Here is a 57,671-nt window from a genome sequence, read left to right on the forward strand (position 1 = left end):
ATGCCTGGGGTGTAGAGTATGAATAGTTGTAGGGCGAAGGAGGAGAGTATTGCGTACCAGAGGTATTTGTTTTTGAATATGCCGACTTTGAAGACGGGGTATTTGTAGGAACGTGAGGAGAGTGCGATGGCGAGTTCGATTAGGATCATGGCGGTTAGGAGTTGGGTGCGGGCTTCTAGGAGGTTGTATTCGCTGACCCAGGGTTGATGCATAAAGTACGCTAAGAGGAGTAGTGTTGAGGTGAGTGCTGGGGATGCGACTAGGAAGGTTTTGATGTCGCGTGTGAATATGCTTTCTTTGGGTTTGCGGGGTTTGCGTTCCATGAGGTCGGGGTCGCCGGGGTCTACGCCTAATGCGATGGCGGGTAAGCCGTCGGTGACTAGGTTCATCCAAAGCAGCTGCACTGCAGTTAACGCTATAGCGGCACTGCTGACTGTGGCAGGGTCAGAGCCTGGAGTAAACGTTGCGGCCAGGGTTGGAACCAGGACGACGGCGATGAACATGACTAGGATTTCCATGATGTTGCACTGCAGCAAGTAAGTGAGGTATTTTTTGATGTTATCATAAATTTCCCTACCCTCCTTGACTGCTTTGACGATGCTAGCAAAATTATCATCCGCCAAAACCATAGAAGCAGCCTCCTTGCTAACTTCCGTACCAGTGATACCCATAGCAATGCCAATGTCTGCTTTCTTAAGCGCCGGAGCATCATTAACGCCATCACCAGTCATAGCCACAACTTGGTCCCGTTGCTTCCATGCTTGGACGATGCGCATTTTATGTTCAGGCGCAACCCGAGCATAGATAACCACGTTTTCGACTACGTCGAAGAGTTGTTGGTCGCTCATTTTTTCAAGTTCGGTGCCGGTGAGGACTTTGCCTTCAGTGCTGCCTTCACCCAGTAGGTTGAGTTCTTTGGCGACTGCTGTGGCGGTTAGTTTATGGTCGCCTGTTATCATGACTACTCGGATGCCTGCTTTTCTGCAGATGGCGATGGCGTCTTTGACTTCGTTGCGGGGCGGGTCAATCATACCCATAATCCCCACAAAGATGAAGCCTTGCTCGATGGATTCATCAAATTCAGCCGCGCCTTTTGGCAGCTCTTTGTAGGCAAAACCCAAGTTTCGCAATGCCTGAAGCGCCATAGCTTCAGTGACTTTTCGCAGGTCGGCACGTTGCTCTTCGGTTAGTTTGACGACTTTACCATCTAGCAGAATCTGGGTGCATTTATCCAGCACAATTTCAGGTGCGCCCTTCATGTAGGCGAATTTTTGGTTTCCTGCCGTGTGGATGGTGGTCATGCGTTTGCGTTCGCTGCTGAAGGGAACTTCTGCGATGCGGGGTTCTTGCTGGTCAAGTTCCTGCTTAGATAAACCAGCTTTTGCAGCGGTAACGATGAGGGCACCTTCAGTGGGATCGCCTTTCACGGTCCATTTCGGGGTTTGCTCATCTTTTTCAAGGGCAGAGTCGTTGCAGAGGGTGGCGATTTTTAGGAGTTTTTTGAGTTGTACGTCGGGGGTTACTTGTTTGTTTTCGATTTCAAAAGTGCCTTCCGGTGCATACCCGATGCCAGTGACTTTGACGGCGGTGTTGTTAGTGTAAATGCGTTGGACGGTCATTTCGCCTTTAGTCATGGTACCAGTTTTGTCGCTGCAGATGACGCTGGTACAGCCTAAGGTTTCTACAGCGGGCAACCGCTTTACGACGGTGTTGACTTTCGCCATGCGGTACATGCCAATGGCTAAGGCTCCCGTCACGATGGCGGGCAGCGCTTCGGGCACTGCGGCTACGGCGAGGCTGACCGCCCACAAAACCATGTCCAACACAGGGCGTTGCTCAACCACAATGCCAACTGTAGCAACACCTACACAGACGGTGATGGCAAGGATGCCGATCCATTTACCCACTGAAGCCAAGCGACGCTCCAGCGGTGTCTGCTCGGTTGTGGTTGTTTGAACCATCTGGGCGATTTTGCCAAATTCAGTATCCATGCCTGTCGAGGTGACGACGGCTTTGGCTCTGCCAAAAGCGACGATGGTTCCAGTGTAGACCATGTTGCGGCGGTCGTTGAGTTGTGCGTTTTCGGGAAGAGGCGCCACCGATTTATCGACTGCGGCAGATTCGCCGGTTAATGCTGCTTCTTCCACCTTGAGGTTATGTGCTTCGATTAATCGTGAATCCGCAGGGATTTTGTCTCCCGTATAGAGCAGCAAAATGTCGCCGGGGACAAGCTGGTTGGCGGGAATTTTGACTTCTTTGCCTCCTCTTATGACAAGAGCCGTTGGGGCAGTCATTTTCTTTAGGGCTTCCACGGCTTTTTCGCTGCGGTATTCTTGTGTGAAGCCCAGAGTTGCGCTGGCTATGACTATGATTAAGATGATGATTGCGTCGACGGTTTCGCCGATGACTATTGAGAGCCCGGTGGCGACAAGCAGAATTATCATCAGCACATCGGTGAATTGGCCTAAGAACAGTTTGATTGGGGATTTGCCTTTTGCTTTTTTTAACTCGTTAAGGCCGTATGTGGATAGGCGGGTTTGGGCTTCGGTTGAATCTAAACCGTTTTCGCCGGTTTTGAGTTCTTCCATCGCTTCTTCAGGCTTTAATGAGTGCCAAAGCTTCACTAGTTACAACCCCAGTTTCAGCTAAACGTTCACCTCAGCCCCTATAGCTTTTTCTGAAAAAACCGTCCTGATTTAATTTTGAGTTTGCCGTTTGTGTTTAAAAAATCCCCTGAGGAGAAGTGTTTGGATGAAGGATAAGCTACTTTATTTCAGGGAGTGTAAGATTGCTGCTTAAGTCTTATATGTGAAAATGATAAAACTATCAGTACAATCAGAAGGCGAAAACATGACCAAAAACATACAAGCCTTAGCGCTTGTAGGAGTATGTGCCGTTTTGGTGATAGCCAACGTAGCAAGCATCGCATACTATAACCCACTGGTTGCAGACAAAGAGTCTCAAATTTCCTCCTTGAACATGCAAGCAATCTCGACACAGTCCCAGATTTCGGACCTTCAAAACCAAAAGGAAACCTTGCAAAACGAGGTCTCTGCACTAAACAGCGAAATCGTGCGTCTTAACGGAGTGATTGAAGATCTGAAAAACCAAGCAGCCCAAAGAGACTCAGAGATGGCAAACAAAGACAGATATATTGACGGCTTAAACAGTCAAATTCGAAGTTTGGCTGATGAAGTGAACAACTTGAATAGCCAAGTTTCAAATCTGGGCGGTCAAATTACCCGGTTAAGGTCGGCAAATATAGTTACGGCTTTGGGGGCTAATGAGATTTTGAATTCAACACCGCATCACCTCTACATATCTGGTTCGGTCATAAACACGGGTGGCGGAATGGCGTACGATGCAGGTTTGCAGTGGTTGCATATACCGTGGCGGGGGAGTTAGCGATTAACATGACCGTTCCGTTCTCGGGCACGTTTGGCAGTGGTCCAGGCGAGAGCAGCTCAGTGCAGCTTTCAATGGTGGGTACTGCAGAGGAAGTTAATGTGAGGGTCAACATATTCCACGAAGGCGTTTTGGGGTCTTGGGAAATCACGCCTGTTTGGAAAAACCCTCCATAACCCACTTTTATTTGGAAACCTTGCGCATTTTTTCAGTTGGGTCGAAAGGTTCTTAAGTGAATAGGTCTTTCTCCTAACGGCAACAGCATCCAATTCACAGTTAAGCATAAGACATGCCTTATTCTGGAAATAGGCGGTTTGTGCGAACTGAAAAGGTTAAAATACTCGAATAGAGAGGTGAAAAGATATGGAAAACATATACGCAGCAATGCTCCTTCATAAGGCAGGTAAAGAAATAAACGAAGAAACCGTTACTGCAGTTCTAAACGCCGCAGGCGTCACCATTGACGCAGTCCAAGTTAAAGCCCTTGTTGCTTCACTCTCTGAGGTTAACATTGACGAGGCAATCAAAGCAGCACCAACCATGATGGCCGCGGCTCCAGTTGCAGCAGCACCAGCAGCAGAATCAAAACCAGCCGCTCCAAAGGAAGAGAAGAAGAAAGCTGAAGACGAGAAAGCCAAAGAAGAAGCAGCACTTGAAGGATTAGGCGCTCTATTCGGTTAAACGCCAACCTTTCCATTTTTAAATTTCTTTTTCACACCCAAGAAAATTAGTTATTTTCGTTAATCAAAAAAGGTTCTTGAAGTGGTCAGCAGTAGGCTTAATTTTTCAGTAACAGCCACATTTTTCAATGTACACAGGTGAAAAGCAGACAAACAGCAAAACCTGAACTCAGTTACAAACTGGCAACTAAAAAGGGGAAGTGGCGTAAAAAAGGAAATTTAGGCAGTTGGTGGGATAGAGGAGTTTTCTGGTTGTGCTGGTTGAGGCTCGGGCACAGGCGCAGCGGGTTCGATTTTTGGAGTTTTGCCTCGCTCAAGAGCCATCTTTACTAAAACTACGGGCAACCAGCCCAGCAGAATAGGCAACGTCGCGGGTAACGCGGGAACAGGAAGAGCAGCAGTTAACTCTGGATTGAGCAGTATAAGCTCAAACAAGCCAAAAGAAAACGCCATTAGTAACAGCGAAATGACTGCGGTTTTTCTGTTGTACTTCTTCATCGTCTGACTAGCCAGTACCCCCGCGAAAAAGAAGTCGCCTAAACCTAACTGGGTAATTCGGATGCCTCCCTCTAAGAATACAAGGGGAATTGTGGGAAACGCCACCAAAACGGGGAGACCAAGCCCTGAGATGTGCTGGGCTGCAACCACCATGGTTTGGGTGACCCAGACTAGAATGATATCCATGCCTGTGAGAAGACCTGCAAAAATGAAGGTGGTTTTCCAGTTGAACAGGCTGCTTAGGTAAATCACGATGAGTATAGCGAAGGTTATGCCGTAAACATCCAGCAAGTAAGGGAACCACAAACTAGTGGAGCTGAAGAAGGCAAAAAGCATCAGAAACAGCACCGGCGGCAGTGCAGCCAGATACCAACGTTGACCTTTACTGGGGGAAATTCGGGAGTATATTAAAGCAAAAAGTGCAGTTGCAGCCAAACAGGTGAACGCGAGGATGCCAAAGAATTTCAGGTCTGCAGGCATCACGCCCAGAAAAGCTGCGACGATTGCTAAAACGCTGGCGACGACAAAGCCTAAACAGTAAAGCGCCGTAAAATGCGGTCTTAAGTCGGAGAAGGCGTAGGTGACCATGAACAAGAGTGAACTGTAGCTGAACAGGAAAAGCGCTAAAATAGCCATGCTAGGTATAAACACCATGATAGAGACGGCAACACCAATCATTATGACAAGCAAAGCAGAGTCACTGTTTTTAAATTCGCGTTCTTCAACGGTGGCTTTCAGCTTCTTTTCTGCTTTGCTTCCAAGGGTCATGGCTACAAATGTTACTATGAACAGTATTGTGGGCATTAAGATATCAAAGTTCATAGAAGTCAAACTCGCCAACAGACATTTAATCCTTACTCAAATCAAAAACACATTGACATGTCAACACGATGCAGAAATGTAAAAAATAAAGACGAAATAGAGGATTAACGAAGTAAGATGTTAGCTAATTAGCTTAATATCTCCGTGGTGGTCTTCGTTTAGCGTAGCACTCACGACAGTAAACTGGCCTACTACCATCAGGCTTAAAAGGAACCTCACATTCCTTCCCACAGTCAGAACAAGTCGCCTTGTGCATCTCTCTTGGATATGACATTACTTTTTCACTTCCTGTTACGTTTGGTGCAAACTTATTTTTTTGCACAACCCAATACGTGCAAGCTCAGGTTTAAACTTATCCATACAGCTGAACAGATGTTCTATAGAATTTGAGCCGTTCCAAGCAAAGATAAAGCAAGAGTAAACCTAAAACCGCTTCAGAATTATTTTTGAGAAAATATCAGCCAAAAAACCTTCGCACATTCAGGCAATCAGCGAAAAAGGGAATTACCGCTGATGGCATCACAAACACAAAACCCCTCTCTGAGACCGATAGACCCCACCTGGGACATGATGCATCAGCGAAGAAACACCCTTTTTTATGGTGCTGGAGTAAACTTGTGGAAAGCCCCAGCGGACTCAGCCTCTTTACGTGCAAACCCGGTATCCCGTCGCCTTGCCCAACCTTCTTTGCCGATGACAATTGGAGTTGGAGCGGGAGCTGAATCGTTCTTGCGTGGCGGACGGTTCGTGTTTGCGGGTTTCTTGCTGTGCTTAGAGAAACATTCCTTACAGTAAACAGGCTTGCCTTCAGTCGGCTTGAATGGAACCAACGCAATTTTTCCACAGTCAGTGCATTTTGCTTCAAACATTGTTTTCTGCGACATCTTTTCACCTCGATTAAATTGACAGGTAATTGAAAAGCAATTATTTCAATTATCATCCCAGCAGAGAAGACGCGGCAAACTTAAAGGTTATCATCCTGTTCAACAAAAAACCTCATGCATTGAACAAAAGCACAATCAAACTAGCTCTCCAAAACAGCCAAAATCATGCAGATTCTACAAACTGCACATTCAGCACAGCCAACGTCGCCAAAAATGCTTCTTCAGTCCGCACCGTTTCGGTTCCCTGCCCAGGCACCGTGTTTAAAACATAATTCACCAAGTCATTCAAGTTTACGCCTTCATCACGCGCAATTTCATGCAGCCCCTTTGAGGGGGCTCCGAACAGAACAAGGATGCTTTGGGCTTTTTTCCAACTCACATGAAGCCGCGCGGCGGCGTCTTGAAGCCGAGTTGCAAACTTGGAGGTGCCCAGAGTTAGGTCGAATTTTCTTCGTTTAAGTAACTCAACAAGACCACCCTTCACCACTGAAACTGTGTAACCCCAGTAGTCAGGCGCTGCTTCACGGTCAGCAACTTGAACCTCCACGGGAGCAACCGTTTTGATGACCTGCACAGTTAAACGTTTGTCAAGGGCAGCCTGCACGTTTGGAAGCAAAACCAGTTTTTCCACGCCGATGTCCACCAAGGTGCCCGCTTTTGATTTGGAAACAGCCACGCCTTCACGAAACTCACCCATCCGCAAATCACGAAGCTTACTTTGTAGCGGATGATGCGGCGTACGTAAAGGCGGCAAAATCCCCGCGTACTGCAATTCAGGTTGCAACCCAAAAAGGCGCTTGCGCAGATACTGGGGCGTCTCCATGTAACGCAGCAAAAGCGCAATCAGGTCCAAGTCACGGCTCTGATTGGCTTTGAGGTCGTCAACGTAAACGATGATTTCGTCCACGCGGAATATCGCGGCGGCGCGTCCGATGAAGCCGATTTTGGAGGTTTTTTCGCGCAGGTGCGGTGTGTCGGCTATAAATGAGGCGGGAATTGCTACAGCCAACCGATGCTTTGCCATGTTTATCACGTACATCTGAGCGAAGCAGACGTCCAGATTATAGATTCAAAAACCAAATATAAATCTACAGAGATTGTGTTCGTGGAGATACCGTTGACAAGTTCGATTCTTGACGATTTGGCAGGTATGCAGAAGATCGACAAACAAAACGCGGTCGACTTCTACGTTAAAGCCGCCAGCCACTACAGGGAATCAGCCGCGAACGCAGCAAAAATAAAACCGGATTATCCAACGCCTGAAAACGTGATTTTGGCGGGTATGGGCGGCTCCGCAATAGGCGGCGAACTGCTCAAAGATTACACGCGCGCCACCATCAAGGTGCCTATAGAAATCAGCCGTGAATATCACCTGCCCGCGTATGCAGACGAGAAAAGCCTCGTGGTTTTGGCGAGTTACTCGGGCGACACCGAGGAAACGCTCAGCAGCTTTGTGGATGCCCTCCGCCGGGGATGCATGGTTTTCTGTGTGAGTTCAGGCGGCAAACTCATCAAATACGCCCAGAAACTTAACGTGCCCCATCTGCAGGTGCGTGCAGATATGCCGCCGCGTTCCGCTATGCCTCACATGTTCATGCCTCTGCTGTCATGCATGGAAAAGCTGGGTATGATACCCGATTTTTCTGCAGAGTTCACAGAGACCGTATCGCTTTTGGAAAAAATAAGTGCCGAGAATGAACCAAGCAAACCCGCCAGCAACAACTTTGCCAAGACATTGGCATTGAACCTGAATGGCGTCACCCCAGTGGTTTATGGGTTTGGCATCTATCGTGGCGCATCGTTACGCTACAAACAGCAAATTAACGAAAATGCTAAGATGCCCGCCAAATGTGAAAGCTTTAGCGAACTAAATCACAACGAGACTATGGGTTGGGAAGGCGCCAAAGAACTCGCCAAAAACTTTGGGGTGGTTTTTCTGCGTGACAAAGCCGAGCCAGTTGAGATTACTAGCCGCATCGAAACCACCAAAGCTTTGATGCAGCCTTCGATGCAGAAGATGTTTGAGGTTTGGGCGCAGGGAGAAAGCTGCCTTGCCAAGATGCTCAGCACCATTCTGGTGGGTGACTTCACCAGCATCTACCTTGCTATGCTTCGCAACGTGGATCCCACTCCAGTGGACACGGTTACGGTGATGAAGGAAAAAATCGAGCAAAACGGCGTAAAACAAAAAATCCTTCAGGAACTGGAAAAGTTCGCAAAATAGTCGCCGCAGCCGCAGGTTTAGGCTTTGGAAAAGCTTAACCGCTGAAGCGTGAATAGAAATGTGAGTTGGATGGAAACCATGCGTGGGAGTCACATTTCGAGTTCCCGCTTGTTTCTGTATTTAGGAATTGCACTTGTCGCAATAGCGGTTGTTTTGTTTCCAACGCGGATTCCCCTTCAGGCTCAACCCAGAGATGTAGACTACTTCGGGGTGGGGTGGCTTTTTGCACCCATAGTCGGCGTCTGGGGATTAGCAAGCGTTGTTCTGGGGCTGGTGCAGTCTTCGGCGCCTAAAAGAAAAATCGAAAGTTACCTTTTGCCTCTTTTGGCATTTGTCAGCGTCAGCTTGGCATACGCCGCTTATTTGGCGGTGTTTTTTGGTTCAGGCATAGGGTTAAGCGTTGGAAGAGGCGAACCGTTTTTCTGGCTATACTTCGGCTTGATTCTTGCCCCCAGCCTACTAATGTATGCTTCCGCGGGGAAGTATCTGCGGACAAAAACAGAAACAGGTGTTATTTTCGGAAACAAAAAATTGAGGACAGCCGCGTTTGTGTTGCTGGCTGCGGTGCCCTTGTCTTACACGGGCGGGTTCTTTCTTTTGATGCTGCTGCTTTAGCAGTTAAGCGTTTTGAGCGATGAATTGCTGGAAGACTTCTTCAGCAGCTTCCAACGCCAAAAGCTTGGGCGGATGCTTAAACCCATAAGCGCAGACCGCTTCCACAGGGCCTTTCTGTTTCTTGTTCAACGCCAGCTTGACTGCTCGGACAACATCCAAGAGGACGCTGCCAGCGTTGGGGGCGTCAACGGTGCTGAATTTGAGGTCTATGCGCATGGGGGCACCGCAGAAGTATGACCCGCTTATCCAGAAGTAACTGTCCCGTTTGTTCTGCAAGAAATCCACGTAGTCCGTGCTGCCAGCCACAACCTCAGTCTTGTAGGGCAACGAAGAAGCAACGGCTTCAGTTTTGATGTTGCGTTTCACGTCGCGTGTGCGTTCCATGGTGTCAAGGGATTCGGTTCCGCCGCCCACATCTAACTGGTAGGTTTCGTCGATTTTTACGCCGTTTTTGCTCAGCAACTGCAGCAGGGTCTTGTGCAAGGCGGTGGAGCCCACTTGGTCCACAAGGTCGTCGCCCACAAGGGGCAAACCCGCCTCCTCAAACCGGTTAGCCCACGAGGAGTTGCTGGCGATGAAGTTGGGGGTGACGTTTATGAAGCCGCATCCTGCCGCGATAGCTTGCTCAGCGTAGAATTCGGAGGCTTTGGCTGCGCCGCTGGGCAGCAGGTTAACCGCGATTTCTGCGCCTGCTTGCTTCAAAACGGAGGCAACATCGCAGTCGGGGGCGCTGCTTAATTCGACGACTGTTTTGGCTGAGTCGCCCACGCCGTCCAACAGGGGACCTTTCTGCACGGTTACGCCCGTGGAGGGGACTTCGGCTGCTTTGGGGGTGTTGTTTGGTGGGGCAAACAGGGCTTGGGCGAGGTCTTTGCCGACTTTGCGTTCGTCTACGTCAAATGCCGCGACGACTTCTATGTCGGTTGGTGTTAAGCCGCCTAAGCTGGGGTTTCGCAGCCCATTCATGCCTGTTTTGCTGTAATATTGGAGTCCTTGGATTAAGGCTGAAGCGCAGTTTCCTACGCCGATTAATGCAACTTTAGTTTTGGGCATTCTTCGCCACCTTCGGGGTTTTCTTATTCACGTTTGCCTATAAAAGGCTACGCTGCAAAACTCCGAGCAAAAGAACGGGCAGACGCGCAGTTCACAGGGAAGGTTAGGGTTAAATCTGAACAAGTTTGGTTGAAACTATTTATAACAGGCTAAAACCTTCTTAAGGAAAGACGTTAAGGCGAAAAAAGATGAAGCAGAAAACCGCAATAATAGTCACATGCCTGCTGTGCCTCTCAACGCTTTTTGTGGCTGCTTTAACGGTGAACGCAGCAATTCCCACAGAAGTAGATGGACAAATAACAGATTCAACCACGCCAACCCCCACAGCTACACCCCAACCGTCAGAATCAGATGCCCCAGACCCAATCTACTACGTAATCGCCGCCATATTCACCGCCATCGTGCTGGCTGCAGTAATCTCAGCGTTGCGACGCAAAAACCAAAATTAATCAGGGTTCAAGAGTTTACTGCTAACAAAGTTTGTTATATACTTGCACACGCATACTTTCTCAAGGTGGGGAAACTGAAATGAAGGTTTTCAAAAAACCTGGACCAGTCAACACCGATGCGGTTGCAGAAATCGCGGCAGCCGCTGCGGGGAGGGTTGACTGCATCGTGGTGGCGTCCATCACAGGAAGCAGCGTCCTAAAAGTTGCCCAGAAAATTAAGGGCAAAGAAGTAGTCTGCGTCACTTGCCCGCAAGGCATGTACTGGCAAGTCAAAGAAATGAGAGAGGATTTGTTTGCGGAAATTCCCGAGCTAAAAGACCAACGGGACGAATGGATAAGGAAAGGGTTGGAAAAGGTCCCCATGTACTTGACGCCCGAGAACAAAATTAAACTGCAGCAACTTGGCGTGCAGATTGTCCAAGGAACCATCCCGCTTTTTGGCCCCAGCTTCTCCATGAGAATGCACCTGCAAAAGACAACGGCATTGGATGTGATGGCAAAGACGCTGGAGCTGATTTCCACGGGAACGCTTGTTTGTTTGGAAACGGTGCTGATGGCAACTGACGCAGGGATAATACCGGAGCAAAAGAGGGTTTTGGCGTGCGCAGGCACAGAAATAGGTTTGGACACCGCGTGGATAACAAGAAACTGCCCTTCAGCCCAACTCTTCCACCCCACCGAAGGCTTCCGATTTCTAGAATGCTTAGCTAAACCCGAGCTTGCACAAATTCCACGCATCAACACAAAATACCTAAGCTAAAACGAACCACCCAAAAAACACGTAGACAGGGGTTTGGGAGAAAGGTAGGCTACCCCCATGGTTAAGTCTTAAAACTAGGTCTTTTCAGTTTTGATGCTGGAACCTCTGCTTTCTCGTGAAAGTATAGCGCCAAGCAAGATGGGTATGGCAAGGAATACTGCTGTGAGGGCCGTTTGAGGGAATTCTGGAATCGTAGGTGAAGAGTTAGGTTCTATTGCTGATTGTTGGGTTGGGGTGGTGGTTGATTCTTCAACTATGAAGGTGTAGGGAGATGTTGTTATGTTGAAGAACAGGTGGTCGGGAGGATACACAGTTGAATGGTATAAGCTTGCGTTTATTGTGATTTCGTGATAACCCTTCTCCAAGTGGGAAATGTTCACTGAATATGAAAAGGATGGATTAATGGTAAAATTGTTTTCGGGTCTTTGATAAAAGACGTCAGTAGCCGATTGATTGGGCGTAACTTCTACGAATGGTCCATCGTCTATGCTGTAAGCGTAGTATCCATTCAATGCTCGAGGGATATCGAAGAAGGGGAATCTTGGATACTCTGTCCAGGTTATGTTGAAGTTTAGAGGCAGTGTATCAATGTAACCTGTTTTGTCATTGGGACTGTTCATTGTTATGTAGAAGGAGCAGTAGTTCAGACTAGAATTCGTTCCATAGTATCCTCTTCCGTAGAAATGGGTTACTTGGGCATTAGCCACGGATGAATAAAGTCCCATGACAAAGATTGTTACAAGCACTGATGCGATTATTCTTACCCAAGTGCTCATGCTTTCTATAAAGTTAGGATTAACCTAAAAGCCTGTTTGTAAAAGTTTCTTGTGTCAAAAACCTGCACACCCAAACGTTCTGTCTGCAACAAAAACATGAACCTATTTGCCGCCTATTAGCATCCAAATAACAATTCATTGCAGAACCTATAGAGGGGTAGGTCGAGGCGGAGGCTTCGGCAGGAAAAACGGGAGGGGAAGGGGTCTACCAGAAACGTAGCTGACCTACCTCAACAACCGACCAATCAGGACAAAATCAACGACAAAAGCACTAGTAAACTTTAATTTCCGACTCGCGGTTAAGCAATGAAAAGGTTGGCTGAAATTGAGCGACAACGTCAAATGCGACAAAACAGTCTGTGACAAGTTCACAGCCATCAACGAGTTAGCCCGCAGACGCGGCTTTTACTGGAACAGTTACGAGATTTACGGCGGAGCAGGCGGATTCGTCACCTACGGCCCATTGGGCACCCGCCTTAAGCAAAACATCGAAAACAAACTCCGCGAACTCTTCGTCAAACAAACAGGCATCCTAGAAATGGAGTCCAGCGTAATCACCCCCGGCAAAGTGTTCGAAGCCTCAGGACACGTAGACCACTTCAAAGAACCCATGGTGGAATGCCTCAAATGCAACAAACGCTTCCGCGCCGACCACCTACTAGAGGAAAACACCCAAATCACTTCGGTGCAAGCCGAAAAAATGACGCTGGACGAAGTGCAAGCGGCGCTGGAGCAAAACGGCATAACCTGCCCCGACTGCGGCGGAAGCTTTGGACCACCCAAACAGTTCCTCACAATGTTCGAAACCACCATCGGCCCCTACTCAGGCGCCACCGGGTACGGCAGACCCGAAGCCGCACAAGGCATATTTGTAGAGTTTAACCGCCTCTACTCCGCGGCACGCGAAAAACTCCCCTTCGGCGTCATCCAAATCGGCCATGCACTACGCAACGAAATATCCCCAAGACAAGGCCTGCTTAGGCTGCGGGAATTCACCATCTGCGACTTGGAGTTCTTCTTTGACCCTGAAGAACCCTGCTGCCGCCCGCTAAAGGATGTGGAAAAAGAGGTTTTGCCCATTCTGGTTTGTGATAAACGAGAAAAAAACTGCGAAGACGTAACCAACTTCACCGTCAGAGAAGCCCTTGACAAAGGCATCATCCGTAGCGAATGGCAAGCCTTCTTCATGGCGTTGGCAAAGCGTTTGCTTACGGAAATTGGGGTTCCCGCCGAGCGGCAAAGGTTCATTGAGAAACTGCCCTGGGAAAAAGCCCACTACAGCAGCCAAAGCTTTGACCAAGAAGTGCTTTTAGACCGCTACGGCTGGACAGAAGTTTCAGGGCACGCTTACCGCACGGACTTTGACTTAGGCTGCCACATGAAAGCCAGCGGCGTAGACCTGCAGGTCTTCAAAGAATATCCCACCCCCATGGAAACCGAAAAGTGCGTGGTTAAACCGGTAATGGCGAAGATGGGTCCTGCATTCAAGAAAGACGCCGCCAAAGTCTGCGAGCTCCTCTCCAAAGCCGACCCCGAAGCAGTTTCCGCGGCGCTGGAAAAAGACGGCTTCTTCATCACTGACGGCTTTAAGGTGCTTCCAGAACATGTGCAAATAGCCAAGCAGAAAGAGGTTGTGCGCGGCAAACGGTTCATTCCGCATGTGGTGGAACCGAGTTTCGGCTCCGACCGCCTCTTCTACGTTGCATTAGAATACGCCTATGGACTAAAAGAGGACCGCGTAGTCATGGGTTTCCCCAAAAGCATAGCACCTTTGCAAATCGGAGTTTATCCTTTGATGAGCAAAGACGGCTTAGCGGAAAAAGCTCAAGAAATCCAAAAGCAACTGGTGCAAGCAGGTTTCATGGTGGAGTTTGACGAAGCAGGCTCCATCGGTCGACGTTACGCACGCGCCGACGAAGCTGGCATCCAGTTAGGCATAACCATAGACTACGAAACGCTCAGTGAAGGCACAGTGACGATACGTGACCGCGACTCGTGGCAACAAGTCCGCAGCGAAATCAAAAATTTACCCCAGCTACTTCAACACTATTTCCAGGGAAAAACAAAATTTGAAGAATTAGGCGTTTTACTGGAATGCTGAGAGCTATCTTTTTTAATGTACCCACGCACTATGGTTTAGAAAAATCAGTGTTGAATATGGACGGGAAATGAAAGTGGTACTTCCAGCTGAAACAGAAGAGCGTGTGAAACGTCGAGCCTTAACAGCCTGCCAAGACAACTTACGCAAGGTGCTGGAGGTAACTCGAAAAATCCCCCAAATGGCAGAACACTTCGCCAGCGGCGACAAAGCAAGCGCAAACCAGCTTTTTAGCCAAATCAAACAAGGCGAAGAAGAAGTCATCAAAGCCAGGCAACTGGTCAGCCAAGAACTTGCCGAAATAGGCGCCATCCTTTTAGCCAGAGAAGACTTCTTGCGGTTCACCAATTTAACCAGCGAAATCGCCGACTTCTCCGAAGGCATCGCCTTTTACCTTGTTCAACTCATGGAGCACAACTGGAATGTTCCCGCTGACGTCCGCCAAGACCTGCAAAAGCTTTCTGACGCCGTTTTGGAAACGGTGCTTAAACTACGGGAAACCATGATGGTTCTCAGCTACGGCTCAACCAAAACGCTGGAGAAAGCCAAAGACGTGGAAATCGCAGAACGCATCGTAGATGAATACTACCGCACATTATCCATTAAAGTTTTAAGCAGCAACCTAGATTTGCCCGCGTTGTTCATACTGCGGGATGTCTTGCAGCTTTTGGAGAATTCAGCAGACAAAGCTGAGGATGCTGCGGACGCAGTCAGACTGTTATCCTTCATAATGTGACCTGAAGGCGGTTAGCATGCTAAAGAAGTCTGAGCCTGAGAAAATCAAAGTTGAATTGCTAGAAAACTTTTTGGTCGTTTGGAACCCCGAGGAAGGCTCACAACTCTACAAAAACGGCTACTACGGCAAACCGTTAGGCATTGCAAAACCCAAAATCCCCGAATTCAACGTGCCCCTCATTTTGGATTTAATGGAAGGCATGTACTTAGCCGACAAAGGCACAGTTACAATTTTTGAGGGACCCACCAAACGCAAGGTTGGGTTAACAAAGCTCAAGCAGAAGGCAAAGCAGCTTTACGAGGAATTTGACGAAAAATACACCGTTTACCGCAACCTCAGGGAAAGCGGGTTAATTGTCACGCCAGGCATAAAGTTCGGCTGCGACTTCGCCGTCTACAAGTACGGTCCAGGCGTTGAACACGCCCCGTACATGGTGTCAGTGAAAACGGCAAACGCAGACATATCCGCCACCGAAATCGTCAAAGCAGGACGCTTAGCGACAACGGTACGCAAACGCTTCATCATCGCCGTCCCTGAAGCCGACACCAAAGAAGTAAAGTACCTGATTTTCAAGTGGTTCAAAGCATAAAATAAATACAGACGGCTAATTTGCCGTCAAAGTTTGGTTATTGAAGTCGCCGCGGGCGTGTTGATGGGGGTAGATTTTTGACTTGGTCACACTGCTACCTTCCTCAATGACAACATCGTCGGCAATTACGGCGATATCCGAAATCTTGGTCGGATGATGCGAACTTGAGGACACTGTGGTGTGTCTACCGATTATGCTGTCACGAATTTCCACATGGTCACCAATTGTGGCGCGGTCCATTATTGCAGAATTCTCCACCACAACCCCTTTTCCAATGCGAGTAAAGTTGTCGATACAAGAGTTCACGATTCGCACGCCATCCTCAATCTGGCAGTGCCGACCGATAAGAACGGCGCCTTCGATTTCGATTTTTCCCTGCTTAATTTTACGCACAATTTCCTGTCTGCGTATTGCGGCATCGTTGCTTTCGCCTTGTACCCAAATCTGTTTGTCGGGGCTTATCCTCCCGCCAAAGTCTGTAAGCATCTTAAAGCCGCCGTGCAACAGGTTTTTCATGGCGTCCAAATAGTTTTTTGGGGTACCCACGTCAAACCAGCTGCCTTTTAGCGTGTAGCCGTAAACGGGGCGTTCTGTCTGAGTGAGGTAAGGGATGAAGTCGTAGCCAAAATCTAGGCGGTTTTTGGTGCGTGTTACATCTTTTAGGGCTTTTTCCTTGAAAACCTTCTTGATTTCAGGCGAAACCACATACAAACCAGTGTTAGCAAGGTTGCTTGGGGCATCTTTGGGCAAGGGTTTCTCAACAAAACGGCGTATGCGGCTGTTCTTATCGATGTCTGCAATACCTAAACCTTCAACATTGTCAACTTCCCGAAGAACAATGGTCATGATGGCGCCTTTGTCACGGTGAAACTGCATGATGTCTTTGACGTTTATGTCAAATATGTTGTCGCCTTGCACGGCAAACACGGGGGTGTTAACGTCGTAGTAGTCCATGTTTATTCGGGCTGAGTCGGCGCTTCCGATGTCGTCAACGTTGGGTTGATATTTTATGTGAATGCGGGGTTTGATGTTGTATCGGACCGAGAAACCATACCCTGACTCAAAGTAATCGTATAGGTCGCGGTAGTTAGTGTATCCTTTTACGCCGAATATGAAGTGTCGTATACCCTGATTAGCAAGGGACAGCAAAGAAAACTCTACCAGTGGTCTGTTCAATAGGCGTATGCAGGCTTTGCTGGTCTCTGACGTAAGAGGAAGCAAACGGGTAGCTTTTCCGCCCACTGGAATGATGACACGAACTCTTTCTGGGTCGTAGCTGTCTCCTAAGAGAGGGGCATAGTTATCCGACAAAATAGTTCACCCTATATATTGGTAGTAATCTGATTTTGAATGTAATAACCTTTTTGAACATCAAAACAACACAAAACTACATTCAAACATACTACGCGAGCCTAAGTTTATCCAAAACCGCTTTCAGAACCACCGCGTTATTATGCTTAAGGTCTCGGGAGGAATAAACTAAGGTCACAATTCCTTTTTCCGCCTCAAGCTGCTTAATTTGGATAAGCAAAGCCCGTTTTGAAGCAAGCTCCTCTTGGTATTTCTTTTTAAATTCCGCCCACCGGTGGGGTTCCTGACTGAACCACCGCCGCAACTCTTCGCTGGGTGCAACCTCTTTCAGCCACAGGTCAAGTTTGGCTCGCTCTTTAGACATGCCGCGTGGCCACAAACGGTCAACAAGAAGACGAAAACCGTCTTCACGGGTAGGCGGGTCATACACCCGCTTTAGCTTGAGCAAAAACAGCACCATGCATAGTCTTTCTGTGAGTTCTTATAAGGTTTTGGTTGACCCTTCAGAAGGGTTCTTATGGTGAATTTTATAACCATGCTGTTAAACCTTAAAGGGTACAGCAGAAGGTTAGAGAGGTTAGAGAGGACATGAACAAACTCAGTGGTTTTGTTCGGCTAATGCGGCCAGTCAACTGCTTAATGATGGGATTTGCCGTGCTGGTCGGCGCGGTTTTAGCTAACTCTAACTTTTCGACGTTGAATTGGTTTCACGTCTTATTTGGCTTTTTGACGGGATTCACGTTTTGCGCTGCTGCAATGGTCATCAACGACTACTACGACCGCAAAATAGACGCCATCAATGAACCCCAGCGACCCATCCCAAGCGGCTTGATCAAACCCAAAGAAGCATTAGCCTTCATGGCGATGCTGGTAGCGGTGGGTTTTGTTTTTGCGCTTTTAGTTAGCCCACTTTGTTTTCTGGTTGCAGCCGCCTCTTTAGCTTTAACGGCTACCTACCTTACTGTAGGCAAACGCAGCGGATTGCCCGGAAACTTTTTGGTTAGCGCCTGTGTTGCCATCCCCTTCATCTACGGCAGCATCACCGTAATCGGAACCATCAGCCTAAACGTGGTTCTGTTTGCGTCGATGGCATTTCTTTCCAACACAGGCAGGGAAATCACCAAAGGTATTGTGGACGTGAAGGGTGACAGTGCCGAAGGCGTGAAAACCTTGGCAGTGCGGTTTGGCGAGAAGAGCGCAGCCGTAACTGCCGTGCTGTTTTTCATCTCAGCAGTTGCGTTGACGCCAGTCACGTGGTTTCTGGGTTTGGTCGGCGTCTGGTTTATCCCCTTCGTTTTGGTGACGGACATTGGGCTGGGAGTCTGCTCAACGATTCTGCTTTTGGACCATTCACGGGAAAAAGCAAAAAAAATCAAAAACGTAGTTCTGCTGCTGTTCATGTTTGGGCTGCTTGCGTACCTTTTTGGCGTTATAAAATAGCCCCCGGTTTAGCTTCTCACCTTTCAGTTTGCCCTGTGGGCGAACTCTTAAAAGCCTCTTTCTGCATAGTCACAGATGGACACCATGCGCAAACCGCTATTATGCCTCTTAATTATTTTCAGCCTCACGACAATATGCGTGACACTTGTTCAGCCAATCAAAGCTGCCTCTAAAACCATCACGGTGCCAGACGACTACGCCACAATTCGGACGGCAATAGGAAACGCCTCTGCGGGAGACACCATCTTTGTAAAAAAAGGCATTTACAACCAAACGGTAATCGTAGACAAACCGCTTTCGTTGATAGGCGAAGATAACCAGCAAACAGTTATAATTGGACCATACTTTGGAGGCACCAACACGCCACCTGCTGTTTCTGTACAGGCAAACAATGTAATCGTGTCAGGATTTAACATAACTCAAAGTTGGAACGGAATAACTATAGCCGAGAACTGCACAGGCTGCAAGATAACGGGCAATAACATCGAACATAACTTTGACAGCGGAATCTTAAGCCGCGGGCAAGCTGAAATAGTGGGCAACAACATAACCGAAAACCAAAACTGGGGAGTACAAGCGTGGTCAAACAACATCATAAAAGACAACAATATAACGGGCACTGGATACCCTACCTATTCCAGCTACTTCGGAGACGGCGTCTGGGTTCTCAAAGGAAACACAACTGTTCAAAACAACTTTATTTCAGACAACATAGCGGGGATAATTCTAGGCGATGGTGACTCATTTAACATCGTTGGCAACAACATAACAGACAACCTGGAGTTCGGTATAAAATTCACGTATAGCACAAACAACGTAACAGTTCATCATAACAACATCGAACTCAACAAAGTCGGCGTTATCTTGGATTATTCATCCTACACAGAGACCGCCACTTTGGGGTCGGGTAACGTGGTTTACAACAACAACTTTTACAACTGGCAAAACGTTGTGGTTCAACATGATTTTCCGGTTCATGTAGATTTTAGCGGTGTTGTGTGGGATAACGGTGAAGAAGGCAACCATTGGGCGACTTACTTTCCCAACTCCACGCAGCCAAATACTCAGGCAATAACGGGACCGTACATAATTGACGAAGCAAATGTGGACAATCATCCGCTTCCAAACGCTGTGGTAGTCCCGGAGATGCCTATGTGGGCAATAGCGGGGGCAGCCGTCGGTGTAACCGTGTTAACGGTTTTTGTTGCTAAAAAGCAGCAACGGACGAGTTAATAAACTCGGATAGGAGAACGGCAGAAGAAACACGAAAAGTTGCACTGTAGATACAAACAGATTCGCGGCAAACCCAGAAGCATTTTTAAGCGAATTAAGTTAAAACGTGCACAATCATCCAACTCAACACCCCGTACATATATACCTCCATGATTGATGGATGTTAACAATGCATAAGTACATGAAAGTGGTGAATCATTTAATTTGAGGAGATTAACATGTCTGAACGATTTGCCAAAAAATGGGAAAACAAAAAAGATGAAGGAAGAACTTACGGTGATGCGCTGCGGGATGCACAGCCACTTAAGCCTCGTTTAGACGCCGCCGTAAAAAAACTGGACATGCAAATAAGCCGGTTAGATTTAGCCAACGATAAATTCAGCCAAAAAGACAAAGCTCTCTTTGCCAAGCTGGTTGATGCATACACAAAACATGACCAAGCACGCGCCAACATATACGCCAACGAACTTGCAGAAGTCCGCAAAATGGCAAAACTAACCATGAATGCACGTTTAGCTTTAGACCAAGTTTCCCTCAGAATCAAGACAGTAAGAGAATTTGGAGACATAATAACCACCCTAGGCCCAGCCATCGGCGTTCTACGAAGCGTCAACGTCGGCATAGGCAGCGTACTACCCGAAGCAGAAAACGAGCTCGGCAACATAGGCGACATGCTCAGCGGCTTAATGGTGGAAGCAGGGTCAGGCTACGGAACAACCCTTAATTTCAACAGTGTCAACGATGACGCAGCCAAAATCCTCGCTGAAGCAGCCACCGTCGCAGAGCAGAGAGTCAACGCGAACTTCCCCGACTTGCCCGCAGGCATGCCAACTGGCTCTACAGAAGGAAAAACCAGAACCTAAACAGTTCTACCCTTTCTTTTTTGTCCTCCTACCTTCTTTTTGCCCCGTTTAATCATTTAAGATAGGCTACATTTGGACGTAAGAGCTGATTTTCTTCTAAAAACCACTATGCACCCAACGGTTACGGTTGCTATTACTAAAACTGCAACTGCAAGATTTGTTTCTGGGAATGTTGGAGTAGGCGAAAGTTCAGGCGTCCCTGTGGGGTCTATTGGAGATGTGGGGGTTGGGGTTGATGACGAGGGATGTGGTGTTGTAGGGGAGTTTTCTGTGGACGCGCCATAGCTTATGGTGAAGGTTTGGGTATCACTCCAGGCACTTGTTTCGCCATAGAAATACATGGAGCCAAGAGGCCCTTGGGTAAGGTTCTTTGTAATCCCCCCGTTCATTGCTACCACTTGAAAATCAACTTGCCCTCCAAGAGGAGCCTCTATATGCGCATTAAAGATTCCGTAAAAATCATCGCCAGTGGTAGAAAAAAGTTTAGCACGGTGTATTCTGAATCTGAGGGGGTGGGATATCCATCTGAGGCACGATAATCGTTCGCCACTCTTCGGTGAAGTGACCCTTTACGCGGATGTTATACACAAAGAAGGGGTTGTCAGAATTTGTGTTGCCACATCACTTTGCTGCGTTTACCATCAACGGTGCGTTCCCTGCGTCCAGTCAACTCCTCAACATACATGACGACACAGCAGCATTCGCGGAGGCGTTTGCGGTCCCAAAGTTTGCCGCCTTCCTCGACGGGTTTACGGTAAATCTCCTTGTACTTAGCGTGCAGGGCTTGGAAGAACTGCCAAATGGCGTCCTCGTCCTTTTCAACACGTGCCACTCCAGTGGCGATTACGCTGTCGTAGTCCAGGTGGCAAAGCGCATCGTAGTGGTAGCTGACTTCGCCCATGTGTTGGTCTACTTCAAAGCAGCATCGAGGATTCAAAGCAAGTAGGTCAAGTTTTTTGCCTTGCCATGCACAGTGGAACCCAATTTTTCCGTTGAGATAAGCAAAGTTGAGGGGGATAATGTAGGGGGTTTTGCCGTCGCTGAGTGCAAGTCTGCCGACTTCTGCACGGCTGAGAATCTGCTCCATCTCCGCTAAGCCCCCTTGCTCAAACTGGTTCTTCTTCACAACCATACGCTCCAGTTGATACTTAGCTTATTCAGGGGGTTGTATAAGTTTTGCCGAAAGCTGCATTCAACTCCCAGCAACTTGCCATATCGCATTAACAAAAAATTTAGAACACCCTTTTGAGCCAAAATGCAGTTTTCTGCAGCCAAGAGGCTTTGGGGGAACATGTTGTTCTAAGAATTGGGCTTATATGGTTGGGGCTCTAAATACGGTAGCGGAGTTGTAAAAGTTGAACTTGGAAAACGAGAACGAGTTGGAATATGCCTTACGCGGCAAAGCATGGAAAGTCTACTGGTACCTCCTCAAGAGCGGCACCCCCCAAAGCGTGCGCGAAGTGCAGCGGGCCCTTCACTTTAGCAGCCCCAGCGTTGCAAACCATCACCTTGAACAACTCCGCGAGCTAGGCCTAGTTGAGAAGCAGGAATTGGGCGGACACTACTTCTTGGTTGGCGACGTAAAAATCGGCGTGTTACGGCATTACGTGAAGCTTGGTAAACTGCTGTTCCCACGGTACTTCTTTTACGCGGCGTTCTCCACGACGTTTTATCTGGCTTACTTGTTGCTTTTTGTGCAAAGTTTCACTCAAGACACCCTTTTCGGAATAACGTTTGGTGCCGTGGTCTGCGTAATCTTCTGGTATGAAGCCGTCAGAGTTTGGTCCATGCGCCCGTACTAACTGATGGAACAAACTGTACTCAGGCTTAGCATAAAATAAACTCACAATAATGGTATAAACAGGTGAAAAAGATGGTTCAAAAACAAATCACAAGAAAAACGCCAATTTACGGCGTAGTCGGCATCCTCACAGCCATTATTCTAGTCGCCATGATTTACAGCTACAGTGCGCCTGCCCTCACCCCAAGCCCTTCGCCGATGTTAAACACCACACCAAATCCCTCGCCTTCATCAACATCGTCCCCCAACCCAAGCGATTTAACTGCTGCTTTGCCTACCCCTAACCAAAATGTGACGCCGATTCACAACTTTATGTCTTATACGGAACTCCAAACGTTTTTGGAAAACAACAGCAACACCAACACTTACTGGCTACGGGTAGCAGACCAAACACTTGGTGAAGGCGTCCCCATGCCAGCACCTGCCCCTACAAGCACACCCATAGCTACTTATGCTGCAAGTCAAGAGTCAGGAAAAGGACTCGATGGCAGTTACTCCCAAACTAACATACAAGTAGCAGGCGTTGACGAAGCAGACACCGTGAAAACCGACGGCAACTACATCTACCTCATCGCCAACAACACCGTCTACATAATAAACGCTGCAGCCGTTGACCCAAGCCAAGCCACAGTTGCCGCCAAAATATTCGGTGACGACAAGAGCAGCAGTTACTTGTCTGGAATCTACCTAAGCGAAGACGGAAGTAAACTAGCAGTTTTGGGCAACAAGTACATGCCTTACCCTGAAGTCGACAATGAAGATACCTTCATTGCAACTTCTTACTGGAGTGGCTCCACAACTTTTGCGTATGTCTACGACGTGTCTAAACCATCTAATCCCATTCTGACAAGAAACTTTACCATGAGCGGCAACTACTTTAACTCCCGCATGATTGGCGACTACGTCTACGTGATAATCAACGAGAACGTTTACTTGGAAAAAGATGACACCTTTAATGTGCCTATAGTTTTCAGAGGAACCCAAGCCTCCAATGTAGCAGCAACCAACATCCTCTACGTACCCTCCCCATACAACGTTAACACCTACACCACAGTGGTCGCCATTAACATCATGGACGACGCCAAGGCACCCACAGAAACAACAGTGATTATGGATGGAAGCAGCCAAATGTATGTCTCAGCAGACAACATCTACATCACCACACCCAACTACAGCAGCTCAAGTGACACCACCAGCATCTACCGCATAAACATACAAGAAGACACGGTAACCGCACAGGCTCAAGGCGCCGTGTTTGGTTCACCAATTAACCAGTACGCCATGGACGAATACAACGGGTACTTCCGCATCGCAACAACCACATGGATACAGGACAACGCAACCACAAGCGACGGCGTAGTCTTCAAAGTTAGCCGACAGGTAAACAGCATCTACGTGCTTGACATGGACATGCAGGTTGTTGGTAAACTGGAGCGATTCAAGATGGATGAAAACCTTTACTCAGTGCGGTTTGCAGGCGACAAATGCTACGTTGTAACCTTCAAACAGATTGACCCCTTCTTCATCATTGACATGAGCAACCCAGCGGCTCCCCGAGTTGCAGGAGAGCTTGAAATTCCAGGCTACTCCACGTTCCTGTACCCGATGGATGAAAACCACGTTATCGGCTTAGGCAAAGAAAACAGCACACTGAAACTTTCGCTCTTTGACGTTTCAAACGTTAACGCCCCAATCGAAGTCGCCAAATACATTGTTGACGCTAAGTACTCTGATTCGACGGCACTTTATGAGCCTCACGCGTTCCTGTATGACCCCCAGCGCCAGATGCTGGTTATCCCCGTGTCAGTGAACGATATGCCAATTATCATGCCGTTGCGTCCAACAGGCGATGAGGAAACTACAACAGGCAAAATTGACTACTGGCAAGGCGCCTACATCTTCAGTGTTGACACCTCAAGCGGGTTCACACTACAAGGCGCAATCACTCAGATGGATGACTTAGGTGCATTAGCCGCTGACCCCACGTTGCCAATAAAAAGCGGCTACGCGTGGAGAGACTATAACCACATGATTAACCGCGCCCTCTACATAGATGACGTACTCTACACTTTCAGCCAAAGCCGAGTACAACTAAACAGCCTCAACGACTTCGCGTTGTTGGCAAAAATCGACCTTTGCTAAAAACAATTTCCCTTCTTTTCTTTTTTTGTGCAGAGTTTAAGTGAGTTTTGTTTTATTTTTTTGTTAGCTGGTTAATGTGTTTTTTCGGGATTTTGGAGGCTGTTGTTGGGCATTTGGAGTAAAAGTTAAATATTTCTTACGTAACATAATTCTAACGTTAGAAATATATGACAATAGGTGGAAATAATGAGAAAAAACAAACTTGGATACATAGGCATTTTGGGTCTAATTGGCTTACTCGGCATAACAGGCAACAATGGACTCTTTGGCTTTTTCGGGTTCTTCGGCTTTTTTGCCATGCTCAAAGGAAAAGGCAACGACGAACGAATCAACAGAAACATTGACCACTCATGCAAAAACGCCTTTGCCTACGACACAATTATTGCATCAGCACTAATTGCGTATGTTGGGCTATCAAAAACATTCGACCCCACACCCATAAGCCTGTTTATAGCCGCTTTAGCTCTAGGAACCGGCGTCTTTGGGCTCTCATACTATTACTATGATACAAAAGGGGAATAAAACCAGTGAAAACAAGATTAAAAGAGTACAGAGAGAAATGTGGCATCACCCAAGAAGCCCTAGCCGAAAAAGTAGACGCCACCCGACAAACCATACTCTTCTTGGAAAAAGGCAAATACAACCCCTCCCTTCGGCTGGCATACAGGATTTCCCGCGTCCTCAAAACTCCCATTGAGGACATTTTTTCTTTTGACGACGAAAACTTTGAAGCAGACAAGTGAAGGGGATTACAGTTTTCCGCGGGGTCCACTCCATTTTTCTGCCCTTTTCAAAAACTTGTCATAGCCGTTTTGTTTGATGAATTCAAGCTGCCGCTTGTACTGCAAGTACTTTTGGCCATTCTTGCTCCAAAACTCCAGCAGAATCGGGCAGGGGTAAGTTGGGCAGTCGGCGCAGGTTTCAAGCTGTTTTTCTTTGAAGCAGCAGACTTTGATTTTGCATTTTGCTTTGCTTAAGTCTCGTTTACCTGAGTCGTAGCCTAACTTGCAGCCAGCGCATCCCCGCTCAGTGGGGTATTTCTGCCGCTGCTGCTCCATGCAGGTTTTGCAGTATGCGCCGCAGCAGCCAATCTCTCTTGTTGACATAACAAGCATAGTGTTGTGGGCGAACAGTTTTAGCTTTTGGCAACCATAAAAATGAATTAAACCGGGGGATGAGCAGGAATGCAAGGTAACACCCGAAAACAAGAATTCACCATCAGATTCGCCAAAGAAGAAGACAGCAACGCCATTTTTAGCATGGTCAAAGAGTTAGCGGAATACGAAAACCTGCTAGACAAGCTAAAAGCAAACGAACAACTCATACGGGAGGCGCTTTTTCACCAAAAATTCGCCCAAGCGGTAATTGCAGAAAAACAAGCCACCCCCGTAGGCTTTGCCCTATTCTTCTACAACTTCTCCAGCTTCGCAGGTCGCCCCGGCATCTACATCGAAGACCTCTACGTTAAACCCGAAATGCGCGGCAAAGGTTTAGGCAAGGCACTGTTTGCGTTTTTGGCAAAGCTTGCGTTGGAGCGCAACTGTGAGCGTTTGGAGTGGGCGGTTCTGAAATGGAATGCCCCGTCTATTGCATTTTACCAGCGACTTGGCGCGGTGGCGATGGATGAGTGGACACGCTACAAGGTTGCAGACCAAGAACTGAAGGATTTGGCGGGTGACTCGGCGGTTTAGGAAGTTTAAAATAGATAGGCATTTACGTTTGAAAGCAGAAATTACCAAGGACAGTTGATGCTAAATGGTTCTGGTGAAAATCCGCGAAATCTTAGACGGTAACTGCACCGACAAACCGGTGTCTGTGCGGGGCTGGGTTTACCGTAAACGCCAAGGAAAAGAACTCATATTCATAGTAATCCGAGACTCAACCGGAGTCATACAATGCACTGTGAAAAAAGTGAACGCCGCCGCATGGGCAGAAGCCGAAAAACTAACCATCGAATCCGCCCTCACACTGGACGGCACAGCAAAACCTGACTCCCGCGCACCTGGAGGCTATGAAATAGCCGCCGAAGCAGTCGCCATAATTGGGCTGGCGGAAGTTTTCCCCATAGCCAAAGACAAAAGCGAAGAATTCATCCGTGACATGAGGCACCTGTGGCTACGCAGCCGTAAAATGAGTTTGGTCATGAAAGTCCGCGCCAAAGTTTTGGAATACGCACGAGAATACTTCCAGAAAACGGATTTCACAGAGGTTTCTCCGCCCATGTTCATTTCCGCCGCGGTGGAAGGCGGCTCCACCCTGTTCGGATTAAAATATTTTGACCAGAACCTGTATTTGACCCAGAGCAGCCAGCTGTATCTGGAAATTCTCATTTACAGTTTAGAGCAGGTTTACTGTATTGCACCTTCGTTCCGCGCTGAAAAAAGCCGCACCATACGGCACCTAACCGAGTACTGGCACATGGAAGCCGAATGGCCCTACGCAGACATGAACGACCTCATGAAATTCGAAGAAGACCTCATGGAACACATCTGCAAACGCGTCGCAGAGAACTGTCAAAAAGAATTCGCTGAACTGGGCGCCGACATCAACAAGCTTGCCCAAGTGAAAACGCCGTTCCCAAGGATAACCTACGCGGAAGCAATAGAGAGGCTGCAGGCGAAGAATTCGGCGTTGAAGTGGGGCGACGACTTGGGTTATGAAGATGAAAAGGTGCTTGCGGAGGAGTTTGGTAAGCCATTCTTTGTTTATGATTACCCCAAGGTGATTAAGGCATTTTACTGCAAGACTTACAGTGACCGCCCAGACGTTGCCCTGTCAGTAGACATGATGGTGCCGCGCATCGGCGAAATCAGCACAGGCGGACAACGCGAAGAACAAAAAGACGCCCTTATTGAACGCATGAAAGAGCAGGGGTTAAATCCTGAGGATTATGAGTGGTACCTTGACTTGCGCCGCTACGGCACGGTGCCGCACGCAGGTTTTGGTATGGGGGTGGAGCGCCTGCTGGTTTGGATGCTTGACCTTGACAACATAATTGATGCTATTCCCTTCCCTCGGACTACACGCAGATTCTACCCATAAAGAAGAGGACAAGTTGGGTTTGCTGAGGCTCATGTTACTAGAAAGGAGAATAGGAGAAAGAATAAAACGCAATGACCCTTAAGCCATCGTGGTCATTTCTTAATCCTCGAGCCCATTCAGCCCCAACTCACCATCTGCCTAATTTTAGGTAAAGCAGAAAATGCGAAATTGATATTTAAAATTTTAGCTACCATTTAAGACCAATCAGGAGTTAAATAAAAACGGGCAGCCGTGAAGCTCCACTTAACGGGTTTAAACTAAGTCAAAAGAGAAAAAACCGACTGCCACCATGTCGCCGTTTTTGAACTCTTCAAACCATCAGGATAGACAGGAGGGCTGAGTTTGCCGAGGCTCCGTGTAAACTGTAAAGGAGAAAAGAGGAAGAATTAGCGTAAAGACCTGAAGCCATCAAGTCTGCATTCTTCATCCTTAAAGCCCTTTCAGCCTCAACCCCCCTCTGAAGCCATATTGCTTCAGAGATGTAAAACAGAATACATAAAATGCGTATTAACCGATTTAGCATAAACTCTTCAAGTTATCGCAAATTAAACGGGCAAATCATGACTGTTAAAAGAACCAATAAAACACTAAATATTAAAAATACAAAAGGCTAAACGCAAAGGACAAAGGGAAAAGCACTATACAGTAATCCTCTCGAACACCAAACTCGCCAGAAATAAATAGAAATTAGAAAAACGGGTCTGTTGGTCTCCGGACTGAAATTGATAGTGAAAAAAAGGAACCAACAATCAAGTTGTCAATAAATTTCAAAGCCCGCTCAGCCCGAGCGTTCTTAGGGTTTTCCCATAAAAAAGGAAAGGGGAGGTATGTGTTAGGTTATTTGCGTCTTCGGAGTAATACAGCGGCTACAGCTACAATTATGATGATAACCACGGAGGCTACCACCACATAGGTCGTTGTTGCATCTCCACCAACCGATGGCTGAACCGCCATGCTCGGCGAAGGAGAAGTTGCCTGCGATGTTGACGTTGTAGGTGTTCCAACAATTGGCGATGCTTCATCAGACACCACAAAGAATGTTCCTGCCTGGCTGCTGAAGTAGGATTTGGAGCCTTCGAATGTTGCGATTACCGTGTAGAGTCCTGAAACTGGCGGAGTCCATTCTGTTGCGTAGTTACCCAATATGTCACTTGTTAAGGTTCCGATTTCGTGTGTATTGCAGTTGGAGTCAATAGCGACTAGATGGAGTTCTACGCCTCGTGCGTTTTCTGGTTTTTGATGCTGCATGTACAAGTACTCCATCCATTGGGTCATGTATTCGTCGGAGATCGCTGGGGTGCCGCATGCACCTGGGGACTGGTCAAGTATTGTTCCCTGAATCAAAACGGGTGCTCCTCGTGGAACGGCAGTTGCGGGTGCTGTAATGGTGGTTTCCGTTTGGCCTCTTCCTATGCAGTATATTTTGCAGTCGTAGTTGTTGAAGGCGGTAAGGTAACCGTCGGCTATTGCGGGGGTTTGCCACCAGCCAGTAAGGTTCCAGATGCCGGTTCCGTGGTAGGCGTCAACACAGTAGATTCTCCCACCTCGCCACATGGGAGAGTTGGGACTGTGTTCGCCAGTGGCAGCGTAAACTTTTCCGTCAGCTATGGCGAAAGTTCCACTTCCCAAGGGGTATGTACCGTAGGGTGTTTCAAACCCGGCGCTTCCAGTGTCGAAGTCGAAGAGGTGGTCGCCAGTTATGGCACTGTAAGCATGGAGCTTTCCGTCGTAAGCAACAGAGTAGAGAGTATCATAGGCAATGAGTGGATTGGAGGCTCCAAGACCGACCGTGCTTGAAGTGTAAATGCCCCAAGCATTGTCATAGGGCAATGTTGGACCCCACACCAAATTGCCAGTTTCTATGCTGTAACCGTAGAACTCCATGGTTTCTTGTCTGAAAAAGACAAAAACGCCGTTGCTGACAGGGACTATGAAGTAGGTTGGTCTAAAAGCAGCGTTGCTTGTGATGTCGGTTGTCCATTTCTGGGCGCCAGTCGTAGCGTCGTATCCTATAGCTTTGATTGTTGTGTCATCAGCTTGAGAGGCGGCAATAATAACGCCTTCGCCTATACAGGCTATGCTTTGGGTTCCAGGCACATCTGGGACGGTAACGTTCCACTGTACGCCTGCGAGCCAATCCTGCGTTGTGCCAATTGGCGGTCGCCATTGCCATGCGCTGGTTCCAACTGTTCCTGGATACATGTATGGTGCGTAGCTTGAATTCCACATGGCTATCCAATTGTTTTGTCCGTCGAGTACGTAGACCAGCAGGTCTCCACTCGGCGACATTGTTACGCGACCTCTCGATGCATTAGCCAATGTCAAAAGCAACTCACCAGTATAGGGATCAAACATGTTGTATGATGCACTAGTTTGCCACAGGTATGGAAGGGCGCCGTGTTGGTTGGGGGATTCGTAGTCGTAGATTTGGCCTACATCTATGGTTATGTTCTGCCACCAGAGTTGGCCCCCAGTTCGCAGGTCTAAGCAGATAGTTCCGCCCGCGTTTGCTCGGTTGGACAGGGGTAGAGTGCAGAAGAGTTTACCTTGCATGATTACGGGGGGTCCATATTTGCTTTCGTAGGATAAGCCTGTGTAGTATGAAACGTCACCATTACCTAGGTCGCCTCCGACGATACCGCCCCAAGCAAGCTCTTTGGTCCACACTACGTGTGCGGATTCAGGAGCTGTTGTGTAGGGATTAAAAGCGCCTGAAGAAGTGCAGCCAGTTCCATACGTTAGTCGAACGCCAAACCAGTTTCCACCAATTGACGCCCATTCTCTATTTTCTCCATATATTGGACGGTTCCAGTATTCTGTGTCTGCGGGTGACGGATTGGGTGTCCACCCTTCAATTGGTTCGGCTTGTACAACTAACGAGACTTCGGGGCTTGTAGTTGGGCGGTAGTAATTTCCATCCACTGTTTGTTGTCCGGGGAATATAAACTGGAAAACATACGTTCCAACCTCTGTAGGTGTGTAGTCAAAGTATGCTGATGCAACTGCGTCAGAATTAAAGGGTCCCTTAGTTTCTGTTTCGCCGCTGGGAGTATTGATGGTAACGGTTAGCTGTTCCCATGCAGTCTGGGAGCCGTCAGGATTGAGCGGGGGCAACATGTCTAGCCACATGACAGCTATAGCAGGTTGACCAACGCCTATGGGGCTGGGGGCTACACTAAGAAAAGCATAGACGTCATGGTCCGTGGCATTTGCACTTGGTAGGGTAACCATCAAAGCGGAAATAATTAGTGTCAGAATCAGAGCCATCACAGACAGCTTTCTTTTTAGACTCCCAGTATGTTTAATAGATTTTTTAGACATTTTCTTTCATCCCTCCAAAATGCTTGAATAAAAGTTGTATCTTTAGATACTTAATACATTGTTGGTTGTATCAAAACCCACAAAAAGGAAAACGGGTTTCCGATCATGAAAACACGAGACGGATAGAGACGTGTGGCTACAAAAGTTTCATATGGAACTGCGATAAGGAGGCCAACTCAAACTATGCAAAGTCTTTGGGTCCAACCTAAAAAATGGTCGTCTTGAAGTGAAAAAGGTTTGCTGGGGCTCTGGGACGGGATTCGCAGGAGAGAAAACGAAAACCAACGAGCAAGTTGGAATCAGCTTCCCTAAAGCCCACTCAGCCGCTCATTTGCTCTTCAATGTTTTTCTGTTCTAATAAAAAAAGGAAATTGGGTGAATTCAGCCCCATTATTTGCGTCTTCTTAGCACAGTTACTGCTGCAACGGCTATGACTACGATAACAGCAACGCTTATGACCAGGTAAGTAGTTGTTGGCGTGGCGCTGGTAGATGGTTGGGGAACTTCACGTGGAGAAGGCAAAACAGGCTGCGATGGTACCGGTGTGGGTGTAAATGGTGTGACTGACTGAGTTGGTGGCGGGGTTGATGTTGCAACGGGTTTTGCGGCGGGTTCTTCTGAGACGGCTATTGCGGTTTCTGTCTGCGAAGGCCAATAGGAGTTTGAGCCTGCGAATGAAGCGGTAACGGTGTATTCTCCTGGAACTGGTGGAGTGAATGCCACTTTGAAGAATCCGCTCGCATCGCTTGTAGTTCTGCCAACTTCGTAGGAGTTGTTGTTGGGGTCAAGCACTGATATCACAACTTCAACGCCGGTTGCATTTGTTGGACGAGGGAATTGGTTATACACATACCGCATCCATTCGCTCATGCTTGCGTCAGATACTGCAGGGACACCATCTGGAAAACGAGCGGTCAGTGCATATTCTTCTGTGCCAGGCGAAATATCGGTGACTCTACCTTCCACCAGCACGCTATCGCCTTGTACAGAAGTTTTTGGTGACGCACTAACCACAGTGGCAGTTGGACCTTTGCCGATAGCGTATATGCGGTTGTCGTGGCTGTCCAAAGTTGCAATTATGCTGTCTCCGATGAGAGGCGTATATGAGTAGCTAGCGACGTTCATGTATTGAGACCAGATTTCCTTTCCAGTCTCTAGGTCAAGGCAGAAGAAGGTGGTGCCGCGGGGTTGCGGATTGTTGGGGGAGTGCTCGCCGTATCCACCGTAGAGTTTGCCGTCAACAACAAGTGCTGCGGGGGCACGTAAAGGAAAGTTTATACCAACGGGGTTTGTATGGAAGGGGTCAGTGGCGTTGTATGTCCATTGAAGTTCTCCTGTGGCAACGTCGTATGAGTAAATTGTTCCGCTAGTGGTGCCGCATAAATATCTGCCGTCCGCGATAATTGCCATTGCCTCTTGGTAAACTTCAAGATAGTTTTGTGGTTCAGTTGGCCCCCAAATGTATTCGCCTGTTTCCGTGCTAAAGCCCCAATGTTGTCGGGTATCTACGTACACCACTGTGAAAACTTGGTCGTCTAAGCTCACTTCACTGAAACGCGCGGAATTGGTGCGGGCACCCTCAATCCACTCTGCTGGTGCAGCCCAAGTTTTTGTATACAGAAGCGTGCCTTCCTCTCCCGGCTTCAAGCTTAAAGCCCACGAATAAACTCCCGTGCCGTTCACTAGTCCACCGAATACTTTGTCGCCAAGCGCAAATGCCTGAGCACTTCCTGGCAGGTTGTTGGGTATTGTTATGTTCCATTCGTAGCCGCCGTGCCGTGGTGCATCCCAAGAACAGTTAAAGATTTGTCCATGTGGTCGCCAGCTACCAGCATCACTCACAACTCTACTTGAATTCCAAAGCGTCATCCAGCCCTCTGCAGTGTTGACAGTGAATCGGTATATTTCGCCCATTGGACCGTAGATGTTTGTGCCCGAAGGAACGTTCGTCATCTCGTAGACCCACCTCCCAGTGGTAGGGTCGTAAGCGTCCCATGTAGAGCCTGTTGTTGACCATAAGTACCCAAAAACGCCTTGATAATTATACGAGTTCCAGTTGAATGCTTGACCAAACGCTAATCTACTGTTATTCCAGTTTTCAACCCATAGTTCTTCTCCAGTATGCAAATCAACAGCGACAACATCTTGCTCAATGTTAGTGCCACCTCGACTCTCAAATCTGTTGTAGTAAAGTACGCCTGCGATAATCAAAGAGTTTTTAAATTTGTCTTCGTATGCGCCTCCAGCCTCGTACTGATATGGTTCACTCATACCACCTGCAAGACCTCCGCCCACAAGTGTTTTTGTCCAAAGCAAATGAGCACTTTCGGGAGCATCTAAATTGTAGGGCGCATAAGTGCTAACGAAATAGGCTCTGGGCTCCAGCCAGTTACCTGCGATTGGATTCCATTCCCAAAGCTGGGAATTTATTGGTCTTGACCAGTACTCAGTTGGGGGCGATAAACCAGGCCAGTATGTAATTGGGTCGCTTTGGACTACAAGTGCCAGAATCTCACTGTCACTAGCTAACATTGTTGTACCTTCAGATGTGCCTGCTGAAGTTGAAGGCATAGTTTGCTCTGGAAAGTGCGTCTGCAAGTAGTAGATGCCAACCATTGTAGGAGTATAAACACTGGCTGATCCACCTGTGGAGTCAGTTTTGAATGGCCCCAGCGTTTCAACAGTGTTATCAGGTGCTGTAACTGTAACTGTTAGTCCTGCCCATCCAGATGTTGCAGTTCCTACTTCATGGGTTATACCAAAATGAATCGCAACTTGGTTGTTGACGCTTACGGGGTTAGGATTAGCACCTATGAAAGCGTAGGTTTTTCTTGTCCCTGAAACTTGTGAAGACACAGTTGGCAAAGCAAACGAGGAAAGTAATAGCGTGCAAATCACAAGTATGGCAAGGGTAGCAGTTTTATTGGTTGATGCGTTGTTCCTTGGTCTCAGCATAGCATACGTGCCCGCTTTTTTTCGCAGATTTACCAGTTTGTCGCAAAGTGTTCTAAACATTTCATTTTCTCCGATTAAATTGTGAAAGCTGAGTTGCAGTTGTTCGTACTTAACATCTTGTCGGTCTCGCCAAAACCGCTAAAAAATGTAGCACAACATGGATACATTGCAAAATATGAATTACTATTTCAACTCAAAAATACGGCATCTACACAGGTCAAAGTTAAACATAATGTTTCAACGAAAACCTCTCCGACTGCAGCCACTTATTTTTAAAATATTCACTGCTCAAAGTAACTAAGCTTTCACAGTTCGACCATAATTGAGAACCACGCGCGATATCAGACAGCACATCAACAGCTATACAGAGTCTAACATTGTCATAAATCACCACTGTAGTCTTAACATTGCCCGGCAGTGTCCGAAGTTCGAAACGCTCAGGTTTTTCCAACAATGCCTTAACTACCCATTTTGGAATTGAGCTGGGGTTTGGTCTTTCGGTTACAACCTGAATACGCACATTATTCTCTAAAGCATGCTTTATCAAATCTTCTTGAATAGAAAAACTTTGGCAAAAACGTTTGAAAGTTACCAAGAGATTAATAATCACACGAGAACCATCAAGTGCGTTCTGCATTTTCCTAAAACAATCAGTTCCAGAAACAACGGTGAAATAAGGTTTGTCTGCGGGTTTTAAAAGTTGCAGGTCAGTTTGATTAAATTTTTTGATTATACGTTTAGTGCGCAGTCGAACCTCGTCAAATTCTTTGTTCTTCTGGTTCACCATTACTTCGAGGGCGTTTTCAACAGGAACGGCGCTAAAGAGAGTAGGAGAAGTCAGAGTTGTTTCGACTAAACCCATTTCTTGTAGGCGCGCAGCTACGCGATAAACTTCCTGCCTGTGAACTGATGAAAATCTTGCAATTGCTTCTGCCCCCGACGAGCCTATTTGAAGAAGTGCAAGGTAAACCCTTGCTTGCCTTTCAGTGAGCCCCAACCAAGTTAAAGTTTCTATATCTTCATGTATAATTTCCATTACTTCTCTCCCCATTTGCTTGCCAGAGCGTAACTTCACCGACCAAAACTTATGAAACTTGGGCGGTCATGACAAGACCGACACGAACTTGAGAAGTTTAAGAAAAACCAAATCTATTTCTTTCCTATTCAGAAGGATTTTCAGAATAAGCTAAAAAAAGAAAATGAATCATTGGAAAAGGGTTTGCTGGGGCTTCGGAACGGAAAGGAGGAGAGGGGGAAAGAGTTCAACCCAATGACAATATAGTCATCGTGTTACAATTTCCAAAGCCCACACAGCCCCTTCCAAGCGGCTTCTTGTCCGTTGTCTTTAAAAAAGAAAAAGGGGTTGGTTTGTTTTTGGTTACTTACGTTTTGTCAACAGAATTGCTGCAGCTATAACGGCGACAATGACGACTACAGTGATGACGATGTATATTGTTGTTGTCGAGTCGGTGCTTTCTTGGGAAGTTGAGGGCACATCGGTGACTGCAGGAGCAGCTGGCGTATTAGCCGCTGCTGGTGCTGTTGGAGCATTTGTAGGTACAGAAGACGTTGTGGGTATTGGCGAAGCTTCACTTATCACGGGGGTGGCTTCTGGAGTTGCAGAAGGCATGGGAGATGGCGATACCGGAGAGGCAGATGCAGCAGTGTTCATAGTTCGGGCCTCGCCAAAGCAACGTAGATTCCAATCGTTAGCGCCCACGTAGAGATTGCCAGTGTACAAAGAGGGTGCTGAACGCATCTGGCTTGAGCCAAAATCTGTATTTACTGAAATTTTGTCTCCGGTTAATGCATCAAGTACATACAGGGCGCCTAGCTCGTTTACAGTGTAAATTCTGCCGTATGAGTATGCCAAGCCTTGAGCCAAGTTTTCACGTGATAGCCAAGTTGTCCAGATAACACTGCCATTTTTAGCGTTAAGGCAGGTTATGCCATAGAAGTCGTTGAAGTACAGTTTTCCGTAGCTGTAAAGCATAGCGTTTATTTGGAGTACACCACCGAGTTGTGAGGGTGTGCCTGGGTTGTATTGTCCGTCATAAGTCCAGAGTATTTCACCGGTTGCTGCATCTATGCCGTAATTCAATCTGAATGCGTTTCGCAAGAACACCATACCATCTGCATAGGTTGGTGCTGTACAAAGCCAGTATCCTGCGCCTGCAGTTGCATTCAATACATACGGGATAGCTATCTTCCAGACGAGGTTGCCGTTGAGGTCAAGTTTATAGAGGGTACCATCAGGACGTTGAGTACACGAAGGAACAAAGACTGCATTGTCAGCTATGGTTGCCGCAGCAATTATAGGTCCACCTGTTTGGTATTTCCAAGATATTGCCCCTGTAGTCATATCCAAACAGTACAGGTTCCCATCAAGCGCACCTACATACACTTTGTTGCCGTAAGCAATTGGTGAGGCTCGTACATCACTCGCTGAGCTAAGACCACGGGGGTCCGCGATTGGGTTGATTTTTACGCCACCTACATCTGCTTGCCACAGCTTGTTGCCTGTAGCGGCATCTAAACAGTATACGTTGCCATCATCAGAGCCTGTGAAGACTTTTCCGTTTGCTACCGCTACTGAAGACTTCATTGGAGAACCAATTGGATATTGCCACTTTGCATTGCCTGTTTCAGAGTCCACTGCATATATGGTGCCAGCCATTGAGGCAAAGTACGCGGTGCCATCAACTACAGCTGCCGAAGATTGAATTGAACTGTCAGCAGTGAATTTCCATTTGAGAGCTAAATCTGTTGGACCTGCACCTTCACCAGTGTGTGCAGTATCGCTGAGGAGCATGGACCAGTCCTTTGTTTCGCTGCTAATGCACCATACTTCGTCAAGGGTTGAGCTGCTGTACTCCCAAATACCTGGTTTCTGGGGCGACCCTGGTATTGGAATAATGTACAAGTTACCGTAAGCAATGCATTCATGAATGCTTGGTCCACCGCCTGTCTCGATTGGAGCTGACCATATGAGTTCTCCAGTGAGAGCATCATAGCAGTTATATTCGGAGTGGGCATATTCACCGGTTTCAAAGTCACGATATTGGTATTCACCCATCAGAGAATACACTTTACCTCCCCCGACGGTAAGAAGACCTGAATATCCGACGCCGGGTCCTTTTGCTTTCCAGACTAATTCGCCAGTTGAAGCGTTTATGGCGTAAAGATACGTGTCCTGATTATGTTCAAATACTAGCCCATAAGCAGAAGCTGCTGCGGAAGCCCATTGACCATACCAAGTGCCAGGATTATAAGTCCATTCAAGATTTCCTGTGTTTGCATCCCAAGCGTACATGTTGTTGTCAAGGCCACCGAAAATTACTTTTCCGTCACAGTAGGTTCCTCGATACCAGAATTGAGATGTAGCTGGGGTAACCCAAAGAGTGGTACCAGTTTTTGCATCAATGCACTCCACAAAGTTATTCATTGTTCCAACGAAAAGTTTTCCGTCAGCATATGGAAGTCTTTCTCCTTCAATACCATAGTAAGCGTCATTTGTGCGGTTCCACGCTAACGTCGGCGGTTGCGAGGGGTCAGGAAGGCTCCAGCCAAATTTTGAGCAAATCAGCATTTTCAGGTCAGGCGCATAGTAATTCCAAGTTAAACCTGCGGGTCCTGTCCATACGGTTGAGCCGTCAGCTATTCTTATGCAATCGGATCCTTTCATCATGTAGGTGTTGTCGATTTTTGCTAAGGAACCAGTTCCAGCAATGTCCCAGACAATATCTCCGTTGGCGCCATTGAGAGCGTACGTCCTCGAGGCGGATTGCACGAACACTAAACCGCCAAAAGCTATGGGGGCACCAGTAACGCCAGGTATCTTTGCCTTCCATGCAATGTTAAACGAGCTAGGTGCTGGTCCAGCACTTGAATATGAAAGAGAATTATCAGAAGAAGCCATTGTCCATTCATATTGAAGCATGTCATTAGGAACGGCAGATGCGGTTTGGGCGGCTGCAGTTGGTGTAGAACTGGGGAAAACCACGAAAACAGAGGAAAGCAGAAGCAACGCTAAGGCAAGCAGTCCAATTTTTTTTGTTATTGATTCTTTGTTCATTTTTTCACCGTGTTTTTCTGTTTGTCTCCAATTTTTGTGAAAAACAACATACCTTGATATGCTACTTAACGTCTTGTCGGTCTTGCAAAGACCTAAAAATGGCAGAAAAAAGGAGCCCCCAACAAAAAGATTAAACAAACACCGATTACGCGGAAGAATTCGGCTAATTTACCCTTCTTCAGCAAAGTTTAGCTTGATACCGAGAAAAACTGTGGCGTCATGAATCGAACAGCCGTTTTGAAAGCACCGATTTTTAGGCTCAGGCATAGGCTGCATAGGCGATAGGTGGATAGTTCTCGAAGACTTCAACACCTCATTGAGAAATACTTCAAACTCGAAATTATCATTTAACGCCGAAGGCAAATCTACAGTAATTGGGCTTTAAACCGTATGCACGCAAAAAATGCGAAGCGAAAAGAGGGTTTACTGGAGCTCTGGAACTGAACATAGGAGAGAAAGAATTCAACTCAATGACCAACATAGCCATCGCGTCACAATCCCCCAAAGCCCATACAGCCCCTCATTTCACTTTTTAGCGTTCTGCCTTTTGAAAAAAGGGAAAATGGTGTTTGTGGTCATCTTTTTTTACGCAGAAACAGTGCTGCTGCGGCTGCAACTATGATTACGACTGCTGCACCGATGGCGAGGTAGGTCGTGGTTGGCATTGGGCTGGTAGGTTGGGGAGCTTCGCTGGGTGAAGGCGATACAGACTGCATGGGTGTAGGCGTTGGTGCTGTTGGAGTTGCGGTTTCGGTGGCGGTTGGTGTGGTGATGGGGGCGGGGGCGGCTGTTTCTGAAACTATGAATGCGGTTCCTGCTTTGCTGCTGTAGTATGAACTGGAGCCTTCAAAAGTAGCGGTTACTTTGTAGAGTCCTGGAACTGGCGGCGTCCATGAGGTTGCATAGTTTCCTAGTATGTCGCTGGTTACGTTGCCTAAGTCCTGTGTGTTACCGTTGGAGTCGATAGCAGTCAGATGTACGGAAACACCGGTTGCGTCAGTTGGTTTTGGCTTCTGCATGTAAAGGTACTCCATCCAAGCACTCATGCAATCGTCAGAAACTGCGGGTGTGCCAGCTGCAGGAACACCTATGCATGTTTTTCCGGGCGATTGGTCAGTGATTGTTCCTTGTATAAGGACTGGTTGACCAAAAGAGGCAGCTATAGTCGGTGCTGAAACTGTGGTGGCTGTTTGACCTTTGCCGTAGCAGTAGATTTGGCTGTCATAGTTGTTATATGCAACTACGTATCCGTCGGCTACTGCTGAAGCTGCATACCAACCTGATATGTTCCACAGCATTTTTCCTGTAAATGCGTCAAGTACATACATTGCTCCGCCGCGCCACATTGGGGAATCAGGACTGTGGTCATTGGTGGTCGCAAATACCTTGTTGTCTGCGACTGTGACGCCTCCGTAGAAGGGATAGTTTCCGTATGGTGTTTCAAACCCTGAGGGCACCGAGAAAGCCCAGTCTAAGTTTCCTGTTTCTTGGTCATAGCAGTAAATGCCATCGTATCCGGTTGAATAGATTTTGCCGTATGCAACAGTTGGGTTCGGTGGTCCTGCGCCGAGGTAGCTTTGGCTATAAACGCCCCATGCGTTTGATTTTGGCTGTGTTGTCCATAGAAGGTCTCCAGTTAAAGCGTTGAAGCCCATGGTCTCCATTGTTTCTTCTTCGAACCAAGTGAATACGCCGTCAATTATTGGTCCTACGTTAACGCCTGCATTGTAGGCGGTATAAGAGGTGATGTTTTTAGCCCAAATTTCTTGTCCGGTTGTATCGTCATAAGCAACAAACATGACAACAGGCGGGTTTATGTTAGCGATGAGTTCACATGCCAAGATTACACCAGAACCTACTCGCGAAATTGCAAGGTTACCTGAAGACCCCTTAGGTGTTGCAGCAATAGACACATTCCATTGAATACCATTTCGCCAATCCAAGGTCTGCCCTAAGAAGCGGTCGGGGCGCCACTGCCATGCATTGGTTCCTTCTGTTCCAGGCGTGGGGATAGCTTTGCTTGAGTTCCACATTGCCAGCCAATTGTTCACAGGGTCAAGTATATAATCAAGTACATCGCCAACGTCGGATGTTACTATTTTTCCACCGCCAGAAACGTTATTGAAGCTTAGCATCAGTGTGCCTGAAGCTCCGTCAAACATTTGCCAAGTATTCATTGGACCAGCGGTATTCCAAAGGTAAAGCGGCATGACGCCGTGTTGGTTTGGCGATTCATAGTCATATATTTGACCAAAGGAAATGGTTATGTTGTTTGTCCACAATATTTCGCCAGTACGGAGGTCTTGGCAGACACATCCACCTGATTGTCTATTGTTGTTTAAAGGCAAATTGTAGTAAAGCTGTCCATCCGCAATTACAGGAGGCAAAAACCGTTCTTCGTAAGACAAACCGGTATAGTAAGACCGGTCACCGTATTGCCCGCCAACTAAGCCGCCAGAAGATAGTTGCGTTGTCCAAACTATATGTCCAGTGTCGGGGGCAGTAGTGAAGGGATTGAATGGCCCAGTGGCGTTGTATGCAAACCATGCGCTGTCGGGAGTTCCCAACCAATTCCCAGAAATCGTGTACCAGTTACGGTTTTCTCCGTTAATTGGTCTGCTCCAATAGTCGTCTGGTCCGGGAACGGGGACATCCGAAATACCGCCTATTTGTTGTTCTTGCACAGTTAGCGTTACTTCAGCGCTATCACTGGGTAGGTAGTGGCTGTCGATTAAGGTGTTTGTTGTTGTGTATCCCACAACATGTTGCCCAGGATAGTGGAACTGGAACGTGTACTTGCCAATTACTGTCGGCACATATTGCAGATAGTAGCTTGCTATTGGATCGGAAGAATAGGGTCCTAAAATTTCTTGGGAACCATCAGGTGCGGTAACAGTTACCGAGTAACCTTCGAACAGGATCACTTGCGAATTGCCTGTTACGCTTCCGGTCGATGCATTGTAGAACAACGGGATATTTGCTAGCCACATAACGACAGTAGCGGGTTGATTAACGCCTACTGGGTTAGGAGCGACATTCAGAAAAGCAAAGGTGGGAGTATCGGGTCCCTGCGCTGCGACAGTACCAGGAACACTTATTGCAAGCAACATACTAATAACGAAAATCAAAGCAAACGCAGATTTCACGTTGATAGCGTTCTGCCTCAAGTTTTTTCTTTCCAAGTTTGTTGACATTTGTGTTCTCTCTCGTTTCTTATGGAAAAGACCATACTTTCACGAAGGACTTAACACTATGTCGGATTGATAATGACCGCCAAGAAAAGCCCGAAAAAAGAAAAACACCCAAAGCCTTGGGCTAAAACAGCATGCTTTCTTACCACAGTATCAGAGTTTTGATATCATGTGCTATCTGTGGAGGTCGAATTTTGACCACATGCAATTGAAATATGCTTGATTCACAGTGATCATACTGACACAATTTGACCACAAGTGAGCCCCGCGGAAATCGAAGGTCGGATTAATGCAAAGAGCAACTTCGGTGTCATCATAAATTGTCACCATGGTTGGGGCAGGGTCAGCCATGGTTCTAATTGTTAAACGTGAAGATTGCTTCTCTAAGGCGTCAAGCACCCATTTTGGGAAGGCGTCATTTTCTGGTTTCTCGGTTAACACGTTGATGGCAACGCCCCGTTTTAACGCTGCTTTAATTGAACTCTCAAGAATGGAGAAGCCCAGACGGAATCGTTTCCAAGTAGTAACAAGGTTGATATGGGTATGAGCTGTTTCGGTTGCTCTTTTGAATTTGCCGTTGTGGTCTCCTCCGGAGATGATGCAGAAGTACTCATTGTCTCTGTGTATGTCAACCGGTAGGTCAGTACGATGGATTTCTTTGGCTAGTTTTCTTGCCCTTTCGCGAGTTAGGTTGAACTCCGTTAGTTTGCTGTTAAAGAGGAGTTTGATGGCTGTTTCTATTGGTACCGCACTGAACATAACGGGTGTGTTTATCTTTCGCTCCACTAAACCTATATCCTGAAGATTCAGGGCTACGCGGTAAATCTCTTGCCTATGAACCAATGTCGCTTTAGAAATTGCTTCAGCTTTAGAGGGACCTAACCGAAGAAGAGCAAGGTAAACCTTTGATTGCCTTTCAGTGAGACCTAACCGAGTTAAGGTTCCAACGTCTTCTTCCTTAATTGACAACATACTTCTCACGTTAGTTCAGCTTTTGACCAAGAGTTGAAATTTACCAAACGTTTAGTCGGTCTTAACACAACCGACAATGGACAAAAGTACCATCCAAGTATCCTCTTTTCCACTTCATTTTTGCTCACTGATTTAATCACGTTTATAGTGAAAGAATGAATAAGAAATGTAGTGTAGGTAGGCAACCTACCTCGCACTATTTACCATCCGAAGAAAATAAGTAGAGTAAGGTAGTATTGGAGAGAGAAACGTGCTTACAAACGAGGAAATCCAGACATTAGTCTCAGCGGGACTTACGAGCCACCAAGCCAAAGTCTTACTCACAATCGTTCAAGCAGGAAAGGCAGACGCAAAGACTATTTCTAAAGCCACGGGGCTGGACAGGTCAAACGTGTACAAAACAATTCTTGAACTTCAAGAGGTAGGCATCATTGCCAAACTGGTACAAACCCCAAGCCAATACACATCAATTCCAATGGAGCAAATAATTTCAACAATACTTAAAGAAAAAAGAGTGGAATACCAGACGATTCAGAAGAAGGCACAGAAATTAATCCAACAACTTGCATACAAGGAAGAAGCTTTTTCCCCACAACAAGAAGAATACTTCATGATTATCCCGAGCAACTTACCGTTCTGCAATAAATGGGCAAACACAGTTAAAAACATCCAGACAGGGATTGACGTTATTGCTTCCGAAAGAAGAGAGCCCAAAGACGTGCCGGTACTTGAATCATACGAACCCCTTCTAAAACGCGGCATCAAAGCAAGATGGCTTTTTGACAGGTCAGAAAAGAACAACAAGGAGTTTATGTTAAGGGTAAAACAGTTCCAATCGCTCTTCAAATACCCAAACTTCAAAGTACGCTACAGCATTTCCTCACTGAGACCATTTGCTGCCGTAAAAGACAACAATCTAGCGGTAATCTGTTTAGACTCAACCAGCCTCTTTAAACATTCACGAACGTTATGGACAAATAACCAGAGTATAGTTGCCGCGTTACAACAACGGTTCGACATGCTTTGGAACAGAGCAGAACAATACGAACAAAAGGGGTTACAGCCTAAACCCAACAACATTATTTTAAGCCGCGCCATCGGAACTATGAACAAAAAAGAGAAAAAGGCAAAATAGACTCAGTACCCCGCAAATGATTCCAGTTTCAGTTGCGTCTCGGGCAGCCCCAACTCTTTGATGAGGTTTTGCATGGCGGTAACCATACCTGGAGGGCCACAAGCGTAGAAAACACGTTCCTTGTAGTCAGGAAGCTCCTTTTTGAGGAGGTCAAGAGTTATGTTGCCAACTGAACCTTTCCAGTCACCAGCGGTTTCGTTAACGGTGAAGACCAACTTGAGGTTCTTGTTTTGGGTCTCCATCGCTTGTAACTCATCTTTGAAGGCAATTTCGTTGGGGTTGCGGCAACCATAAAACAATACAATATTGGAGTGCAGCTGTTTTTTTGTGGCGTAGGTGATTATGCTTTTGAAGGGTGTGATGCCGATGCCGCCTGTGAGCAAGGCAATTTTTGGGTATTCCCCTTCAAAGGTGAATTGCCCGTGAGGAGCGTCGATACTTGCCCAGTCACCGACTTTGAGGGCTTGGAGAACAAGGGAATACTCGTGTTGGGTGAATTTTTTGGTGAATTCGATGTATCCTTCATCAGTGGGGCTGCTGGAAATGCTAAAAGCGTGCACCAACTCCTTTTCACCAGAACGGATAGTCACCAGCATGTATTGCCCAGCTTTGTATTCCAGTTCGGCGGGTCGATGAAAACGAAAACTTGACACGCCATCAATTCGGGGAATTATCTCTTTTACAGAGGTTTCAAACTTCATAAGCCGCAACTCAACAGAATGATACTAAATAACTGCAAATTGACTCATAAAACCTTTCTGCAAAACCGGTCAAACCCAAACAAAACAGGTCAACACAAACCGTTTCCAGACAGCTATAGACGCAAGAAAAAGCCAAAAAACAACCCAAAACAAAAAAGCAACCCTAAACGGGCGCAGCAAAAAATGATGAGGCGGAACAAGAACAGGTACTCAGAACAAGAAACAAAAGAGAAGAGAGCAAAAAGCTCTTGTGAAGGTCTTATGCTTTGGGCGTTGCTTCTTCCACGGCGCTGTTTAGGCTGGTCATTTCAGCATTAGCTTTGCGTATCAAGTCGCCGATGGTGTCTTTTGTGATGATGCCAGCGCTTACTGAAAGCGCAGATGCTCTCTGGAAGGCTCTCTGCAACAGTGGCTGTATCGTCTCCGCGGTCGGGTAAGCAAGCTCCATGGCTAAGGCAAACGCGTCAGACTGGTTCTGCAAAAGAGTCTGCTTTGTTGCTTCAACGTCAATGCGCAGCTGGTCCTCCAACACAATCAAGCCTCCGTCGTAGGCTGCACGCATGGAAAGCCCAGCTTCAACAGCTTTTATACCAAGCTTAGAAAGAACACCAGCAAGACGCTCGTTAATCTCTTCGCCTTTGCGAACAACAAGCGTATCTTTAGCAACCCAAACACTGCCAGACTCAATTCGGGTGGGCAAACCCACACCGTTAAGTTGGCTGATGATTGGGCCTGGAGGTTGACCAGTGCTGCCTTCAGGAACAACCACATCCATAGCGGCTATGTCGCCTGCTTTGGCGGTGGTTTTCACTTTGCCTTTTTCTAGCAGCAAAGCCAGTTTGAATGGGTTAATGTTGGTGAACAAGAGAATGTTGGAGCCTTCGAGGAGGGGCTCAATTTTTTTGATGTCCTCGTTGTCAAGTTTCTCGATGGCACGTTTCATCAGCGTGTTTTTCATGACACGCATGTAAACTTGGCCCTGCAGGCTTTTCTTGAATTCCTGAAGCTGGGTTGCACGAACCTTGTTCAAGCTGGCTATGCCTATGGATTTGTAATCCACGAACCATTTCTTGATTTCTTCAACTTCGCCAGCTTTTTCTTGCATGATCAATTGAGACGGCACATTTTTCACTCTCAAGTTAAGGTTTAATCTCTATGGGAGTTCCCATGGAAGTTTTCACGAAAGCAACGTCAACGTTTTTCAACCCACGCTTTAGCTTGCCTTCCAAAACACGAAGAACAGCCAAAATGTTATCCGCTAATTCTTCGTCGGATTGGTTTTGGGTTCCAACGCGTGTTTGGATAACGGGTTGATTACGCATACGCACCACGATAGTTTTGCGATGCTTGGCAATCAAAGCTTCAACATCCGCGTTTGGCGGGACAGGAACAGGCATTTTTCCCCGTGGACCCAGAACAGGACCCAAAGTTCTGCCCACCATAGGCATCAAGGAGGCTTCAGAAATGAAAACATCATAAGTAGTGGCGATTTTGCGCAGTTCCTTCTTTTTACCCACCAACTCTTCAAGGTCAGCGCGTTCAATGACGCTGTCAGCGTTTGCGCGCCTTGCTTTGAGGGCTAATTCGCCCGTGGCAACAACAAAGACCTTGTTGGGTTTCGCGGTTGGGTTGGGAAGCTCAATAACTTCGGTGATTTTGCCTTCAGGAGCCTTCATGTCAATTTCTTTGATGTCGAGAATTAACTCTACAGTCTGGTTGAATTTCTTCTGCCCAGCTTTCTCTTTTGCCTCTTTCACAGCATTTAACAGGGTTTTCTTATCTAAGGGCATTTTGAAGCCTCGTGACAAAGTGGATTAGTGTGGAATTATAAATATATTCGCTTATCATTCGTTGCTGCTGAATATATCATCGTACGTTCCTTGGTCAACTTCTTTCTGTGCTTCCCGGGGGTCTTTGCCTTCAACAGTAACGCCTACGCTTACACAGGTACCCATGACTTCTTTGGCGGCGCCTTTAAGGGTTGATGCGAGCAGTTCAGGACGCTTGATTTTGGCTATGCGCACAATTTGCTCAACACTTATGTCGCCGACTTTGGCGGAATTGGGTGTACCAGAACCTTTTTCGATTTTCAACTCAGACACAAGCAACGCTGAGCTTGTGGGGACACCAACGGTAACATCGAAGGTTTTGTCTTCGGGGTTGACGGATATCTTGACGGGAACTTTCATACCAGCGTAATCTTTGGTCAATTCGTTAATTTTTGTGACAACGGCCATGATGTTTAAGCCTAATGGACCTAGTGCAGGACCTAATGGTGGTCCAGCGGTTGCTTGTCCACCAGCGACAAGCAATTCAACAGTTTTATTTTCGACCATTATTCTTCACTTCTCTTTCCTTTTTCAATCAACTTTACGTAATCTGAGTGAACTGTGATAGGCAAGGTGAATGTCGCTTCCAACAGTTCCAGAGTTACTTCACCTTTGGATTTGTCGATACGGGTGATTTTTGCACGCATACCCTTAAAGGGTCCACCAGTAATTTCGACCACGTCGTCTTCGCCAAGGTCTTCTATGACGGGTTTGCGGACGATGTAGCGTTCAATCTCGTTGAAGCTGACTAACCCGGGGATTCTGCTCCGCACGTGCCTCACACCTGCGATTGCTTCTTCTACAAGGTGTGGACCATCAGCTTCGATGAAAACGTAACCTTTCAATGTGTCAGGAACAAGGATGGATTTTATGGGAATTTTTTCCATTTCGATTTTGGCAGCCAAAAGCCGAGCTACATTTCGTTCTTGCCCTGTTGTTGTTTTAACAGCGAAAATTTTGGTTTGAAATTGTTCCTCTTTTTTTTCCATGAAGATTTTGCCTCTACGCTGCGCCAGGTATTGCCGTGGCGATGAGTTTTATGACGAAACCTATCAAGCCGACTGCACCCATGCCTAGGACCGTGATTTTTATGGATAGCCACAGCTCGTCTCTGTCGGGTTTTTGAGACAGCTTTAAAGTCCTACCTGCTTGTTGTAGCCATGAACGGATTCCCATATTGACCGCACACTCAAGATTTCACTTAGCCATAATAAACGTTACGCAAAAACTTTTCGGCATTTGCGAAACCTCTTAACATAGCAAAAGCAAAGGGTGAAGACAGCTCCGCGTAGTTGTTTGTATGAAAACAAAAAAGAAGAGGGGTAGCTGGGCTACTTTCTTCGCTTAAGAACAACCGCTGCTGCAATGACAGCAATTGCGACAATGGCTGCAGCTACTGCGACGTAGGTCATTGTTGGTGTAGTGCTGGTGGGTTGTGGTGCTTCGCTTGGAGAGGTGGAAGGCATGGGCGGGGTGGTTGTTGGTGGTGCAGACGTAGGTGAGGTGGTTGGTTGGGTTGGGGGCGGTATGGAAGCAGAGGGGGCTTCAGTCACCAGCAAGTAGGTGGTTGCTTCGGAACCCCAGTATGATTCGGTGCCTTCAAAGGTGGCGGTGATTATGTACATTCCGGGCACTGGTGGGTCGTAGGGTATTCCGTACATGCCGTTTGCGTTGCTAATGGTTGTGCCGACTTCTTGGGTGTTACCGTTCGGGTCACAGGCGGTTAAGTGCACGGTTACTCCTGTTGCGTCGGTGGGTTTTGGTTTCTGCATGTAAATGTACTGCATCCATGAACTCATGTTTTCGTCAGAAACAGCAGGAACCATGTTGAACTCGCCGCTCTGCACCTTTTCTTGGGCTCCAGCGGACTTGTCTGTTACGGTTCCCTGGATTAGCACGGGTGTTCCCATAGGTACGGCTGTGTCTGGCGCTGAAACGGTCACTTCGCTTGGTCCCTTACCGACAACGTAAACTTGTCCGTCATAGGTGTTTAAGTAAGCTAGATAACCATCTGCAATTGCTCCAAGGCGGCTGTAGAAGCTTGTTGAGGCGGCAAATCCGGGCAGTGTCCAAAGTTCTTCACCAGTTGTGGCGTTGAGGCAGCGTATCGAAGCGCCCTTGTAGATGGGCATGTTGACTGAGTGCTCTTGGGTAAAAGTGTAGACTTTGCCGTCTGCAAAAGCACCAAGGAACGTTGGGTAGTATCCCCAGATGGTTTCGGTGCCGCTAAATGTGCTGTTGCCTTCGCCACCGTTACCGTACGTCCAGAGCAGGTTGCCGTTTGTGACATCGTAGCAGTAGACGAGCCCGTTAAAACCGCCAACGTAAAGTTTGCCTTGGTAAAGCGAGTGTGAGGAACCTGCAGCGCCGCCGCGGCTGTCATAATATGTGTAGTCGCGCAGGTTATCGCCGACTGGCCCCCAAAGTTTGTCTCCATTGTCTAAGCAGTAGCCTGACCACTGCATTGTTTCTTTGTCAAGGGTTGTGAAGACGCGGTTGACCGGGTCAACTTGGGCGAGAAATCGGGTTATGTTGCCATCGGGTGCATCGTAATCTTTGCTCCACAGAACTTGGCCTCTTGTGAGGGGGTCAAGGCTTATAGCAAACACGGTGTAGGGGATTGTGCCGAAAGCTGCGTTTCCTCCAAAAGCCTGCATCGGAGTGTTACAGAGCAACAAGTCGTCAGGTGAAACGTAGGTTATGCTTGACCCTGAAGGTACAGAGGCGGGCAGGGTTACATTCCAAGAGTACGCTTGGCTTGCGTCAATGGTTTTTCCGACTGGTCGCCACTGGAAGTAGTTGGTGCTGGAGTAATCAGCGGAGTCTTGAGAGTTCGTCGAACCATGAGCGGCGGTGTTGTTCCATAAAGCCAGCCACTTGTTATTGCTGTCAAATATGTATCTGGTTATTTCGCCTGTTGCGCCATAGATGTTGGTTCCTGAAGGCACGCCAGTTAGCGTGTAAATCCAGCTTCCAGTCAGAGAATCGTAAGCTTCCCATGTGGTTCCGCTGGTTCGCCATAGAATACCCGTTGGTAGTACACCGTGCTGGTTAATTGACTCGTAATCGTAGATTTGACCAAAAGCAGGAAGGGAACTTGTCCAATTCTGCCACCAAAGCTCTTCACCAGTCAGCAAATCAACACAGACGTAGCCGCCGCCAGTTTTAGCGTTGCTCAAAGGAAGGTCATAGTAGAGTCTTCCGTTGATAATCATTGGATTGTTAAACCGCATCTCATACGAATCACCTTGATAGTATGCTTCGCCAGGATAGGTTCCTCCGACGATTCCGCCATCTTGCAGGGGCTTAGTCCACATTATGTGTGCACTGTTAGGGGCAATGCCGTCAGGTTGGATGTTGTAGGTTACGCTTGGTTCTCCGCCGAGCCAGTTTGAGGCTATCTTTGCCCATTCAGTGTTTTGTCCTTCAATGGGTCGTGTCCAGTAGCCAGTGGGTAACGGGTAGTCAGGCAACTGTGTTATGGGGTCTTCTTGGACTGTGAGGGTGGTTGTTGCACTGCTGGGTAAAAAGTTGTCACCTATAAAGTCCCATAAAGCAGGGTTCACAGAGATTATTCCTGTAGGACCATACATTGAGGGCACTTGACCGGGGAAGGTGAAAGTGAACGTGTAGAGGCCAACTTGGTCAGGGGTGTATGCGCTGTAACCGCCACCAATGGGGTCTGAGGTGAAGGGCCCAAGGATTTCTTTAGAGCCATCGGGTTTTGAAACTTCCACTTCCAAGTCGCGCCATCGGTCGCCTCCTGTTCCTCCTGAGCCTGGGGGTACCCAGTTGAGCCAGAAGATAACTGAGGCGGTTTGTCCGACACCAACGCGGTCGGGTGTGGTTACAATGTAAGCGTAGGTTGGAATGTCGATTGGCGGGGTGTGTGCAGTTGCGGTAGGCGTTATGGATGCAAGAGTAGAGAAGGCAAGCAGCAGTATCAGGGCGAGTGTAGTCAGAAGCGTTGTTAAGTTTTTCTTGCTTGTTTTGTTTATAATATTCACTTTTTTTTCTCTCCTAATTGGGTACTCGCCACATACATGGGGTTTGGTTATAAGGTTTAGTAAGTGGTGTGCCTACCCACAGAATTAAACGCCACCAAATAAGCCCCTTGAAAAGTTGTTAGACTTTGCTTATTGTGAGCCCTAATTCTGAGAGGTCGGCTAAAAGGTTTGGTTTATCTTCGCTTTTGATGCCTTTCCAATCCAGCACCACACCAGTAACCTGTCCAGAGGTTTTTGTTACGCATTCCTGGAGCATCTGCAAATCCACTTCAGGAACAGCATATTTGGGAATCATGTGCCCAAAAACAGCTTCTCCGCATAAAGCCATCTGGGTAAATTTTCGGTTGTAGTGAGTTCCGCCGACGCCTAAAACTGCCGTTTGCCCCGAATTTCCATAGTTAGCGATGACTTCCCATGCGGCTTGCGCAACTGCTTGAGCCGCGTTTTGGTCTTGCCACTGTTTCTCGCAACTGCCAAGTTCAACAAACATCGTAGGAACATCCAGCGAGGGACCATGATGGGTGGCTTCATAGGAAACTTGATAATCAAGACTGCGCTCAACTTTTAGGCGATTTAGGGCTTTAAGAGCATCAGCCATGGCGTTAGCAGGACAAACCGAGACGCAGCGGGGCAATCCACCAAATTCTGCGTTTCCAAAGTTTCCCGGAGTGTGAACGGTTAAGGTGGGGGTTTCGCTTTTGCTGCTGTGCCGCGAGACAAAAACCATCAGTTCAGCATCGGGGAAGTCTTGGGGAAGGTTTTGGGCATCAATTGATTCTTGTTCGAGGGTAATGTAGGTTACTTGTTTTCCGTTAATTTCTGCCGTATAAACTGGGTTTTGTTGGTAAGTTTGGCTGGTTTGATGAAAGGGGTGCTGCTGGAGGAGGTGGGTGGCTATGTTTTTGCCTGCGAGGTCTTGGTTGGAGTGGACGAGCAGAATCATGAGTGTACACTTTGAGTATTGAGTGGTGTGTTTGGAGAAAAATGTTTCCCGTAAAGCTTAATTGGCAAGCTTCTTTCCCCTTTCTCTAAGAGGCGCTAAACGTGCATTTGATGAACTTCAAAGAACTCTCCAGCCAAGAACTCAACAGATTAGTTGACCAAGCCATCGAAATCAAACACAACCCCCAAAAATTCGAGCAAGTCCTACAGCACAAGTCGTTGGCTTTGATTTTTCAGAAAACCAGCACCAGAACCCGAGTTTCCTTTGAAGTTGCCATGACCCAGCTGGGCGGCCACGCGTTGTTCATTGACTGGCGAACCACCAACTTCGCGTTGGCAGACCTTGGCGACGAAGTGCAGTACCTTTCACGTAATGTTGATGGCATCATGGCACGTTTGCTCTATAACGCGGATTTGCAGAAGATGATGCATGCATCTCAGGTTCCAGTGGTCAACGGTTGCGACGAGATGTATCATCCGAGCCAGTGTCTTGCGGATTTAATCACAATTAAAGAAAACCACGGCTCTCTGGAGGGGGCAAAGCTGGTGTATGTTGGCGTCCACAATAACGTCTGTAACTCTCTGATTGAGGGTTGCACAAAGACAGGTGTGCAGTTGACGACGGTTACACCGATTTTTAATGAGGCATCACGGGATCAAGCCTTGCTGGATGAAGCAGAGAAAACTGGGCTGTGGAGGTGCAGTTTGGATTTGAGGGAGGCGGTTGCGGATGCAGATTTTGTTTACACGGACACTTGGGTGGACATGGAGTTCTTCACGGACCCTAAATTTGATGCGGAAAAAGAGAATCGGCTCAAACAGATGATGCCCTATCAAATCAACGCAGAATTACTCAAAGAGAGCAAGGTCCATGTGATGCATGACATGCCCATTCACAGAGGATACGAAATCACTGCGGAAGCTATCGAAAATCCCAACGCGGTGATTTATGAGCAGGCTGAGAACAGGCTTTACTCAGCCAAAGCCATTCTGCTCAAACTGCTAAAATAGCAACGTTCCCTTAATCTAAAGTTTTTTCTACTTCACAATAATTTCTGTGCAGGTGTTCTATGTTTTTTTAGGTTTGAGCGGGGGTGGCAAACTTTAAAGGGGCTCAAGGGGAGTGATTCCTTGAGGTAAAGCCTCATGAAGGCAGTTATTTTAAATGGCGCAAGAGAAGGCGACGCCAAAGTGAACCTGACCGCTGAGGTAGCCGCTTTCGTGCTAAGCAGCCACGACGTTGAAGTTTTCAATCTCAGCCAAATCCCCATTGCTCACTGTCTGGGCTGTTTTGGCTGCTGGATCAGAACCCCCGACCAATGCGTCATCAACGACGCCGCCCGGAACATAGCCAAGAAACTCGAGTTGACCGACCTCAAAGTATTTGTCACCCCCATAGTTTTCGGAGGCTACTCCTACCAACTCAAAAAAATGTTGGACCGCCAGATATGCGGGATTTTACCGTTCTTCACCAAAATCAACGGGGAAATTCACCACGGAGCACGCTACGAACACAACGCCAACGTTGTCGGTTTGGGGGTTTTGCCTAAACCCGATGAGGAAAGCGAGAAGATTTTCCAAACGCTGCTTAACCGAAACGCCATTAACATGCATGCCCCAGCCCACAGCGCCAAAATTGTATACAACACTGACGATGCCTCTGCCATTGAGCAGAAAACCAGAGAAACCTTCGCCGAGGTGGGAGCCAAATGAGCCAGTTGAAGCAGCGGGCACTTTTACTTGTGGGTAGCCCACGCGGCTTCAAGAGCACCTCAGCATCGATAGGCACATACCTTATGGATAAGCTTAGCGCAGGGTTCGAAGTTGAGAGAATTCACATCCAAGCGGCGATACGTTCACAAGCTTCCCAAGGGGATATGCTTCAAAAAGCCACCGGCAGCAACTTGCTGATTTTGGCTTTTCCATTGTATGTTGACTGTCTCCCTGCGCCCGTCATTGCCGAGTTAGAACTCTTGGCAGACCAACGAAAAAACGCAGAAACGCCGAAAAATCAACGACTCGTAGCCATAGTTAACTGCGGGTTTCCTGAAGCCAGCCAAAACAACACCGCTTTAGCCATCTGCCGACGTTTCGCTTCTGAAACAGGAATCGAATGGGCAGGTGGGTTGAGTCTGGGCGGAGGCGGAGCAATTTCTGGAACCAAGCTGGAAGATGCAGGGTTTGTGGCACAAAACGCACGGAAAGCGGTAGGTTTGGCGGCAGAAGACCTGCTTGAGGGCAGGGCAATTTCGTCTGAGGCAGTTGATTTGATGGCAAAGATGCAAATTCCGAAATGGCTGTATCTCTTTCTGGGAAACCGAGGCTGGAAAAAGATGGCAAAGAAATACGGTTGTCAAGATAAACTCTACAACCGACAGCAACAATAGCAGTTAAGTGTAAGCTTCCGGTTGGGGCAGTAAATTGTCCTGCAAAGCTTTCTGGAGGCGAGTCAGCTTTTCTTGGGAAAACGCGCCGTTTGTCTGCCAAAGAATCGAGCCGTCACGGTTCACCAAAAACAAGTAAATCGTCGCCTCAGTTGTTATGCCCAGTTGCTTCTTGAATTTGCCCTTGTCAAGGTACAGAGTTACTGTCCGTTGGCGGGCAGCTTCGTCCACTATACCTGCGCGCATTCCGCCATTTATCCACCACCTGAAGGGACCATAACTGGCGCTTAAAACGGGGAACTCGAAAAACTTCACTTCAGGTTCCTCTTGCTCCAGCCTACTTAAGGCTGGGACCCATGACTCGAGTAAGCTAACTTGGTTTCGCTTAAAAGCAACCACCACGACGCTTAGTTTCGCCTTAAAGTCACGGGGGAAATCTTTTTGGTCTCCGTTGAGGTTTGACCCTGAAACATCAGGAAAAACAACCCGATTAAAGGTGCCCATAAACTTCACCTGACAAGCTATAAGCGGCATTTTGTGCATGTCGTTGGTTACAGAATACAAGACAATACTCTTTTAAGAAACTTGCCAAAACTAGTATACAAGGCAATTTCTCGGCAAGCTTCTTTTCAACTAAACATTGCCTAGAGAAATTTGCTTAAAATGGTTGTGAGGTGAAAAGTATATGGCCGATATTGTTGACACGGCAATTGCAGCGGGCTCATTCAAAACCCTTGTAGCCGCCGTGCAAGCCGCAGGACTAGTAGACACATTAAAGGGTCCAGGACCCTTCACGGTTTTTGCACCCAACGATGAAGCCTTTGCGAAACTGCCCAAAGGCACCGTTGAAGAATTGCTAAAAGACGTCCCCAAATTGAAAGCCATTTTGACTTACCATGTTGTTCCAGGAAAAGTCATGTCAGCGGATGTAGTGAAGCTGAAATCAGCCAAAACAGTTCAGGGACAAGACATCAAAATTGACGCCTCAAGATGGCATCTGCATGACACCGTTAAAGTGAACGACGCCAACATAATCAAAGCGGACATCGTGACGGACAACGGCGTTATCCACGTAATCGACAAGGTAATAATGCCAAAAATTGAAAAAGCAGCATCCCCCATGTAACAGAGCCAAAGAAACGCAGAAAAAAGCAACACTTTGGCAGGGCACTCTCTTCTTTTTCTACCACCAAAAAAGGCAAACAGAAGGTGAAAAAGTGAGAAATTTCAACAAACCACGCATAGTCATAAGCAAATGCATCACCTTTGAGCCTGTCCGATGGGACGGACAAATAATCGCCAGCAGATTCGTAGAGGATCTAAAACCACATGTGGAATTCATCCCTGTTTGCCCCGAGGTTGCAATTGGGCTGGGTGTGCCCCGAGAAACCCTGCGAATAGTCAAATCGGGCGACGATTTGAGGTTGATTCAGTCGGCAACAGGGTTGGATTTCACCGACAAAATGAGGCAGTTCACCCAAGATTTTTTGGGCGTGTTACCAGAAGTTGACGGGTTCATACTAAAAAGTGGTTCCCCCACCAGCGCCCTTAAGGATTCGCGGATTTACCCCAGCACGGGAAAGGTGGCTCCGCTGGGAAGAGGCGCAGGCTTTTTTGGAGGCGCAGTGGGTGCGCGTTTTTCGTATCTGGCCCTTGAAGATGAACGTCGCCTTTTGAATTCTCGGATAAGAGAGCATTTTTTAACCAAACTTTATACTCTGGCGGACTTTAGGGCAGTCAGAAACGCGGCTTCGCTAAACGGGCTGATTGAGTTTCAGGCACGCAACAAGCTCCTGTTGACCGCCTACAGCCAAACCGAACTGCACGACTTAGGCAGAATCGTGGCACAGCAAAAAGGCAGACCCATAAAAGAAACACTGGCTGAGTACCAGAGCCACCTGTGGAGCGCCCTTAAACGTCCACCACGCAAAGGCGCCAACGAAAACGTACTCACCAAAGCCGCAGGCTACTTCACCAGCAGGCTTTCCAAAGACGAAAAAGCCGTCTTCCTAAACGCGGTAGCCCAGTACAGGGCAGGCAAGGTCCCGCTGAGCACACCCCTTTCAGTGCTGAAGGCGTGGATAATCAGGTTCAACGAAGAGTACCTGCAGCAGCAAACCTTCTTTGAACCCTACCCTCAAGACCTGATGGAAAAAACATACGCTGACCAGCCGGGAAAGGAAAAAGACTACTGGAAATAGTTAGTAGGTTAGAGCTGTTTGATTTGCTGGACGTATTTGTCGGCGTCAAATTTGCGTTTGAGCCCGTTGGCGTTCATGTACCGTGCGGTACCGTAGATGGGGCGTTCGCGCCAAGGGCGGTCGTGTTTGCCCAAGCACCATGCCACGCCTGTGTAGCCGTTGGGGTCTCTGCCGTCCAACTCGTACTTGTTGTTTAGGTAAATCGCCGCTTTGAAGGCTTCACGGGGAGTTTTGGTCCACTCAAGGATTTTTTTGCCCCAGTACATGCGCATGTACCCATGCATCTTGCCAGTTACCCGCATCTGGGTCTGCGCCGCGTTCCAGTATGGGTCGTGGGTCTGTGCGTTTTCCAGCTCCGCCACATCGTAGAGGTACTCCCGCTTGTCGGCTTCGTGCTTGTGAAGGGTTTGTTTTGCCCAGTTTGACAGCCCATCAAACCCGTCGTAGTCTGGGTTGAACCATGCGTAGTTTATGGCGAGCTCTCGCCTGACCACCAACTCCTCAATGTACGCCTGCTTGGCTTCTGCGGGGGCGTCGGCAGCCAAAACCTGCGCCGCAACGTCGACGGGCGAGATTTGCCCAAAATGCAGGTAGGGACTCAAATTCGACGCGAAGTCAACTGTCGGGTCATTTCGCTGCTGGGGGTAATCAGGCAGCTTGTGCTCCAAAAACTCGGCAATGCAGCTTTGGGCTTGCTGGGTTCCGCCCCGAAAACCCACAGCCTTGTCAACTGAGGTATCGACACCTAAATCTGAAATAATCGTGTCTATACGCCTCAAGTCTAAGGTATCGAACGGTAGGTCAAGCGAACCATGCTTGGGCTGACGCGTCGTGGGAACGCTCAGGAAGCGGCTACGGTTCTTCTGGATTTTTGGTCGGAGCGTCGCCGCAGAATACTCCTCCTTGCTTGAAGCGGCTTCAACAGGCACCACAACGTTATCTTCCACTTGAACCAACGGGCAACTCAAACGGTCAGCCGCGTAACGGTACCACTGCCGCAAAGGTTTTAGGTAACCCTTGTCCACCACGACTATGCATGCATTTTTGGCGATGGAGACCACACCTCGCTCAGGAGAACCCCTTTGGACGACCAGTTGCACGCCGAACTCCGCTAAGGCTGCTTTCACCTCATGCAGACCTTCAAGCAAAAACGTGTAATGCCGCAGGTTTGCCTCAGGAAAATCAGGGGTCAACCCAAAGAACGCCACCAATGGCTTATCCAGCTGGTTTGCCCACCAAACCGCATGGTCAAAGGCCATGTTGCATTGGGTCCGCACTGATGTCTGCATCCAGTAGAGAACAAACCCACGACCTTTCTTCATGTCTACAGTGTTGAGTCGATTTAAGCGTTCATCTGGCAAATCACTCAACCGCGGCGCCTCCCATTAAGGTGACTTCAACCCCGTAACTTCGGAAACATCCACGAGCTTCACCACAACCAACGCTGGGTCTGTGGTTAGGGAAGACCAGTCAGCGTTTTTGGGAAAACCATGTGCAGCTAAAAAACTGGTCGACAAACCCTTCGCCTTGGCAGCTTCAACCATCTTTGAAAGGACCAGGGTTTTCTCGCTTGAATCGACGACGACATGCAGCCTGCCCGCCAGCAAGACAAAACCATACGAAGCAAGGTCTGAAGTGTACTGTTCAATTTCAACACACACAGAACGACCTTCTTGAAGTAGGCCAATTTTTTTGCCATAACCTGTAAAATGAAAATACAGGGTGCCGTTGAGGTAAACGTATTGGAAGGGAGCGATGTAGGGTCCAGACGGGTCTTGAAAGGCGATTCGGCAGAGGAACTGTGTGGTCAGCAGTTGGTTGATTTCGGGCTGGGTCATTTTTGGCAGTTTTATTAGAACCAAGCAGCCACCCTGAAGGATTTATGCTGCAAGAAGTATAAGAAAGTAACCGCCTAAGGTATTACCTAAGGATCATGTTGACGAATTTGTCGGGGTTAAACAGTTCTAGGTCCTTGTATTCCTGCCCTACCCCGATGAACAAAATCGGCTTCTGCGTCACATACGTCACACTCAACGCCGCGCCACCCTTCACGTCCGCATCCACCTTAGTCAAAATCGTCGCGTCAATACCCACACATTTATTGAATTCTTCTGCCTGCTGCACCGCATCGTTCCCCGCCAGCGAATCCACCGTCAAAATGGTGAAGTCAGGCTGCACCACACGCTTCACCTTAGACAACTCACTCATCAAGTTCTGGTTAGTCTGCATCCTGCCCGCCGTATCAATCAAGACAACGCTTGTGCCATGAGCTTTGGCGTGGCTAACCGTGTCAAATGCCACCGCCGCGGGGTCAGCTCCGTACTGGTGCTTAATCACCTTCAAGTTCAACCGTCGCGCATGCTCCTCTAACTGCTCGATGCTGCCTGCACGATAAGTGTCGCTGCCCGCCAAAACGAGACTGTACTTTTTATTTTTAAAATACTGCGCAACTTTGGCGATGCTGGTGGTTTTGCCTGTGCCGTTTATGCCCACAAACATCAACACCAAAGGGTCTTTTTCGTTACGCTTCTCTTCAG

55 protein-coding genes (1 of these 55 only partly in view) are annotated in these 57,671 nt (G+C 47.6%); 25 read left to right on the top strand and 30 right to left on the bottom strand.

The window, feature by feature from the left end:
- On the bottom strand, positions 1–2,624 hold a 2,624-nt coding region (locus tag ACBZ72_07230), incomplete at its 3' end, for a cation-translocating P-type ATPase (protein ID XES75972.1).
- Positions 2,625–2,850: 226 nt separating this feature from the next.
- On the opposite strand from ACBZ72_07230, the gene ACBZ72_07235 reads away from it, so the two are divergent.
- The 3 genes from ACBZ72_07235 (at position 2,851) to rpl12p (ending at position 4,086) form a co-directional block, all read left to right on the top strand.
- Positions 2,851–3,405 (top strand): hypothetical protein, encoded by a 555-nt coding sequence (locus ACBZ72_07235; protein XES75973.1) that lies wholly within the window; start codon positions 2,851–2,853, stop codon positions 3,403–3,405.
- A gap of 8 nt (positions 3,406–3,413) precedes the next feature.
- The gene (locus ACBZ72_07240; GenBank protein XES75974.1) at positions 3,414–3,581 is read left to right on the top strand and encodes a hypothetical protein; all 168 of its coding nucleotides are present in this window, start codon (positions 3,414–3,416) and stop codon (positions 3,579–3,581) included.
- A gap of 187 nt (positions 3,582–3,768) precedes the next feature.
- Positions 3,769–4,086 carry a 50S ribosomal protein P1 gene (rpl12p, locus tag ACBZ72_07245; GenBank protein ID XES75975.1) on the top strand — a complete coding sequence of 106 codons (318 nt, stop codon included), beginning with the start codon at positions 3,769–3,771 and terminating at the stop codon, positions 4,084–4,086.
- A gap of 218 nt (positions 4,087–4,304) precedes the next feature.
- Here rpl12p and ACBZ72_07250 read toward each other — a convergent pair whose 3' ends face one another.
- From ACBZ72_07250 to ACBZ72_07265, 4 genes are all read right to left on the bottom strand, one after another.
- Positions 4,305–5,405, bottom strand: a complete 1,101-nt coding sequence (locus ACBZ72_07250) for a hypothetical protein (GenBank protein XES75976.1) — start codon at positions 5,403–5,405, stop codon at positions 4,305–4,307.
- Positions 5,406–5,538: 133 nt separating this feature from the next.
- Positions 5,539–5,679, bottom strand: a complete 141-nt coding sequence (locus ACBZ72_07255; GenBank protein XES75977.1) for a CxxC-x17-CxxC domain-containing protein — start codon at positions 5,677–5,679, stop codon at positions 5,539–5,541.
- A gap of 322 nt (positions 5,680–6,001) precedes the next feature.
- The gene (locus ACBZ72_07260) at positions 6,002–6,289 is read right to left on the bottom strand and encodes a CxxC-x17-CxxC domain-containing protein (GenBank protein ID XES75978.1); all 288 of its coding nucleotides are present in this window, start codon (positions 6,287–6,289) and stop codon (positions 6,002–6,004) included.
- Between the two features lie 163 nt (positions 6,290–6,452).
- Entirely contained in the window at positions 6,453–7,313 is an 861-nt protein-coding gene (locus tag ACBZ72_07265; GenBank protein XES75979.1) for a putative RNA uridine N3 methyltransferase, read from the bottom strand.
- Between the two features lie 93 nt (positions 7,314–7,406).
- Between ACBZ72_07265 and ACBZ72_07270 the strand changes: the two genes are divergently transcribed.
- Together ACBZ72_07270 and ACBZ72_07275 are read left to right on the top strand one after the other, a co-directional pair.
- On the top strand, positions 7,407–8,513 hold the full coding sequence (locus ACBZ72_07270) for a bifunctional phosphoglucose/phosphomannose isomerase (GenBank protein XES75980.1): 1,107 nt from the start codon (positions 7,407–7,409) through the stop codon (positions 8,511–8,513).
- Between the two features lie 78 nt (positions 8,514–8,591).
- Entirely contained in the window at positions 8,592–9,128 is a 537-nt protein-coding gene (locus ACBZ72_07275) for a hypothetical protein (protein ID XES75981.1), read from the top strand.
- A gap of 3 nt (positions 9,129–9,131) precedes the next feature.
- Here the strand turns inward: ACBZ72_07275 and ACBZ72_07280 are convergent, their stop codons facing one another.
- Positions 9,132–10,181, bottom strand: coding sequence for an inositol-3-phosphate synthase (locus ACBZ72_07280; protein XES75982.1), 1,050 nt, complete (start codon positions 10,179–10,181; stop codon positions 9,132–9,134).
- A gap of 188 nt (positions 10,182–10,369) precedes the next feature.
- Between ACBZ72_07280 and ACBZ72_07285 the strand changes: the two genes are divergently transcribed.
- Together ACBZ72_07285 and ACBZ72_07290 are read left to right on the top strand one after the other, a co-directional pair.
- Positions 10,370–10,630, top strand: coding sequence for a hypothetical protein (locus ACBZ72_07285; protein XES75983.1), 261 nt, complete (start codon positions 10,370–10,372; stop codon positions 10,628–10,630).
- A gap of 79 nt (positions 10,631–10,709) precedes the next feature.
- A complete protein-coding gene (locus ACBZ72_07290; protein ID XES75984.1) occupies positions 10,710–11,390 on the top strand; it encodes a hypothetical protein in 681 nt (226 codons plus the stop codon).
- Between the two features lie 74 nt (positions 11,391–11,464).
- Here ACBZ72_07290 and ACBZ72_07295 read toward each other — a convergent pair whose 3' ends face one another.
- Entirely contained in the window at positions 11,465–12,097 is a 633-nt protein-coding gene (locus ACBZ72_07295; protein XES75985.1) for a hypothetical protein, read from the bottom strand.
- A 394-nt stretch (positions 12,098–12,491) separates the two neighbouring features.
- Between ACBZ72_07295 and glyS the strand changes: the two genes are divergently transcribed.
- The 3 genes from glyS to endA all read left to right on the top strand — a co-directional run bounded on the left by glyS (position 12,492) and on the right by endA (position 15,589).
- Positions 12,492–14,267: a glycine--tRNA ligase gene (gene glyS / locus ACBZ72_07300; GenBank protein XES75986.1), complete on the top strand. Its 1,776-nt coding sequence runs from the start codon at positions 12,492–12,494 to the stop codon at positions 14,265–14,267.
- Positions 14,268–14,334: 67 nt separating this feature from the next.
- Positions 14,335–15,000 carry a DUF47 family protein gene (locus ACBZ72_07305; protein ID XES75987.1) on the top strand — a complete coding sequence of 222 codons (666 nt, stop codon included), beginning with the start codon at positions 14,335–14,337 and terminating at the stop codon, positions 14,998–15,000.
- 16 nt (positions 15,001–15,016) lie between these two features.
- The gene (gene endA / locus ACBZ72_07310) at positions 15,017–15,589 is read left to right on the top strand and encodes a tRNA-intron lyase (protein XES75988.1); all 573 of its coding nucleotides are present in this window, start codon (positions 15,017–15,019) and stop codon (positions 15,587–15,589) included.
- 15 nt (positions 15,590–15,604) lie between these two features.
- Here endA and ACBZ72_07315 read toward each other — a convergent pair whose 3' ends face one another.
- Entirely contained in the window at positions 15,605–16,900 is a 1,296-nt protein-coding gene (locus tag ACBZ72_07315; GenBank protein XES75989.1) for a sugar phosphate nucleotidyltransferase, read from the bottom strand.
- Between the two features lie 91 nt (positions 16,901–16,991).
- Positions 16,992–17,348, bottom strand: a complete 357-nt coding sequence (locus ACBZ72_07320; protein XES75990.1) for a DUF488 domain-containing protein — start codon at positions 17,346–17,348, stop codon at positions 16,992–16,994.
- 140 nt (positions 17,349–17,488) lie between these two features.
- On the opposite strand from ACBZ72_07320, the gene ACBZ72_07325 reads away from it, so the two are divergent.
- The 3 genes from ACBZ72_07325 (at position 17,489) to ACBZ72_07335 (ending at position 20,436) form a co-directional block, all read left to right on the top strand.
- Entirely contained in the window at positions 17,489–18,340 is an 852-nt protein-coding gene (locus ACBZ72_07325; protein XES75991.1) for a geranylgeranylglycerol-phosphate geranylgeranyltransferase, read from the top strand.
- Between the two features lie 84 nt (positions 18,341–18,424).
- Positions 18,425–19,573 carry a nitrous oxide reductase family maturation protein NosD gene (locus tag ACBZ72_07330; protein ID XES75992.1) on the top strand — a complete coding sequence of 383 codons (1,149 nt, stop codon included), beginning with the start codon at positions 18,425–18,427 and terminating at the stop codon, positions 19,571–19,573.
- A 218-nt stretch (positions 19,574–19,791) separates the two neighbouring features.
- On the top strand, positions 19,792–20,436 hold the full coding sequence (locus ACBZ72_07335) for a Snf7 family protein (protein XES75993.1): 645 nt from the start codon (positions 19,792–19,794) through the stop codon (positions 20,434–20,436).
- Between the two features lie 56 nt (positions 20,437–20,492).
- Here ACBZ72_07335 and ACBZ72_07340 read toward each other — a convergent pair whose 3' ends face one another.
- Both ACBZ72_07340 and ACBZ72_07345 read right to left on the bottom strand, forming a co-directional pair.
- Entirely contained in the window at positions 20,493–20,825 is a 333-nt protein-coding gene (locus tag ACBZ72_07340; protein XES75994.1) for a hypothetical protein, read from the bottom strand.
- 212 nt (positions 20,826–21,037) lie between these two features.
- Positions 21,038–21,562 carry a pyridoxamine 5'-phosphate oxidase family protein gene (locus tag ACBZ72_07345; GenBank protein XES75995.1) on the bottom strand — a complete coding sequence of 175 codons (525 nt, stop codon included), beginning with the start codon at positions 21,560–21,562 and terminating at the stop codon, positions 21,038–21,040.
- Between the two features lie 229 nt (positions 21,563–21,791).
- On the opposite strand from ACBZ72_07345, the gene ACBZ72_07350 reads away from it, so the two are divergent.
- From ACBZ72_07350 to ACBZ72_07365, 4 genes are all read left to right on the top strand, one after another.
- On the top strand, positions 21,792–22,238 hold the full coding sequence (locus ACBZ72_07350) for a hypothetical protein (GenBank protein ID XES75996.1): 447 nt from the start codon (positions 21,792–21,794) through the stop codon (positions 22,236–22,238).
- 71 nt (positions 22,239–22,309) lie between these two features.
- Positions 22,310–24,379 (top strand): beta-propeller domain-containing protein, encoded by a 2,070-nt coding sequence (locus ACBZ72_07355; GenBank protein ID XES75997.1) that lies wholly within the window; start codon positions 22,310–22,312, stop codon positions 24,377–24,379.
- A gap of 186 nt (positions 24,380–24,565) precedes the next feature.
- Positions 24,566–24,901, top strand: coding sequence for a DUF3796 domain-containing protein (locus ACBZ72_07360; GenBank protein ID XES75998.1), 336 nt, complete (start codon positions 24,566–24,568; stop codon positions 24,899–24,901).
- 5 nt (positions 24,902–24,906) lie between these two features.
- Complete coding sequence (locus tag ACBZ72_07365; protein ID XES75999.1) at positions 24,907–25,122, top strand: helix-turn-helix transcriptional regulator; 216 nt, start codon at positions 24,907–24,909, stop codon at positions 25,120–25,122.
- 6 nt (positions 25,123–25,128) lie between these two features.
- Here the strand turns inward: ACBZ72_07365 and ACBZ72_07370 are convergent, their stop codons facing one another.
- Entirely contained in the window at positions 25,129–25,485 is a 357-nt protein-coding gene (locus ACBZ72_07370) for a DUF3795 domain-containing protein (GenBank protein XES76000.1), read from the bottom strand.
- A gap of 78 nt (positions 25,486–25,563) precedes the next feature.
- Here ACBZ72_07370 and ACBZ72_07375 point away from each other — a divergent pair, with 78 nt between their 5' ends.
- Complete coding sequence (locus ACBZ72_07375; protein XES76001.1) at positions 25,564–26,070, top strand: N-acetyltransferase family protein; 507 nt, start codon at positions 25,564–25,566, stop codon at positions 26,068–26,070.
- A 64-nt stretch (positions 26,071–26,134) separates the two neighbouring features.
- Positions 26,135–27,421, top strand: coding sequence for an asparagine--tRNA ligase (gene asnS / locus ACBZ72_07380; protein XES76002.1), 1,287 nt, complete (start codon positions 26,135–26,137; stop codon positions 27,419–27,421).
- Between the two features lie 837 nt (positions 27,422–28,258).
- Here asnS and ACBZ72_07385 read toward each other — a convergent pair.
- The 6 genes from ACBZ72_07385 to ACBZ72_07410 form a co-directional block, all read right to left on the bottom strand.
- Positions 28,259–30,742: a PQQ-binding-like beta-propeller repeat protein gene (locus tag ACBZ72_07385; protein XES76003.1), complete on the bottom strand. Its 2,484-nt coding sequence runs from the start codon at positions 30,740–30,742 to the stop codon at positions 28,259–28,261.
- A 390-nt stretch (positions 30,743–31,132) separates the two neighbouring features.
- A complete protein-coding gene (locus tag ACBZ72_07390; protein ID XES76004.1) occupies positions 31,133–33,757 on the bottom strand; it encodes a PQQ-binding-like beta-propeller repeat protein in 2,625 nt (874 codons plus the stop codon).
- Positions 33,758–33,920: 163 nt separating this feature from the next.
- Complete coding sequence (locus ACBZ72_07395) at positions 33,921–34,733, bottom strand: TrmB family transcriptional regulator (protein ID XES76005.1); 813 nt, start codon at positions 34,731–34,733, stop codon at positions 33,921–33,923.
- Between the two features lie 342 nt (positions 34,734–35,075).
- Positions 35,076–37,772 carry a PQQ-binding-like beta-propeller repeat protein gene (locus ACBZ72_07400; GenBank protein ID XES76006.1) on the bottom strand — a complete coding sequence of 899 codons (2,697 nt, stop codon included), beginning with the start codon at positions 37,770–37,772 and terminating at the stop codon, positions 35,076–35,078.
- A 575-nt stretch (positions 37,773–38,347) separates the two neighbouring features.
- Positions 38,348–40,966 carry a PQQ-binding-like beta-propeller repeat protein gene (locus tag ACBZ72_07405; GenBank protein ID XES76007.1) on the bottom strand — a complete coding sequence of 873 codons (2,619 nt, stop codon included), beginning with the start codon at positions 40,964–40,966 and terminating at the stop codon, positions 38,348–38,350.
- 171 nt (positions 40,967–41,137) lie between these two features.
- Complete coding sequence (locus ACBZ72_07410) at positions 41,138–41,935, bottom strand: TrmB family transcriptional regulator (protein XES76008.1); 798 nt, start codon at positions 41,933–41,935, stop codon at positions 41,138–41,140.
- 250 nt (positions 41,936–42,185) lie between these two features.
- On the opposite strand from ACBZ72_07410, the gene ACBZ72_07415 reads away from it, so the two are divergent.
- Entirely contained in the window at positions 42,186–43,070 is an 885-nt protein-coding gene (locus tag ACBZ72_07415; GenBank protein ID XES76009.1) for a TrmB family transcriptional regulator, read from the top strand.
- Positions 43,071–43,072: 2 nt separating this feature from the next.
- On the opposite strand, the gene ACBZ72_07420 is transcribed toward ACBZ72_07415, so the two are convergent.
- The 8 genes from ACBZ72_07420 to ACBZ72_07455 form a co-directional block, all read right to left on the bottom strand.
- A complete protein-coding gene (locus ACBZ72_07420; GenBank protein ID XES76010.1) occupies positions 43,073–43,771 on the bottom strand; it encodes a ferredoxin--NADP reductase in 699 nt (232 codons plus the stop codon).
- 259 nt (positions 43,772–44,030) lie between these two features.
- Positions 44,031–44,894 carry a 50S ribosomal protein L10 gene (locus ACBZ72_07425; GenBank protein XES76011.1) on the bottom strand — a complete coding sequence of 288 codons (864 nt, stop codon included), beginning with the start codon at positions 44,892–44,894 and terminating at the stop codon, positions 44,031–44,033.
- 16 nt (positions 44,895–44,910) lie between these two features.
- Positions 44,911–45,561 carry a 50S ribosomal protein L1 gene (locus tag ACBZ72_07430; protein ID XES76012.1) on the bottom strand — a complete coding sequence of 217 codons (651 nt, stop codon included), beginning with the start codon at positions 45,559–45,561 and terminating at the stop codon, positions 44,911–44,913.
- 54 nt (positions 45,562–45,615) lie between these two features.
- Positions 45,616–46,107 carry a 50S ribosomal protein L11 gene (locus ACBZ72_07435; protein ID XES76013.1) on the bottom strand — a complete coding sequence of 164 codons (492 nt, stop codon included), beginning with the start codon at positions 46,105–46,107 and terminating at the stop codon, positions 45,616–45,618.
- Positions 46,107–46,589 (bottom strand): transcription elongation factor Spt5, encoded by a 483-nt coding sequence (locus ACBZ72_07440; protein ID XES76014.1) that lies wholly within the window; start codon positions 46,587–46,589, stop codon positions 46,107–46,109. Before ACBZ72_07440 ends, ACBZ72_07435 begins: the two co-directional genes overlap by 1 nt.
- 13 nt (positions 46,590–46,602) lie before the next feature.
- The gene (locus tag ACBZ72_07445; GenBank protein ID XES76015.1) at positions 46,603–46,776 is read right to left on the bottom strand and encodes a protein translocase SEC61 complex subunit gamma; all 174 of its coding nucleotides are present in this window, start codon (positions 46,774–46,776) and stop codon (positions 46,603–46,605) included.
- Between the two features lie 155 nt (positions 46,777–46,931).
- The gene (locus tag ACBZ72_07450; protein XES76016.1) at positions 46,932–49,607 is read right to left on the bottom strand and encodes a PQQ-binding-like beta-propeller repeat protein; all 2,676 of its coding nucleotides are present in this window, start codon (positions 49,605–49,607) and stop codon (positions 46,932–46,934) included.
- 118 nt (positions 49,608–49,725) lie between these two features.
- Positions 49,726–50,550, bottom strand: coding sequence for a D-aminoacyl-tRNA deacylase (locus ACBZ72_07455; protein ID XES76017.1), 825 nt, complete (start codon positions 50,548–50,550; stop codon positions 49,726–49,728).
- A 110-nt stretch (positions 50,551–50,660) separates the two neighbouring features.
- Between ACBZ72_07455 and ACBZ72_07460 the strand changes: the two genes are divergently transcribed.
- From ACBZ72_07460 to ACBZ72_07470, 3 genes are all read left to right on the top strand, one after another.
- Positions 50,661–51,560: an ornithine carbamoyltransferase gene (locus tag ACBZ72_07460; GenBank protein ID XES76018.1), complete on the top strand. Its 900-nt coding sequence runs from the start codon at positions 50,661–50,663 to the stop codon at positions 51,558–51,560.
- A 135-nt stretch (positions 51,561–51,695) separates the two neighbouring features.
- A complete protein-coding gene (locus ACBZ72_07465; protein XES76019.1) occupies positions 51,696–52,262 on the top strand; it encodes an NAD(P)H-dependent oxidoreductase in 567 nt (188 codons plus the stop codon).
- Positions 52,259–52,936, top strand: a complete 678-nt coding sequence (locus ACBZ72_07470) for a hypothetical protein (GenBank protein XES76020.1) — start codon at positions 52,259–52,261, stop codon at positions 52,934–52,936. Before ACBZ72_07465 ends, ACBZ72_07470 begins: the two co-directional genes overlap by 4 nt.
- A 3-nt stretch (positions 52,937–52,939) precedes the next feature.
- Here ACBZ72_07470 and ACBZ72_07475 read toward each other — a convergent pair whose 3' ends face one another.
- Positions 52,940–53,437, bottom strand: coding sequence for a hypothetical protein (locus tag ACBZ72_07475; protein XES76021.1), 498 nt, complete (start codon positions 53,435–53,437; stop codon positions 52,940–52,942).
- Between the two features lie 181 nt (positions 53,438–53,618).
- On the opposite strand from ACBZ72_07475, the gene ACBZ72_07480 reads away from it, so the two are divergent.
- Both ACBZ72_07480 and ACBZ72_07485 read left to right on the top strand, forming a co-directional pair.
- Positions 53,619–54,059: a fasciclin domain-containing protein gene (locus tag ACBZ72_07480; GenBank protein XES76022.1), complete on the top strand. Its 441-nt coding sequence runs from the start codon at positions 53,619–53,621 to the stop codon at positions 54,057–54,059.
- 91 nt (positions 54,060–54,150) lie between these two features.
- On the top strand, positions 54,151–55,134 hold the full coding sequence (locus ACBZ72_07485; protein ID XES76023.1) for a DUF523 and DUF1722 domain-containing protein: 984 nt from the start codon (positions 54,151–54,153) through the stop codon (positions 55,132–55,134).
- 8 nt (positions 55,135–55,142) lie between these two features.
- Here the strand turns inward: ACBZ72_07485 and ACBZ72_07490 are convergent, their stop codons facing one another.
- The 3 genes in view from ACBZ72_07490 to ftsY are tightly spaced (at most 58 nt apart) and all read right to left on the bottom strand, a layout consistent with a single transcriptional unit that may run on beyond the window.
- A complete protein-coding gene (locus ACBZ72_07490) occupies positions 55,143–56,504 on the bottom strand; it encodes a deoxyribodipyrimidine photo-lyase (protein ID XES76024.1) in 1,362 nt (453 codons plus the stop codon).
- Between the two features lie 15 nt (positions 56,505–56,519).
- Positions 56,520–56,996 carry a pyridoxamine 5'-phosphate oxidase family protein gene (locus tag ACBZ72_07495; GenBank protein XES76025.1) on the bottom strand — a complete coding sequence of 159 codons (477 nt, stop codon included), beginning with the start codon at positions 56,994–56,996 and terminating at the stop codon, positions 56,520–56,522.
- Between the two features lie 58 nt (positions 56,997–57,054).
- A protein-coding gene (ftsY, locus tag ACBZ72_07500) for a signal recognition particle-docking protein FtsY (GenBank protein ID XES76026.1) crosses the window boundary here: on the bottom strand, positions 57,055–57,671 show its 3' portion. 289 nt of this gene lie beyond the right edge of the window; 617 of the gene's 906 nt are visible here — the last part of the coding sequence; its start codon lies off the right edge, out of view — the gene reads right to left on this strand; it ends in the stop codon at positions 57,055–57,057.

The sequence above is a fragment of the Candidatus Bathyarchaeia archaeon genome, from assembly GCA_041447175.1.
Taxonomy (GTDB): Archaea; Thermoproteota; Bathyarchaeia; order Bathyarchaeales; family Bathycorpusculaceae; genus JADGNF01.

Coding starts and splice junctions, on each gene's coding strand:
- ACBZ72_07235 (XES75973.1), top strand. CDS start 2,851: ATGACCAAAAACATACAAGCCTTAGCGCTTGTAGGAGTATGTGCCGTT.
- ACBZ72_07240 (XES75974.1), top strand. CDS start 3,414: ATGACCGTTCCGTTCTCGGGCACGTTTGGCAGTGGTCCAGGCGAGAGC.
- rpl12p (XES75975.1), top strand. CDS start 3,769: ATGGAAAACATATACGCAGCAATGCTCCTTCATAAGGCAGGTAAAGAA.
- ACBZ72_07250 (XES75976.1), bottom strand. CDS start 5,405: ATGAACTTTGATATCTTAATGCCCACAATACTGTTCATAGTAACATTT.
- ACBZ72_07255 (XES75977.1), bottom strand. CDS start 5,679: ATGTCATATCCAAGAGAGATGCACAAGGCGACTTGTTCTGACTGTGGG.
- ACBZ72_07260 (XES75978.1), bottom strand. CDS start 6,289: ATGTCGCAGAAAACAATGTTTGAAGCAAAATGCACTGACTGTGGAAAA.
- ACBZ72_07265 (XES75979.1), bottom strand. CDS start 7,313: ATGGCAAAGCATCGGTTGGCTGTAGCAATTCCCGCCTCATTTATAGCC.
- ACBZ72_07275 (XES75981.1), top strand. CDS start 8,592: ATGCGTGGGAGTCACATTTCGAGTTCCCGCTTGTTTCTGTATTTAGGA.
- ACBZ72_07280 (XES75982.1), bottom strand. CDS start 10,181: ATGCCCAAAACTAAAGTTGCATTAATCGGCGTAGGAAACTGCGCTTCA.
- ACBZ72_07285 (XES75983.1), top strand. CDS start 10,370: ATGAAGCAGAAAACCGCAATAATAGTCACATGCCTGCTGTGCCTCTCA.
- ACBZ72_07290 (XES75984.1), top strand. CDS start 10,710: ATGAAGGTTTTCAAAAAACCTGGACCAGTCAACACCGATGCGGTTGCA.
- ACBZ72_07305 (XES75987.1), top strand. CDS start 14,335: ATGAAAGTGGTACTTCCAGCTGAAACAGAAGAGCGTGTGAAACGTCGA.
- endA (XES75988.1), top strand. CDS start 15,017: ATGCTAAAGAAGTCTGAGCCTGAGAAAATCAAAGTTGAATTGCTAGAA.
- ACBZ72_07325 (XES75991.1), top strand. CDS start 17,489: ATGAACAAACTCAGTGGTTTTGTTCGGCTAATGCGGCCAGTCAACTGC.
- ACBZ72_07330 (XES75992.1), top strand. CDS start 18,425: ATGCGCAAACCGCTATTATGCCTCTTAATTATTTTCAGCCTCACGACA.
- ACBZ72_07335 (XES75993.1), top strand. CDS start 19,792: ATGTCTGAACGATTTGCCAAAAAATGGGAAAACAAAAAAGATGAAGGA.
- ACBZ72_07340 (XES75994.1), bottom strand. CDS start 20,825: ATGAACGGGGGGATTACAAAGAACCTTACCCAAGGGCCTCTTGGCTCC.
- ACBZ72_07355 (XES75997.1), top strand. CDS start 22,310: ATGGTTCAAAAACAAATCACAAGAAAAACGCCAATTTACGGCGTAGTC.
- ACBZ72_07360 (XES75998.1), top strand. CDS start 24,566: ATGAGAAAAAACAAACTTGGATACATAGGCATTTTGGGTCTAATTGGC.
- ACBZ72_07370 (XES76000.1), bottom strand. CDS start 25,485: ATGTCAACAAGAGAGATTGGCTGCTGCGGCGCATACTGCAAAACCTGC.
- ACBZ72_07375 (XES76001.1), top strand. CDS start 25,564: ATGCAAGGTAACACCCGAAAACAAGAATTCACCATCAGATTCGCCAAA.
- asnS (XES76002.1), top strand. CDS start 26,135: ATGGTTCTGGTGAAAATCCGCGAAATCTTAGACGGTAACTGCACCGAC.
- ACBZ72_07385 (XES76003.1), bottom strand. CDS start 30,742: ATGTCTAAAAAATCTATTAAACATACTGGGAGTCTAAAAAGAAAGCTG.
- ACBZ72_07390 (XES76004.1), bottom strand. CDS start 33,757: ATGTTTAGAACACTTTGCGACAAACTGGTAAATCTGCGAAAAAAAGCG.
- ACBZ72_07395 (XES76005.1), bottom strand. CDS start 34,733: ATGGAAATTATACATGAAGATATAGAAACTTTAACTTGGTTGGGGCTC.
- ACBZ72_07400 (XES76006.1), bottom strand. CDS start 37,772: ATGAACAAAGAATCAATAACAAAAAAAATTGGACTGCTTGCCTTAGCG.
- ACBZ72_07405 (XES76007.1), bottom strand. CDS start 40,966: ATGTCAACAAACTTGGAAAGAAAAAACTTGAGGCAGAACGCTATCAAC.
- ACBZ72_07410 (XES76008.1), bottom strand. CDS start 41,935: ATGTTGTCAATTAAGGAAGAAGACGTTGGAACCTTAACTCGGTTAGGT.
- ACBZ72_07420 (XES76010.1), bottom strand. CDS start 43,771: ATGAAGTTTGAAACCTCTGTAAAAGAGATAATTCCCCGAATTGATGGC.
- ACBZ72_07430 (XES76012.1), bottom strand. CDS start 45,561: ATGCCCTTAGATAAGAAAACCCTGTTAAATGCTGTGAAAGAGGCAAAA.
- ACBZ72_07435 (XES76013.1), bottom strand. CDS start 46,107: ATGGTCGAAAATAAAACTGTTGAATTGCTTGTCGCTGGTGGACAAGCA.
- ACBZ72_07440 (XES76014.1), bottom strand. CDS start 46,589: ATGGAAAAAAAAGAGGAACAATTTCAAACCAAAATTTTCGCTGTTAAA.
- ACBZ72_07445 (XES76015.1), bottom strand. CDS start 46,776: ATGGGAATCCGTTCATGGCTACAACAAGCAGGTAGGACTTTAAAGCTG.
- ACBZ72_07455 (XES76017.1), bottom strand. CDS start 50,550: ATGATTCTGCTCGTCCACTCCAACCAAGACCTCGCAGGCAAAAACATA.
- ACBZ72_07460 (XES76018.1), top strand. CDS start 50,661: ATGAACTTCAAAGAACTCTCCAGCCAAGAACTCAACAGATTAGTTGAC.
- ACBZ72_07465 (XES76019.1), top strand. CDS start 51,696: ATGAAGGCAGTTATTTTAAATGGCGCAAGAGAAGGCGACGCCAAAGTG.
- ACBZ72_07470 (XES76020.1), top strand. CDS start 52,259: ATGAGCCAGTTGAAGCAGCGGGCACTTTTACTTGTGGGTAGCCCACGC.
- ACBZ72_07475 (XES76021.1), bottom strand. CDS start 53,437: ATGGGCACCTTTAATCGGGTTGTTTTTCCTGATGTTTCAGGGTCAAAC.
- ACBZ72_07480 (XES76022.1), top strand. CDS start 53,619: ATGGCCGATATTGTTGACACGGCAATTGCAGCGGGCTCATTCAAAACC.